General features: G+C 65.4%; 37 protein-coding genes and 3 pseudogenes. 23 read left to right on the top strand and 17 right to left on the bottom strand.

What is annotated here, in order from left to right:
• Window positions 1–136: pseudogene (locus ASE31_RS32650) on the bottom strand (IS5/IS1182 family transposase); the annotation flags it as partial.
• A gap of 322 nt (window positions 137–458) precedes the next feature.
• The gene (locus ASE31_RS15990; protein ID WP_057202806.1) at window positions 459–1,553 is read right to left on the bottom strand and encodes a saccharopine dehydrogenase family protein; all 1,095 of its coding nucleotides are present in this window, start codon (window positions 1,551–1,553) and stop codon (window positions 459–461) included.
• A 168-nt stretch (window positions 1,554–1,721) separates the two neighbouring features.
• Here ASE31_RS15990 and ASE31_RS15985 point away from each other — a divergent pair, with 168 nt between their 5' ends.
• Both ASE31_RS15985 and ASE31_RS15980 read left to right on the top strand, forming a co-directional pair.
• Entirely contained in the window at window positions 1,722–2,189 is a 468-nt protein-coding gene (locus ASE31_RS15985) for an Lrp/AsnC family transcriptional regulator (RefSeq protein ID WP_057202871.1), read from the top strand.
• Window positions 2,190–2,308: 119 nt separating this feature from the next.
• On the top strand, window positions 2,309–2,647 hold the full coding sequence (locus ASE31_RS15980) for a hypothetical protein (RefSeq protein WP_057202805.1): 339 nt from the start codon (window positions 2,309–2,311) through the stop codon (window positions 2,645–2,647).
• A 145-nt stretch (window positions 2,648–2,792) separates the two neighbouring features.
• Here the strand turns inward: ASE31_RS15980 and ASE31_RS15975 are convergent, their stop codons facing one another.
• Complete coding sequence (locus ASE31_RS15975; protein ID WP_057202804.1) at window positions 2,793–3,434, bottom strand: FMN-dependent NADH-azoreductase; 642 nt, start codon at window positions 3,432–3,434, stop codon at window positions 2,793–2,795.
• Between the two features lie 171 nt (window positions 3,435–3,605).
• Between ASE31_RS15975 and ASE31_RS15970 the strand changes: the two genes are divergently transcribed.
• From ASE31_RS15970 to ASE31_RS15960, 3 genes are all read left to right on the top strand, one after another.
• On the top strand, window positions 3,606–4,502 hold the full coding sequence (locus tag ASE31_RS15970; protein WP_057202803.1) for a LysR family transcriptional regulator: 897 nt from the start codon (window positions 3,606–3,608) through the stop codon (window positions 4,500–4,502).
• A gap of 153 nt (window positions 4,503–4,655) precedes the next feature.
• The gene (locus ASE31_RS15965; RefSeq protein WP_057202802.1) at window positions 4,656–5,444 is read left to right on the top strand and encodes a bifunctional 2-polyprenyl-6-hydroxyphenol methylase/3-demethylubiquinol 3-O-methyltransferase UbiG; all 789 of its coding nucleotides are present in this window, start codon (window positions 4,656–4,658) and stop codon (window positions 5,442–5,444) included.
• Window positions 5,445–5,915: 471 nt separating this feature from the next.
• Window positions 5,916–7,340: an RCC1 domain-containing protein gene (locus tag ASE31_RS15960; RefSeq protein ID WP_162261401.1), complete on the top strand. Its 1,425-nt coding sequence runs from the start codon at window positions 5,916–5,918 to the stop codon at window positions 7,338–7,340.
• A 137-nt stretch (window positions 7,341–7,477) separates the two neighbouring features.
• Here the strand turns inward: ASE31_RS15960 and ASE31_RS33135 are convergent, their stop codons facing one another.
• From ASE31_RS33135 to ASE31_RS15945, 3 genes are all read right to left on the bottom strand, one after another.
• Window positions 7,478–7,651 carry a hypothetical protein gene (locus ASE31_RS33135; RefSeq protein WP_157412517.1) on the bottom strand — a complete coding sequence of 58 codons (174 nt, stop codon included), beginning with the start codon at window positions 7,649–7,651 and terminating at the stop codon, window positions 7,478–7,480.
• A 126-nt stretch (window positions 7,652–7,777) separates the two neighbouring features.
• The gene (locus ASE31_RS15950) at window positions 7,778–8,398 is read right to left on the bottom strand and encodes a hypothetical protein (RefSeq protein WP_157412516.1); all 621 of its coding nucleotides are present in this window, start codon (window positions 8,396–8,398) and stop codon (window positions 7,778–7,780) included.
• A gap of 36 nt (window positions 8,399–8,434) precedes the next feature.
• A complete protein-coding gene (locus tag ASE31_RS15945) occupies window positions 8,435–8,863 on the bottom strand; it encodes a DUF1810 domain-containing protein (RefSeq protein ID WP_057202799.1) in 429 nt (142 codons plus the stop codon).
• A gap of 153 nt (window positions 8,864–9,016) precedes the next feature.
• Here ASE31_RS15945 and ASE31_RS31675 point away from each other — a divergent pair, with 153 nt between their 5' ends.
• From ASE31_RS31675 to ASE31_RS15935, 3 genes are all read left to right on the top strand, one after another.
• Window positions 9,017–9,154: a hypothetical protein gene (locus ASE31_RS31675; protein WP_157412515.1), complete on the top strand. Its 138-nt coding sequence runs from the start codon at window positions 9,017–9,019 to the stop codon at window positions 9,152–9,154.
• A gap of 276 nt (window positions 9,155–9,430) precedes the next feature.
• Window positions 9,431–10,276 carry a hypothetical protein gene (locus ASE31_RS15940; RefSeq protein ID WP_157412514.1) on the top strand — a complete coding sequence of 282 codons (846 nt, stop codon included), beginning with the start codon at window positions 9,431–9,433 and terminating at the stop codon, window positions 10,274–10,276.
• Between the two features lie 25 nt (window positions 10,277–10,301).
• Window positions 10,302–10,574 (top strand): DUF3253 domain-containing protein, encoded by a 273-nt coding sequence (locus ASE31_RS15935; RefSeq protein WP_057202797.1) that lies wholly within the window; start codon window positions 10,302–10,304, stop codon window positions 10,572–10,574.
• A gap of 47 nt (window positions 10,575–10,621) precedes the next feature.
• Here the strand turns inward: ASE31_RS15935 and ASE31_RS15930 are convergent, their stop codons facing one another.
• A complete protein-coding gene (locus ASE31_RS15930) occupies window positions 10,622–10,882 on the bottom strand; it encodes a hypothetical protein (RefSeq protein WP_057202796.1) in 261 nt (86 codons plus the stop codon).
• A gap of 132 nt (window positions 10,883–11,014) precedes the next feature.
• Between ASE31_RS15930 and ASE31_RS15925 the strand changes: the two genes are divergently transcribed.
• The 12 genes and pseudogenes from ASE31_RS15925 (at window position 11,015) to ASE31_RS15865 (ending at window position 26,819) form a co-directional block, all read left to right on the top strand.
• Window positions 11,015–11,458 carry a hypothetical protein gene (locus ASE31_RS15925; protein ID WP_235514523.1) on the top strand — a complete coding sequence of 148 codons (444 nt, stop codon included), beginning with the start codon at window positions 11,015–11,017 and terminating at the stop codon, window positions 11,456–11,458.
• Between the two features lie 196 nt (window positions 11,459–11,654).
• Window positions 11,655–11,825: pseudogene (locus ASE31_RS15920) on the top strand (IS30 family transposase); the annotation flags it as partial.
• Window positions 11,826–11,836: 11 nt separating this feature from the next.
• Window positions 11,837–13,885, top strand: coding sequence for a type IV pili methyl-accepting chemotaxis transducer N-terminal domain-containing protein (locus ASE31_RS15915; protein WP_369818306.1), 2,049 nt, complete (start codon window positions 11,837–11,839; stop codon window positions 13,883–13,885).
• Complete coding sequence (locus ASE31_RS15910; RefSeq protein ID WP_057202792.1) at window positions 13,882–14,574, top strand: response regulator; 693 nt, start codon at window positions 13,882–13,884, stop codon at window positions 14,572–14,574. The genes ASE31_RS15915 and ASE31_RS15910 overlap by 4 nt, the downstream gene beginning before the upstream one ends.
• 239 nt (window positions 14,575–14,813) lie before the next feature.
• Window positions 14,814–17,759, top strand: a pseudogene (locus ASE31_RS15900) (nitrate/nitrite transporter).
• A 44-nt stretch (window positions 17,760–17,803) separates the two neighbouring features.
• Window positions 17,804–21,622: a nitrate reductase subunit alpha gene (locus tag ASE31_RS15895; RefSeq protein ID WP_057202790.1), complete on the top strand. Its 3,819-nt coding sequence runs from the start codon at window positions 17,804–17,806 to the stop codon at window positions 21,620–21,622.
• Between the two features lie 76 nt (window positions 21,623–21,698).
• Window positions 21,699–23,231: a nitrate reductase subunit beta gene (gene narH, locus ASE31_RS15890; RefSeq protein ID WP_057202789.1), complete on the top strand. Its 1,533-nt coding sequence runs from the start codon at window positions 21,699–21,701 to the stop codon at window positions 23,229–23,231.
• A 1-nt stretch (window position 23,232) separates the two neighbouring features.
• A complete protein-coding gene (gene narJ, locus ASE31_RS15885; protein WP_157412512.1) occupies window positions 23,233–23,946 on the top strand; it encodes a nitrate reductase molybdenum cofactor assembly chaperone in 714 nt (237 codons plus the stop codon).
• Window positions 23,943–24,674: a respiratory nitrate reductase subunit gamma gene (gene narI, locus ASE31_RS15880; RefSeq protein WP_057202788.1), complete on the top strand. Its 732-nt coding sequence runs from the start codon at window positions 23,943–23,945 to the stop codon at window positions 24,672–24,674. Before narJ ends, narI begins: the two co-directional genes overlap by 4 nt.
• A gap of 24 nt (window positions 24,675–24,698) precedes the next feature.
• Window positions 24,699–25,550 carry a peptidylprolyl isomerase gene (locus tag ASE31_RS15875; protein ID WP_057202787.1) on the top strand — a complete coding sequence of 284 codons (852 nt, stop codon included), beginning with the start codon at window positions 24,699–24,701 and terminating at the stop codon, window positions 25,548–25,550.
• A complete protein-coding gene (locus ASE31_RS15870) occupies window positions 25,547–26,245 on the top strand; it encodes a carbonic anhydrase (protein ID WP_057202786.1) in 699 nt (232 codons plus the stop codon). Before ASE31_RS15875 ends, ASE31_RS15870 begins: the two co-directional genes overlap by 4 nt.
• 169 nt (window positions 26,246–26,414) lie before the next feature.
• Window positions 26,415–26,819: a hypothetical protein gene (locus ASE31_RS15865; protein ID WP_057202785.1), complete on the top strand. Its 405-nt coding sequence runs from the start codon at window positions 26,415–26,417 to the stop codon at window positions 26,817–26,819.
• Between the two features lie 300 nt (window positions 26,820–27,119).
• Here ASE31_RS15865 and ASE31_RS15860 read toward each other — a convergent pair whose 3' ends face one another.
• The 3 genes from ASE31_RS15860 to ASE31_RS15850 all read right to left on the bottom strand — a co-directional run bounded on the left by ASE31_RS15860 (window position 27,120) and on the right by ASE31_RS15850 (window position 31,271).
• Window positions 27,120–29,108 (bottom strand): hypothetical protein, encoded by a 1,989-nt coding sequence (locus tag ASE31_RS15860; RefSeq protein ID WP_157412511.1) that lies wholly within the window; start codon window positions 29,106–29,108, stop codon window positions 27,120–27,122.
• A gap of 141 nt (window positions 29,109–29,249) precedes the next feature.
• Window positions 29,250–29,816: a hypothetical protein gene (locus tag ASE31_RS15855; RefSeq protein WP_057202783.1), complete on the bottom strand. Its 567-nt coding sequence runs from the start codon at window positions 29,814–29,816 to the stop codon at window positions 29,250–29,252.
• A gap of 324 nt (window positions 29,817–30,140) precedes the next feature.
• On the bottom strand, window positions 30,141–31,271 hold the full coding sequence (locus ASE31_RS15850) for an alpha/beta fold hydrolase (RefSeq protein WP_057202868.1): 1,131 nt from the start codon (window positions 31,269–31,271) through the stop codon (window positions 30,141–30,143).
• A 303-nt stretch (window positions 31,272–31,574) separates the two neighbouring features.
• Between ASE31_RS15850 and ASE31_RS15845 the strand changes: the two genes are divergently transcribed.
• Together ASE31_RS15845 and ASE31_RS15840 are read left to right on the top strand one after the other, a co-directional pair.
• Window positions 31,575–32,156 carry a TetR/AcrR family transcriptional regulator gene (locus tag ASE31_RS15845; protein ID WP_057202782.1) on the top strand — a complete coding sequence of 194 codons (582 nt, stop codon included), beginning with the start codon at window positions 31,575–31,577 and terminating at the stop codon, window positions 32,154–32,156.
• Window positions 32,157–32,488: 332 nt separating this feature from the next.
• Window positions 32,489–33,505: a GNAT family N-acetyltransferase gene (locus ASE31_RS15840; protein ID WP_057202781.1), complete on the top strand. Its 1,017-nt coding sequence runs from the start codon at window positions 32,489–32,491 to the stop codon at window positions 33,503–33,505.
• A 380-nt stretch (window positions 33,506–33,885) separates the two neighbouring features.
• Here ASE31_RS15840 and ASE31_RS15830 read toward each other — a convergent pair whose 3' ends face one another.
• The 3 genes from ASE31_RS15830 to ASE31_RS15820 form a co-directional block, all read right to left on the bottom strand.
• The gene (locus ASE31_RS15830) at window positions 33,886–34,911 is read right to left on the bottom strand and encodes a hypothetical protein (RefSeq protein WP_057202779.1); all 1,026 of its coding nucleotides are present in this window, start codon (window positions 34,909–34,911) and stop codon (window positions 33,886–33,888) included.
• A gap of 325 nt (window positions 34,912–35,236) precedes the next feature.
• Entirely contained in the window at window positions 35,237–37,054 is a 1,818-nt protein-coding gene (locus ASE31_RS15825; RefSeq protein ID WP_057202778.1) for a diguanylate cyclase domain-containing protein, read from the bottom strand.
• Window positions 37,055–37,210: 156 nt separating this feature from the next.
• The gene (locus tag ASE31_RS15820) at window positions 37,211–39,346 is read right to left on the bottom strand and encodes a hybrid sensor histidine kinase/response regulator (protein ID WP_235514521.1); all 2,136 of its coding nucleotides are present in this window, start codon (window positions 39,344–39,346) and stop codon (window positions 37,211–37,213) included.
• Window positions 39,347–39,379: 33 nt separating this feature from the next.
• Here ASE31_RS15820 and ASE31_RS32950 point away from each other — a divergent pair, with 33 nt between their 5' ends.
• Window positions 39,380–39,514 (top strand): hypothetical protein, encoded by a 135-nt coding sequence (locus ASE31_RS32950; protein WP_255357681.1) that lies wholly within the window; start codon window positions 39,380–39,382, stop codon window positions 39,512–39,514.
• 45 nt (window positions 39,515–39,559) lie between these two features.
• Here ASE31_RS32950 and ASE31_RS15815 read toward each other — a convergent pair whose 3' ends face one another.
• The 4 genes from ASE31_RS15815 to ASE31_RS15800 all read right to left on the bottom strand — a co-directional run.
• Complete coding sequence (locus tag ASE31_RS15815) at window positions 39,560–42,199, bottom strand: bifunctional diguanylate cyclase/phosphodiesterase (protein WP_057202776.1); 2,640 nt, start codon at window positions 42,197–42,199, stop codon at window positions 39,560–39,562.
• Entirely contained in the window at window positions 42,200–42,670 is a 471-nt protein-coding gene (locus ASE31_RS15810) for a hypothetical protein (protein WP_057269310.1), read from the bottom strand.
• Window positions 42,671–42,842: 172 nt separating this feature from the next.
• Window positions 42,843–43,232: a hypothetical protein gene (locus tag ASE31_RS15805; RefSeq protein WP_057202774.1), complete on the bottom strand. Its 390-nt coding sequence runs from the start codon at window positions 43,230–43,232 to the stop codon at window positions 42,843–42,845.
• A 48-nt stretch (window positions 43,233–43,280) separates the two neighbouring features.
• Window positions 43,281–43,772 (bottom strand): hypothetical protein (locus tag ASE31_RS15800; protein ID WP_235514519.1); only part of this gene is annotated, 492 nt, incomplete at its 5' end.

The following is a 43,772-nucleotide window of genomic DNA, read 5'->3' as shown; positions in this document are numbered from 1 at the left end:
CAAGTGCCCGAAGATCCAGCTCTTCGACAAACACATCGACAACGCGCACCGGGTTGTCCTCTGTGATGTAGTCGTCCAGGCACTCCGGTAGCATGGTGACTTGTTGTCGGTCTTCGCCTTCGATGAATCGCTTCATGGGGCACCTCGCTTGAATCGGGTGCCATTATTTTAGTTTTAGGCAGTGGTTTAGGGTTGGGTTTTCACACAGCCTCGGCCGATAGCGGAAGTCTAGCCCACCGCCCCAATTGTTCCTCCGCGATGGTCTAGCCTGCCATCTGCCCTATGACCACAGTGCCGAACTCGGTGGCAACGGTGCCGAACCGGATGTCCAGGAGAGCCGAAATACGCAGCGGCGCTTGCCAATAGCCGAGCTATTGGCTGCACACCGCGCCTTGCATCCCATCCCGAAAAGGGACTTGCGCGGCTTTAAAAGGACCTTGAACAGGCTCTAAGGCCCTTCAGCCAATCGATTCAACCTGGCGGTACTGCTGATACGCCTGGCCAAAACGATTGGCCAGGAAGTCCGGGAGGGCCACTTGCTCCTGGCGAATGAACCCGCGCTGAGGCAGCTTCTGCTCCCGAAACAGGTCCAGGGCCGCACAGATCCCCGCAGCGGTTGTGATCTGGATGGCGGACAACGGGTATGCGCCATCACGCTCGGCGAAGATCTTGCGCGCGAATACCTCCTGCACGAGCGAGCCGTTCTTGGTGCCTGAGACGGTGACGAACACCAGCACCACGTCCTGCATGGTGGCGGGCATGCTGCGCCGAAGAACGGTCTTGAGCGTGTCCTGGTCGCTCTTGAGTTGCAGCTCGTCCAGCAGAAATTGCATCAACGCGCGATGCCCTGGGTAGCGCACCGTCTTGTAGTCGAGGTTGCGCAGCTTTCCGTCCCACGTCTCGCACAAGGTTCCCAGGCCACCCGATGTGTTGAAGGCTTCGTACTCCACCCCGTCCAGCGAAAAGTGCTCCAGCCCCTCCAGCGGCAGGGCCGAGATCACCCGACCGTCGTGTATCGCCTCGCACGGATGGCAGTATTCATTGATCAGGCCATCCACGCTCCACGTCAGGTTGTACTTGAGCGCGTTCGTGGGAAACGCCGGCAGCGCGCCCACGCGCATCTTCACGTCGTGCAGAGCCTCAAAGCCGCTGGCAAGGTGGTGCGCCACGATCCCGATGAAGCCCGGGGCAAGGCCGCACTGCGGCATGAACGCAGTTTCAGCGTCCTGTGCGAGGCGCTTGATTTCCTGGGTTGCAGCCACGTCCTCCGTCAGATCGAAGTAGTGGCAACGGGCGCGCAAGGCCGCCTGGGCAGCAGAAATCGCCAGGTGGTACGGGAGCGCATTGACCACTGCGGTGTGTCCGTCCAGGGCATTCGTGAGTTCTTCGGCACTTGATGTATCGATGCACTTGGTACGGATGCCCTTTTGGGCCAGCCGATCCAATGCTGCCTGGTCACGGTCGAAGACCGTCAACGCAAAGTCGCCACTGGCGTGCAGCAGTTGGGCAATGGTCTGGCCGATGTGGCCAGCGCCGAGAAGAGCTACTTTCATGCGAATTTCCTTCAGAACGGGACGGGGTGTGGAGACCCACCCAGTGTTCCGAAACCCCATGACGAAAAAAAGCATGAGTTCGACGAAATGGCACCAATTTTCGCCGCAATGGCAGACAATATTGACGAATCGTCACCTTGTCATTCTTTTTGGCTTTTGTCCCTCACCATGAACGCGCCGACCAACCTTCCCGAAACGCTGCTGCGCGACAAGTTTGATCGGGAGCTCATTGCGCTGCTGCAGGCCAACGCGCGCGAGAGCACTGCCAACCTGGCCCGCAGGCTCGGCGTGGCCAGAACAACGGTTGTGGCACGCCTCGCAAAACTCGAGGCCAACGGCCTCATCGGCGGCTACTCCGTGCGCCTGGGAGGCGAAGCCGTAGCACGGGGCGTGCAGGCATTTGTAGGGATCGTGGTGCAGCCCAAGGCCGGCAGGGAAGTCATCCGGGAGCTGACGAAGTTTCCCGAGGTACTGCAGCTCGCATCGGTCAGCGGCGAGTTTGACTACATGGCCACCCTTCGGGCCGACAACACGGCGCGGCTTGACGTGCTGCTGGACCAAATCGGGGAGATCGACGGAGTCACCAGGACCAACACCTCGGTCATTCTCGCCCTTCGCATCGACAGAGGTGGCTAGGGCCATGCCTGGAGCGAGGCTCGCCGGTGGTGGAGATTGGCATGCGGCCAGCGCCCTTCCGCAGGGGATTTGAACGCGCATGCGCATGGCCAAAGCCGGGTGGCGCAGACAATCGCGGCATGTCGCCGAACTTCAAAATTCTCTACCTGTTCGTCTCCCCCCACGGCTGGCTGACCGAAGTCAAACGGCTCGGCATGGCCGCCGATGCGCCGAAGGATCAGGTTTACCAGTGGGCGTGGATCACCACGGCCCAGGTCATACCGCTGCGCTTTGTCAGCATGGCAGCCACCGAGCCCCGGCAGCAGCGCGAGTTTGAAGAAGCCAGCCTGTGGTTCGACGCCAGGCGCGGCGCGCTGGCCTGGCATGGCGGCGCTACGGTGGCGCTGGAAGTTCAGGCCGACAATGCATTGCCGTCGCCGCAAGAGCAGCAGCTGCAAGCGCATTTCAGCATGGCTTGACTGCCCGCGCTGGCGCTTGACGCGATTTGGTGATCTGGCGCAGTTGCACGGGCTCGTCACGCCCAAGGCCGACGGGCTGATCGAGAGCGCCTTGGGCAGGGGGCATTGACGCCGCCCGAGGCGCCCGGCGCCCACCCCCGCGGCCTCATGCCCGGTGCGCGCTGCCAGCGCCCGCAGCGCGCTCGATCTGCGCTTGCAGCGGGGCCAGGAAGCCATCCATGGTCTGGGCCTGCAGATCGACGGCCTTGGCGCCGCCGCCCGCCACCACGGTCACGTCTTCGATGCCGATGACGCCGAGGATGAGCCGCAGATACTGCGTGGCGATGTCGCGATCGCGAATGGACGATCCCTCGGTGTAGACGCCGCCCGAGGCCATCAGCAGGGTTGCCTTCCTGCCTTTGACCAGGCCCTGGCCGTCCAGGCCGAGCGTCGCGCCCTTGCGCACGATATGGTCCACCCAGGCCTTGAGCGACGCGGGAACGTTGTAGTTGTAGACCGGGGTCGAGATGGCGATGTGCCCGGCCGCGAGCACCTCGGCGACCATCTCGTCCGACCGCCGCAGTTCGTCCCGCATGGCCTGCGATTGGTTCGCGGGCGGCGTGAAGTAGGCGTGCAGCCAGGGCGCCGTGACGAACGGGGGCGCGCCATCGGCATCGGCCAGGTCGCGGTGCACGACATGGCCAGCCGGATGGGCGGTGCGCCAGGCCGCAAGAAAGCGCTGGGTCATCTGGCGCGAGACGGACTGGGCGCCGCGCGGGCTGGTCTCTACAACGAGGAGTTGGGTCATGGAGGTTTCTTTCCTTCTGTCTTTCGGGGTGGCTGGTGGGCCCGGTGGGTGCGCCGGGCGGGGCCGCCAATGGCGTCGTGAGGGGACTTTAGGCGCCACCTTGCTTCTGCGGAAGCGATGAAAATGTGATACTTTTCATCTGCTTTAGAGATGGACATGGGAGATGGACCGATGATTGGAAGCCTCACCCTCGACCAGTTGCGCGTGCTGGTGGCCATTGCCGACACCGGCAGTTTTTCGGCCGCCGGGCGCAGGCTCAGGCGTGTGCAGTCTGCGGTGAGCCAAGCGGTGGCCAACCTCGAAGCCATGCAGGGCGTCGCGCTGTTCGACCGCCAGGGCCACCGGCCCCAGTTGACCGAGGTCGGCCGTGTACTGGTGGACCAGGCGCGGCTCGTGCTGGCCAGTGCCGCGCGCTTCGAAGCGGTGGCGGCCAGCACACGGGCGGGAGTGGAGCCGCAGTTGGCCATCGCCATCGACCCGCTGGTGCCCACCGCCCCGCTGATCGACAGCCTGCGCGCGCTGAGCCAGGCCTTTCCCGATCTGCCGGTGCACTTTTCGACCGAAGGGCTGGGCGGGTCGCTGCGGCGGCTGCGCAGCGACTCGGCGGCCATGGCGCTGTGCCTGCTGCTGCCGGGCGTGCCCGAGGACATTGCCGCCTACCCGTTGCTGCGCACCCCCATGCGCGCGGTGGCCGTGCCGGGCCATCCGCTGGCCGCGCTGGGCCGCCCGGCCACGCAGGGCGACCTGGCGCCGCACGTCCAACTGGTGCTGTCGGACCCGGCCGATCCGGGCGGCCCCAACTACGGCGTGGCGGGCACCCGGCTGTGGCGTTTTGCCGATCTAGGCCGCCGCATGGACTTCCTCCTGGCGGGATTCGGCTGGTGCCGCATGCCCGAGCACCTGGTGGCAACGGCCATCGCGTCAGGGGCACTCATCGCCATCGAGATCCACGACGACCCCACTCCACCCGAAGGGCTGACCATCTACGCGGCCCACCGGCGTGACCGCGCGCTCGGCGTGGCCGGGCGATGGCTGCTCGACGACCTGCGTCGCAGACTGGTCCACTGAAACCAACGCCACCACCACCATCGGCGCGCCTGGCACCGCGCAGCATCTCCTATACTGCCGGCCGCTTGCAGGGCGGCGCCTCGCCCCGAAGCAATCCGCAACATCCCGCACCGTGCAACGCAGCCCGCACACGCTGCCCCGCGCCGCATTGCCATGAACACACCCGACGCCCACTATTTTGAAATGAACCGCATCGGCTGGGACCGCCGCGCCCGCGTTCACTTCGGATCCAGGTTCTACGACGTGGAGGGCTTCATGGCGGGCGCCACCTCGCTGCGGGACATCGAGCTGGGCCAGTTGAAGGAAGTGGCCGGCAAGCGGCTGCTGCACCTGCAATGCCACTTCGGGCTGGACACCTTGTCGTGGGCCCGCAAGGGCGCCGTGTGCACGGGGGTGGACATCTCGCCGGTGGCCATCGACAAGGCCCAGGAGCTGGCAGCCCGCACCGGCCTGGGCGCTGATTTCGTGTGCTCGGACGTCTACGGCTTTGGCGCTGGCGGCGCGCAGGCGTTCGACATCGTGTTCGCCTCGTACGGGGCCCTGTGCTGGCTCCCCGATCTGGCCCGCTGGGCGCAGGTGGTGGCCTCGCACCTGGCGGTGGGGGGCCTGTTCTACATGGTTGAGTTCCACCCCCTGCGCGACCTGCTGGCGGGGCAGCCGTACTTTGGCAGTGCGGCGCCAGACATCGAAGAAGAAGCCACCTACACCGACAACGGGGCAGGCGCCGTAGCCCAACTGGCCACGTGGTCGCACCCGCTTTCAAGCGTCATCAACGCCTTGGTGGGCGCGGGCATTCGGATAGAGCGTGTGGACGAGTTTGCCTACAGCCCGTACGACTGTTTTGAAGGCATGGTGGAGCGAGAGCCGGGCAGGTTCTACATGGACCACCAGGGCCATGATGTCCCCATGGTGTACAGCATCACCGGCCGCAGGCTCGCCTGATACGGCAGTGGCCGAGCCGTACCCGCAGACGTGGCGGGCAGGGCCACCGCGCGCGCCCTACCTCGGTAGGGTTACGCCAGGCGGCAGGCGCATTCCTGGTGCCGGGGACCAATGGCCCGTTCACCTTCGCCGCGCCGATTGCCAAGGCAGGGATGCGACTGAAACAAATGGCTTCCCCTGGCTGAATTCGTAACGCTTTGTTTGGCTGACAGGGTGTGGTGATGCGAATCACCGCTTTTCGCAAGGCGCCGCAATACCATGGCGCTTGAGAGGCACCCCTGCTGATCGTAAAAAAACATTCGCCAGATTTCAGGGAGGGGAGGCTGTCACCGTGGCGTGTCCATCGTTCGTTGCGCACCGACTTTCTGAAGAGGCCAATGTGGGCTTCGGCAGGTTTCACCAATACTTCCAAAGATGGGTCTTCTGATGAGTTTCTATTCGAATTTTGCGAGCCATCGCCTGCGGTCCGCCGTGTCCCGTCAGCTGGCGCCTCTGGCCTTCAAAATCTGGCTGTTGTTCGCCCTGGTGGCTGGCATGGGCAGCGTGCACGCCGCCACGGTGGTGCACATGGCCACGGGCGCTCAAAACTCTGCAGCGGTGCTCAGCGACGGATCGCTGTGGACCTGGGGCGACAACCAGAGCGGGCAGTTGGGCAATGGCTCCATGGTGAGTGCGGACAAGCCCGTGCTGATCGGCAGCGGTTTCGCCCAGGTGGCCGTGGGCGCCATTGGCAAGTACATGGTGGCCCTCAAGACCGATGGCACCTTGTGGATGTGGGGCTCGGTGCAGCTGAGAAGCCAGACCCTGAACGAAACCCGGCCAGTGCAGGTCGGCAGCGGCTTTGCGCAGTTGATGACCTCGGACACCGCCAGCAAAACAGACGGCTCCGTCTGGTACTGGGGCCATGTGAAAAGCCTCTTCAAAGCGAGTGCCGGTGGCGACATGCTGGACCGGCTGCCACCCGCCTACCTGCAGATGGTCAATAACCGCAACAACGTGTTGTTCGTGCTGGGCGGCGGCGCCATACAGTTTGATTTTGTGCCCTTGGGAGAATGGGACTTGAACAACTGGGTCATCTGGAAGTACGGCTACGGCAGCGCCGGCCCGGTGGACCGTGGTTTTGTGCAGGTGGCCTTGGGCAACTACTCAGCCGCGGGCCTGAAGGATGACGGAACCCTCTGGCAATGGCGCTCTAGCGATGCACCCGTGCTGGTGGGCGGCGGCTATCGCCAAGTCGCCAAAGGTTTCTTCCACACGCTGGCGCTGAAGGCTGATGGCACGGCCTGGGCCTGGGGCACCAGCAACTACCAGGGCGAGTTGGGCAATGCCACCCTCACGGAGAGCGCAAGCCCGCAGCCCCTTGGAGGCGGGTATGCACAGGTAGCGGCATCCGCCCAGCACTCCCTGGCACTCACCACCGACGGCACGCTCCTGGCCTGGGGCAACAACAACGCAGGACAACTGGGTGTGGGGCCGGTGGGACAATCGCAACTGTCGCCGCTGCCCGTGGTGTTCGAAGGCGCGGGTGCACCGGGGCTGGGCACCATGGTGGCCACAGGGACCCTGACCCGCCTGACGATCTCCGCGCACGTACAGATAAAACCCGAGCACCTCGCCAGTGGTGCCAAGGGGCATCCCTACCTCATAGCGATCACGCCCGACGGCACCATGTACACCTACTCGGTGCCCAATTTCGACCGCCTCAATCCCGCCAACCCACTGGCCTGGGCCGACCGCCTGCAAAACACGTCCTCCGTCTTGTTCGTGAACCAGGACCTGACCCACTTGTCTGGCACCGCCTTTTTCATCGGCTATGGACTGGGTGCGACCACCGCCGAGAGCCTGGGTGAAATGCTCAACAGCTATCGCTACAAGCGGGTCTACGACATTCAATAGCCGGTACATCCCAAGGCAACGCCCGCCCGTACAGGTGGGCGATGGATGTGATCGGGGCATTCTCGAATTGCCCCGTGCGCGATCCTCACCCGCGCGCACGGGCCTAGCGATCACACACCATCACACGCGCGTGATGGTCAGCATGTGTGCGAGCCGCTGCCGCGGCAGGCCCACAATGAGGGCATCGAACTGGGCCTGTGTGAGTGCGGTTGCTGCAGCGGCGCCCCATCGCTGGGCCAGGCAAAGCGTCGCTGGTTCAGGCGGTGCGTTGCGCACCACACGCCAAAGCCATCGTGCACCACCAGCTTCATCCGCGTGCCGCAAATTGGCAAAAAGGTAAGCGTGGTGGGCTTGCGCGGCGCCGAAGACTTGCACCACGCTGGCGATCAGGCGGTCGGCGCCGGCACGCGCAAGCTTCGTGGCACCTGCAGTGCCCATCAGCGCCGCCGGGTGATGGCCTGCATCTGTTGGTCGCGAACTGCCTTGAGCTTGTTGTACAGGTCGCCCCACGGGCCCTTGTGCCGGGAGCCGACGATGAGCAGGCTGGCCAGGGACCAGCACAGCACGAAGGCGACGACCAGAACCCCCCACGCCAGCAGGGCCCCCAGGGGCTTGTAGTCACCGCCCCGCATCACCAGCGCGCCGGCCCTCCATGCCCACAGCGAGAGCCCCACGGGCAGTATGGCGAAAACAATGCCCATGGCCAGACCGGCCAGCGGGAAGGCCTTGCCCAGCGCAGGCACCACCCAGCACACGGCCACCAGCGTCACCAGCGAAGCCAGATGCCCGGGCAGCACCAGCCAGCTGACGCCCGCCCCCAGTACCAGCAACATCGCCGTCCCCCATACCGAACCTTGGGGAGCACCGCCTGGCAATGGACTGCCGGGCTCTGGTGGCTGGTCACCATGCTCCAACCGGTCGTTCAGCACCTCCTGTGCAATGGCCTGTGCCGGTGCCGCCAGCTGCCCTGCGGCGATGCGCCGCTCCAGCTCCTGCATGGGCATCTGCCGGTACAGCGCAACCAGTGACAGCCGCTTCTTTTCGCTGAGGCCATTCATCATCGGGGCGGTCAACCGATAAGGTGGGTGGCCTGTTCAGCCCGGGCCCAGCAGTTCCAGCGTGCGGGCGTCCTTCACGCCATCGAAATACCGCTGCAGCACGGCCTGGAACACGCTGTCGGTTGCAGACACCTCGCCAAACAGCGTCATGCTGGAGCACAGCTTCAGGTCGTCGGGGGTGCCCAGCACGTCGCGGGCAGATGCCGTTGGCAGCGCGAGCAGCAACTGGCAGCACTCGCGCAGACGGCTGCCCAGCACGGGGTGGTCGAGATACGCCCTGGCCTCGGCGCGGGACTGTATGGCGTAGCGCACCGCCATGTCACTGTGCCCCAGGCCCTTGAGCTGGGGAAACACGAACCACATCCAGTGTGTGCGCTTCTTGCCCGCCTTGAGCTCGGCGAGCACGCGCGCCCACACGGGCTCCTGTGCGCCCAGGAATCGGTCCAGAACGGGTGGTAAAGGCATGCCGCCATTGTATGAGGGCTATCGCGGCAAGCCCACTGCCGCCTGCGCCGTTGCACTGACCGCTTGCCGACACGCTGTTGACCCAGCCTCCTACAGAACGCAGCTGCATCGCCGCCGATGCTATGCGCACACCTACCAACCTGGAGAACACTGATGCGCAAGATGATCCTGATGGCCATTGCCGGATTCCTGTGGAAGAAATACAAGGCCCACAACGCCACCAACACGCCCAACGCAACCGGCAGGGGGCCGGCAACGGCCGCCACCACCACGCCTTCGGCACGGCCCTGAGCACCGCGCGATAAGCAGGCCGGCCGCGCCTGCTGCGCACCCGGCACACCATTGAGGCGGTGCTGAGTGACTGCGCGCCAGGCAAGCCCACGGGGCCTGGCGACATGGCGCGGGCATTGCCGGCACCAGGCGCAGTGGCAGGCGTTGATGCCTACCACGCGCACCTAGGCAGATGGGCTTTGGGGCATGCAACCTGCAGGTGACGCCCGTCACGCCCTGCTGCTGTTGGGGGGTTACCTGGCGTAGTGGTGGCAACCATAATTTGCCATTTTTGCCATGACCAACTCCACACCATCAACCCCTTCGCCCGCAGCGCCAACGCGCTGCATCCCCCTCGCCTGCCTGGCCTTGGCGGCATCGCTGGCGGCCTGCGGTGGGGGTGGCGGCGATGAAGCCCCCGGCCCCTCGCCGGCAGACCGCTTCACCATCGGCGGCACGGTGAGCGGGCTGGTCGCACCCAGCGCAGGCAGCAACACCCATGCCCCCAGGCTCGTGCTGCAGAACAACGAGGGCGACGACCTCACGGTCACAGCCAGTGGCCGCTTCGCCTTTGCCACGCCGCTCGCGGCAGGCAGCGCCTACGCGGTGCGGGTGCAGTCGCAGCCCGCCGGCCAGACCTGCAGCGTGGCCCAGGGCAGCGGTGCCGTGCCCGGCGCTGCGGTGCAGGCGGTGCAGGTGGCCTGCGCGCCTGCGGTGTGGGGCCTGCCCGAGGGCCTTTGGGTGCGCGAAGCCTGCGGCCCCACCGGCGCCACTGCCGGGCAAAGCGGGCGCAGCCTGTTTCGCCTGACGCGCCAGGACGAGACCCACGTCACCGTCACGCAGGGAACCATGGTCTACGACAACGCCCAATGCACGGGCACCGGCAAAGTGTTGACCGAAAGGGACTACGCGCGCTTCGAGGTGGACCGCAAGGAAACCCGGGGCGCGATCACGGCCTGGTGGGGCAATTGGGACTACACCGTGAGCAGCGACCGCCCCACCCGTGCCGTGTTTTCGCGCTCGGGCCCCACCATGTGCTGGGACGTGGACCATTTCTGGGCCCAGTTCCCCACAATGGACCAGGTGGAAAGCGCTGTGGCCAGCGCGATCCCGTCACGCCAGTGCTACCTGCAGGCGGAGTGACCGGACAGCTTGCAGACCTGCCCTCATGCGCGACGCAGCCATCGAACAAGCCATCCTGGCCCTGCTGGCTGAGCGCGCGCCAAGCAAGACCATCTGCCCTTCCGAAGTGGCGCGCGCGCTGGCGCAGGACAACGAAGCACAGTGGCGCCCGATGATGCCCGCCGTGCGCAGCGCTGCGGACCGGCTGGCAGGCGAAGGCCGCCTGCAGGTGCTGCAGCGCGGCCAGGCGGTGGCCTCGGCTGTGCAGGCGGTGGGGCCGATCCGCCTGGCCAGGCCCGCCCCGCCCAGCACCACGTGACCCGCCAGACTGGGGCCTGAGCCACAATCTGCGGCCTTGCAACCGGGTCAGGGCATTCGGGAGCCCGGCGGGGCTGTCAGCGCCTGGATGAACGCAGCCAGACCCATGCACTCGGGGCTGCGGCTTTCATCCCAAAGGCACTGCACTCGTACACCCGCTTGCGAGAAGTGGACGTTGAATGCGTTGCCGGTGATCTCCAGCTCGCCGTGGTGCCCGGCCATGACGCTCCTGGCAAAGCCCAGGTACCGGTCGCGGTCGCGCGCGGTGGGCATGTCGCTGTCGATCAGGTCGTGCAGCCATGAAGGCATTGGTGCGTATCTCCCATCGGTGAACAGGTCCAATGGCGCAGCGGCCCCCTCCCCCTTGATCGTAAGCGCGACCCATTGCGCACGCTACCATTACCGGCACACAACGTAGAGGGGGGTCAAGGCATGCGAAGAATGGCAGCAACGGGATGGGCAGTGGCATTGGCAATTGCAGCCGCACTGGCCGGATGCGGCACGGCACCGGACAAGCTCAAGGAGTCGGACTTCAATGTCCGCAAGGTGGCACTGGCCGTGCCCGCCCAAGAGGCTTCGACCAACTTCCGTGAAAGCCTGCGCCATTGCCGCAAAGGCACGGCCTTCTGGGGCAGCACCCTGGGCATACCGGACTGTGGCCAGCAAAGCGCCGACGGCTCCATGACCTGCAACATCTACGCGGACAAGGGGATGGGCATGGGACGCTCGAACATCGTGCTCGGCATCGTGGCCATACAGCCCGCCCCCACAGGCAGCACCGCCACGCTCAAGGTACAGACCTGGGTGGGCCGCAACCACATCGTATTGGACGCCTGGGAGAACTATGTGCGTGGAGCACCCAAAGAGGTGTGCCCGGGCAAGTGACCGCCCCCGCCCGGCACCGCCCCTCGCGCGGTGAAGCCAGTCGGGACGTCGGTGCAAGCAGGTGGTTCAGCGCTTTGGCGGCAGCGGCAGATCCTTCAGCAGCCCGGCAATCAGCACATCCGCCCGGGCCTGCGCCTCGCGGTTCATCCACACCGAGAACGTCGCCATGGCCGCCTTGTTGGCGGCTCTTTCTTGCCAGTACCTGCCCAAGGGGAAGGACCTGAGCATCTACAGCCAGCAGCAGCTCGATGCGATAGCCGATGAGATCAACGAGCGCCCAAGAAAATGGCTGGGGGTACGATCACCCTTGGCGGTGTACCGAGAGTTGCTGATCAACAACCCGCAGCACTTCACCCTTGTTCATTGAAATCCAGGGTGTTGCGCATCGCTTTTGATCCGCATCACATGAAATGGGACTGCAAGTGCATTATTTTCTCAGCCAGGCACAACTGCCTGAGACAGCAGCCTGTCGCAAGCAGGTATTTGCAAACCTTGAAACCCGGTAACCACCACGTGATGGCCTCCACCGCATCCCTGTCAACCAAGCTGGTACGCATCGGCGCGGGGTTGCTGCTCGTCGCGCTCGCTTCCATCGGTCTCACGCTATGGGTGACCTGGCAGCTCGAAGGTGGAGCCGCAGCGGTGAACGAGGCCGGACGAATGCGCATGCAAACCTGGCGGATCACTAGCGTTGCGCAATCCGATCGTGCGCCGACCGAGGTGGCTGCGCTGGTGCAGCAGTTCGACCAGAGCTTGGAGTTGCTGCGCCGGGGCGACGCTGGCCGGCCGCTCTTCGTGCCCTGGGACGAAACGGTTGCCACCAAATTTGCCACAGTGGAGGCGCTATGGCAGAGCCAGCGCCCGCTGTGGTCACAAGGGTCGCCGCCCGATCCGACACAAGCCCTGGCCGCGGCCGACGCCTTCGTCGATGCCATCGACGCACTGGTGCTCGCCATCGAGCACCAGCTATCGGGTTTGACTGCCATCCTTAACCTGTTCCAGTTCCTCATGATGGCGCTGGCACTCCTCGGCGCGGTGGTGATGCTCTACACAGGCTACATGTACGTCATCAACCCGCTGGCCCACCTGCGCGAGAGCTTGCGCCGGCTGGAATCGGGCGACTTCAAGGCGCGCGTAGAGGTCGACACACTCGACGAGTTCGGCCAGGTGGCAGGGGGTTTCAACCGCATGGCCTCCACGCTGCAGACGATGTACGCTGGCCTAGAGAGCCAGGTAGAGGCCAAGACGCGCCACATCGAAGCGCAGCGCGCGCGGCTGGAGACGCTGTATGAGGTCAGCGCCTTCATGGCCCAGGCTGGCAGCATCGAAGAACTTTCTCGCGGCTTTTCCCAGCGCGTTCGCGCAGTGGTGAAGGCGGACGCAGTGGCGGTGCGCTGGAGCGACGAAGCCAGCCAGCGCTATCTGATGCTGGCCACCGACTGCTTTCCGCAGGACATGGTGGAAGCCGAGCGCAGTCTGCTGGCGGGGGCGTGTGCTTGCGGCAACCTGCAGCCCGATGCCCGCACCCGGGTGATCCCCATCCGCAGCCACGACGAGTTGGAGGTACGGCACTGCGTGCGCGCCGGTTTCGAGACGCTGGTGAGCGTGCCGGTGCGCCTGCAGCAGCGCCTCATCGGCGAGATCAACCTGTTCTACCGGTCGCAGACCAACCTGAGCGCAGGCGAGTCCGAGCTGTTGGATGCCCTGGCAAGCCACCTTGCCAATGCGCTGGAGAGCCTGCGCGCGGCCGCGCTGGAACGCGAGGCCGCGGTGGGCGAGGAGCGGGCATTGATTGCTCGCGAGCTGCATGACTCCATCGCGCAGTCGCTGGCCTTTCTCAAGATCCAGGTGCAGCTGCTGCGCACTGCGGCAACCAAAGGCCAAGACGCGCGAGTGATGAGCACGCTGGACGAACTCGACGAAGGTCTGCGTGAGAGCATCAACGACGTGCGAGAACTGCTGGTGCACTTTCGCACCCGCACCAACACCGACGACATCGAACGCGCCCTGCAGGAGACGCTGCAGAAGTTTCAGCACCAGACGGGCTTGCCAGCCAAGTTGCACGTCGAAGGCCACGGCCTTCCTCTGCCTGCCGATGTGCAGGTGCAGGTGCTGCACGTGTTGCAGGAGTCGCTCTCCAACGTGCGCAAGCACGCGGGGGCGCGCCACATTCAGCTTGATGTGATCAAGGGCGCGCGCTGGCGCTTTCGTGTGCGCGACGACGGTGCGGGATTCGACGTGCTGGACACGCCCGGTGATTCCCACGTGGGCCTGAAGATCATGCGCGAGCGCGCCGCGCTCATTGGCGCGCGGGTCGACGTAAGCTCCGAGCCCGGCAATGGCACCACCGTGACCCTGACGCTGCCACCCCACCCTGTGGCGGCCAGCCCTGTTGCAGCAATCACCAACGAACACCCCCTTCCATGAACGTCACACCCACCCACCCGATACAGTTACTCGTGGTGGACGACCACTCCCTGTTCCGTCGCGGGCTCATGGCCCTGCTTTCGCAGGACACACGCTTCGAGGTGACTTGCGAAGCGGGTGACGTAGGCGAGGCACTGCGCTGCGTTGCGCGCCAGCGACCTGACGTGATCCTGCTCGACAACCACCTCCCTGGCGTGTTGGGCGTGGACGCCATCCCCGCGCTGCGCGAGGCCGCGCCTGGCAGCCGCGTGCTCATGCTCACTGTGAGCGAAAACGAGGCCGACCTGGTGGCCGCGCTCAAAGCCGGCGCCGACGGGTATTTGCTGAAGACGGTGGAGTCGCACCACCTGTGTGAGGCCATTGTCAAGGTGATGGACGGTGAATCGGTGGTGAGCCCGGAGATGACGACCAAGCTGGTATCGGCCTTGCGCTCCCAGCCCGCCGCCGACGGCCCTGGCACTTCTATCGTTGCACCCGTGACTAGCTCGGATGCCGAGCTCGCCTCGCTGTCGGTGCGAGAACTCGAGATCCTGCACCTGATCGCGCGCGGCGACAGCAACAAACACATCGCCCGTCAGCTCGACATTGCCGAGACCACGGTAAAGATACACGTGCAGCACATCCTGCGAAAACTCCACCTCACCTCGCGTGTGCAGGCGGCGGTATTCGCCGCCCGACACGCTTCATAGCAGGCCCGCCAATTGCCCTTCTCGAGTGCTGGAGTGCCGCCCAGCTCGCTCGCGGTGGATGTCGGCAGCGCGTAGGGCAACAACGCTCTCGCGCATTGATCCAGGTCAACCGGCGGCCACAAACCGGTTGAGGTAGTTCTTCTGGACGCCCTGAGTCCTCCCACCATCGTTCTTCAGAGCCGCCCTGGCCACCCAGGTGACGGATAGCCACCAGCGTGCCCATCGCCGACAGTCTTGCCATGCCCCGCGTGGAGAAAGACAACATGGCCTCTGAATTGAACAACGACAAAAAAGCTTGGTCGGTGCTGATCGTCAGCACCCTGGCGTTCACCGTGTGCTTCATGGTCTGGATGATGTTCGGCGTCATAGGCATCCCGATCAAGAAGGCGCTCGACCTCAACTCCACCCAGTTCGGCCTGCTCATGGCCACACCAGTGCTCACTGGCTCGCTGGTGCGAGTGCCCCTGGGCATCTGGACCGACCGCTTTGGTGGCCGCATCGTGATGGCCCTGCTCATGGCCATCACCGTGCCGGCGATCTGGCTCATGAGCTACGCCACCGCCTACTGGCACTTCCTCACCATCGGCCTGTTCGTGGGTCTCGCGGGCGGCGCGTTCTCGGTCGGCACGCCCTATGTGGCGCGCTGGTTCCCCAAGCACCGCCAGGGCATGGCCATGGGCGTGTACGGCGCGGGCAACTCGGGCGCCGCGGTCAACAAGTTCGTAGCCCCGGTGCTGCTGGTCGCCTTCGGCTGGACCATGGTGCCGCAGGTGTACGCGGCCATCATGCTGGGCACGGTGGTGCTGTTCTGGCTGTTCACCCACAGCAACCCCGACCACCTGGTGCCAAGCAACGTGTCCTTCATGGATCAGCTCAAGGCGCTGAAAGACCCCAAGGTGCTCAAGTACTGCCAGTATTACAGCATCGTCTTCGGCGGCTACGTGGCGCTCTCGCTGTGGATGGTGCAGTACTACGTGGGCGAGTTCGGTCTGGACATCCGAGTGGCCGCGCTGCTGGCGGCCTGCTTCTCGCTGCCCGGTGGCGTGTTGCGCGCGGTGGGCGGCGTGATGTCGGACAAGTTCGGCGCGCACAAGGTCACCTGGTGGGTGCTGTGGATGAGCTGGGTCTGCCTGTTCCTGCTGTCTTACCCGCAGACCGATTTCACAGTGGCAACGGTGGATGGCCCCAAGACCTTCCACATCGGCCTCAACGTGTACCTCTTTACCGCGCTGATGTTCATCCTGGGCATCGCCTGGGCCTTCGGCAAGGCCAGCGTCTTCAAGTACATCAGCGACGACTACCCGAAGAACATCGGCGCCATCAGCGGCATCGTGGGACTGGCCGGTGGCCTGGGAGGCTTCGTGCTGCCCATCCTTTTCGGCGTGTTGATGGACCTCACCGGCATCCGATCGAGCGCATTCATGTTGATGTACGGCGTAGTGTGGGTCTCGCTCATCTGGATGTACTGGACCGAGGTGCGCAAGACCGAAGTCATGGGCGCCAACGCCAAACCCTTTTCCCTTCAGAACTGACGCTCCGCGTTGCTTGCCACTCTCATGAACAACACATCCAAAGTCGAACCTGACATCGTCGATTGGCGCCCGGAAGACCAGACCTTCTGGAACGCCACCGGCAAGCGCATCGCCTACCGCAACCTCTGGATTTCCGTGCCGGCCCTGCTGTGCGGCTTCGCCGTCTGGGGCATGTGGGGAATCATCACGGTACAGATGCTCAACCTGGGCTTTCCCTTCACCCAGGCCGAGCTGTTCACGCTTACCGCCATCTCCGGCATCTCGGGCGCCACCATGCGCATCCCGGCGTCCTTCCTGGTGCGGCTGGCCGGTGGGCGCAACACCATCTTCCTCACCACGGCGATGCTGCTGGCACCGGCCATCGGCACCGGCTTTGCGCTGCAGCACCCCGAGTGGCCGCTGTGGTCGTTCCAACTGCTGGCGCTGTGGTCCGGCGTGGGTGGCGGCAACTTCGCCTCCAGCATGTCCAACATCAGCACCTTCTTTCCCAAGCGGCTGCAGGGTACGGCCCTGGGCCTGAACGCCGGCCTGGGCAACTTCGGCGTGACCACGATGCAGATCGTCATCCCGCTGGTGATGACGCTGCCCTTGCTGGGCGCCTTCGGTGGTGAGTCGATGACGCTGGTGAAGGACAGCGGCTGGATCTTCGGCAAGATCGCCGCCGGCACGCCCACCTGGATCCAGAACGCTGGCTTCGCCTGGGTGATCTCGCTCGTGCCACTGTCGATCCTGGCGTGGTTCGGCATGAACAACCTGAAGACCGTGTCGCCCGACGCCGGTCACCCCATCGCCGCGTTCGCCAAAGTCACCTACCTCTACACCCTGGCCTTCATCCCGGCCATCTTCATGCTCTGGCTGTATCTGCCGGCCCCCACCGGGCTGGGCATCCTGAACATGTGGATCGCCATCCCGCTGGACATCATCCTCGCGCTGCTCATGATGCGCGTGGCCGCCTTCGGTGCCATGAAGGAGAACGTGGCAAAGCAGTTCGCCATCTTCCGCAACAAGCACACCTGGTCGCTCACCGCGCTCTACATCGTCACCTTCGGCTCCTTCATCGGCTTCTCGATGGTACTGCCGCTGGCCATCACGGTGATCTTCGGCTTCCAGCACGTGGCGGACGCCGCCGGTGTGATGACACACACGCTGAAAAATCCGAACGCACCCTCGGCCTTGACCTATGCCTGGATCGGTCCCTTCGTCGGTGCCGCGGTGCGGCCCATCGGTGGCTGGATCTCCGACAAGGTCGGCGGCTCCATCGTCACGCAGGTCATCTCGGCGGTGATGGTGCTGGCTTCCGCTGCGGTGGGCTACGTGATGATGCAGGCCTACACCTCGGCCACACCCGAGCAGTACTTCCCCGCCTTCATCGGCCTGTTCATCGTGCTGTTCTTTGCCAGCGGCATCGGCAACGGCTCGACCTTCCGCACCATCGGCGTCATTTTCGACCGCCAGCAGGCCGGCCCCGTGCTGGGCTGGACCTCGGCCGTGGCCGCCTACGGCGCCTTCATCGCCCCGGTGGTTATCGGCGCGCAGATCAAGGCCGGAACCCCGCAGTTCGCCATGTACGGCTTCGCCATTTTTTATGCCGTCTGCCTGGTCTTGAACTGGTGGTTCTACCTGCGCAAGGGCGCAGAGATCAAGAACCCCTGACCCCGCACACCTCAGATGCCACGCCCCCATTTCCGGAGACATTCATGAGCCATTTTCTCGACCGCCTTTCCTACTTCTCGCTGCCGCGCGAAAACTTCTCGGGCAACCACGGCCATACCACCGGCGAAGACCGGACCTGGGAAGACGCCTACCGCAACCGCTGGGCGCACGACAAGATCGTGCGCAGCACCCACGGCGTGAACTGCACCGGCTCGTGCTCGTGGAAGATATACGTCAAGGGCGGCATCGTCACCTGGGAAACCCAGCAGACCGACTACCCGCGCACACGCTGGGACATGCCCAACCACGAGCCCCGCGGCTGCGCGCGCGGGGCGTCCTACAGCTGGTACCTCTACAGCGCCAACCGCGTGAAATACCCCATGGTGCGCGGGCGCCTGCTGGAGCGCTGGCGTGCCGCGCTCAGCGTTGCCAAGACCCCGGTGGACGCCTGGGCCACCATCGTCGAGAACCCCGAAGCCCGTCGCGACTACCAGCAGGTGCGTGGCATGGGCGGCTTCGTGCGCAGCACCTGGGACGAAGTCAACCAGCTGATCGCCGCAGCCAACGTCTACACCATCAAGCAGCACGGACCCGATCGCATCATTGGCTTCAGCCCCATCCCGGCCATGAGCATGGTGAGCTACGCCGCCGGCTCGCGTTACCTCTCGCTCATCGGCGGCGTGTGCATGAGCTTCTACGACTGGTACTGCGACCTGCCGCCGGCCAGCCCGCAGGTCTGGGGCGAGCAGACCGACGTGCCCGAATCGGCCGACTGGTACAACAGCTCGTTCATCATCGCCTGGGGGTCCAACGTACCGCAGACGCGCACACCCGATGCCCACTTCTTCACCGAGGTGCGCTACAAGGGCGCCAAGACGGTGGCAGTGACACCCGACTACTCCGAGGTGGCCAAGCTCTCCGACCTCTGGCTGCACCCCAAGCAGGGTACAGATGCAGCACTCGCCATGGCCATGGGCCACGTGGTGCTGAAGAACTTCTATTTTCCCGATGACGGCAAGCCACGCAGCAGCTACTTCGACGACTACGCGCGCCGCTACACCGACCTACCACTGCTCGTGATGCTCAAGGAACACGTGTTGGCAGACGGCACCAATACCCTTGTGCCCGACCGCTACCTGCGTGCCAGCGATTTCAACGGCCAGCTCGGCCAGCAGAACAACCCGGAGTGGAAAACCGTCGCCTTCGATACCGATGGCAAGGCCGTGTTGCCCAACGGCTCGATCGGTTTCCGCTGGGGCGAAGCCGGCCGCAGCGACGAGGGCAAGTGGAATCTGCAGGCCAAGGAAGCGCGCAGCGACACAGATGTGAAGCTCAAGCTCTCGGTGATCGAAGACGGCGAGCAGGGCACCCAGGTGGTGAACGTGGCCTTCCCCTACTTCGGTGGCGAGGCCTCCCCGCACTTCACCGCGAACGCGCAGAACGGCAGCATCAACCACGCACGCGTGCCGGCGGTGCGCCTGCGCCTGGGCAAGGCCGGCGAAGAGCGCCACGCCATGGTGGCCACCGTGTTCGACCTGCAAGTCGCGCAGTACGGCATCGACCGTGGTCTGGGCAGTGGCGCCAAGAACTTCGATGACAACGCCGCCTACACGCCGGCCTGGCAGGAAAGCATCACCGGCGTGCCGCGCGACCAGGTGATCACCGTCGCGCAGCAATTTGCGGACAACGCCGACAAGACGCACGGCAAGTCGATGGTGATCATCGGCGCGGCCATGAACCACTGGTACCACGCCGACATGAACTACCGCGGCGTGATCAACCTGCTGATGATGTGCGGCTGCATCGGCCAAAGCGGGGGCGGCTGGGCGCACTACGTGGGCCAGGAAAAGCTGCGCCCGCAGACCGGCTGGTTGCCCTTGGCCTTTGCCACCGACTGGGCACGCCCGCCGCGCCAGATGAACAGCACCAGCTTCTTCTATGCGCACACCGACCAGTGGCGCTACGAGAAGCTTGGCATGGAGGAGATCGTGAGCCCGCTGGCCGACAAGGCCGCGTTCAGTGGCAGCATGATCGACTTCAACGTCCGCGCCGAGCGCATGGGCTGGTTGCCCAGTGCCCCTCAGCTCAAGACCAACCCGCTGCAGGTGGTGAAAGACGCCACCGCCGCCGGGCTTGATGCCAAGGACTATGTGGTGCGAGCGCTGAAAGACGGCACACTGGCCATGAGCTGCGAAGATCCGGACGCGCCGCAGAACTGGCCGCGCAACATGTTCGTGTGGCGCAGCAATCTGTTGGGCTCCAGCGGCAAGGGCCACGAGTATTTCTGCAAGCACCTGCTGGGCACCGAGAACGGTGTGCAGGGAAAAGACCTGGGCAAGGACGAAGCGAAGCCCCAAGAGGTGGTGTGGCACGAACACGCACCGAAAGGCAAGCTGGACCTGCTGGTCACGCTCGACTTCCGCATGAGCACCACCTGCATGTACTCCGACGTGGTGCTGCCCACCGCCAGCTGGTATGAGAAGAACGACCTCAACACCAGCGACATGCACCCCTTCATCCACCCGCTCTCGGCGGCGGTTGACCCGGTGTGGCAAAGCCGCAGCGACTGGGAGATCTACAAGGGCTTTGCGAAAGCCTTCAGCGAAGTCTGCGTGGGCCACCTGGGTGTGGAAAAAGAAGTGGTGCTGACACCCATCATGCACGACACCCCCGGCGAACTCGCGCAGCCGTTTGAGGTGAAGGAATGGCGCAAGGGCCACTGTGAACTCATCCCCGGCAAGACCGCGCCGCAGATCACCGTGGTCGAGCGCGACTACCCCAACACCTTCAAACGCTTCACGGCGCTGGGCCCCTTGCTCGACAAGCTGGGCAATGGCGGCAAGGGCATCGGCTGGAAAACCGGCACCGAGGTGGAACAGCTCGGCCAGCTCAACGGCACCACAATGGACGAAGGCGTGACCAAGGGCATGCCGAAGATCGTGACCGACATCGACGCCTGCGAAGTCATCCTGCAGCTTGCCCCCGAGACCAACGGCCACGTGGCGGTGAAGGCCTGGGAAGCGCTTGGCAAACAGACCGGCATCGACCACACCCACCTGGCGATCCACCGCGAGGACGAGAAGATCCGCTTTCGCGACATCCAGGCGCAGCCGCGCAAGATCATCAGCAGCCCCACCTGGAGCGGCATCGAGAGCGAGACGGTGAGCTACAACGCCGGCTACACCAATGTGCACGAACTCATTCCATGGCGCACCCTCACCGGCCGCCAGCAGTTCTACCAGGACCACCCCTGGATGATTGCCTTTGGTGAAGGCCTGGGCAGCTACCGCCCGCCGGTGGACATGAAGGCGACCTCCGGCATTCACAACATCAAGTCCAACGGCAACGCGGAGATCGTGCTGAACTTCATCACGCCGCACCAGAAGTGGGGCATCCACTCGACCTACAGCGACAACCTGATGATGCTCACCCTCAACCGGGGCGGCACCGTGGTCTGGCTCAGCGAAGACGACGCCAAGAGTGCCGGCATCGAGGACAACGACTGGGTCGAGCTGTTCAACATCAACGGCGCGGTGGCCGCGCGTGCGGTGGTGAGCCAGCGTGTGAACCCGGGCATGGTGATGATGTACCACTCGCAGGAAAAAATCATCAACACCCCGGGCTCGGAGATCACCGGCGTGCGCGGCGGCATCCACAACTCCGTCACGCGCATCGTGCTCAAGCCGACCCACATGATCGGCGGCTACGCGCAGCTCAGCTACGGCTTCAACTACTACGGAACGATCGGCACCAACCGCGACGAGTTCGTCGTGGTTCGGAAGATGGACAAGGTGGACTGGCTCGACACACCGGCCGACGACCATCTCATCCGCGCGTATCAGTCAGAAGGAGAGAATCCATGAACCCCCACGCTCACGTTCGTTCGCTGCCCCCGATGGGGACGCATGCCTGCCTTGAGGCAGCTCTGCTGGAGGCATCATGAAGATCCGCGCCCAAATCGGCATGGTGCTCAACCTGGACAAGTGCATCGGTTGCCACACCTGTTCGGTCACTTGCAAGAACGTCTGGACCAACCGCCCCGGGGTGGAATACGCCTGGTTCAACAACGTCGAGACCAAGCCCGGCATCGGCTACCCGAAAGAGTGGGAGAACCAGGAGAAGTGGCAGGGCGGCTGGACGCGCCGCGCCGACGGCTCCATCGTGCCCAAGCAGGGGGGCAAATGGCAACTGCTGATGAAGATCTTCGCCAACCCCCACATGCCGGAGATCGACGACTACTACGAACCGTTCACTTTCGACTACGACCACCTGCAGTCGGCCCCCGAGATGAAGAACACGCCGACCGCCCGCCCGCGCAGCCTTATCACGGGCAAGCGGATGGAGAAGATCGAGTGGGGCCCGAACTGGGAAGAAATCCTGGGCGGCGAGTTTGCCAAACGCAGCAAGGATGCCAATTTCAACGGCTTCGAAGCCGCGCAGAAGGCCATGGTGGGTGAGTTCGAGAACACCTTCATGATGTACCTGCCGCGCCTGTGCGAGCACTGCCTGAACCCGGCCTGCGTGGCTTCGTGCCCGTCGGGATCGATCTACAAGCGCGAGGAAGACGGCATCGTGCTGATCGACCAGGACAAGTGCCGCGGCTGGCGCATGTGCGTGAGCGGCTGCCCCTACAAGAAGATCTACTACAACTGGAAGAGCGGCAAGGCCGAGAAGTGCATCTTCTGCTACCCGCGCATCGAGGCCGGCCAGCCCACCGTGTGCAGCGAGACCTGCGTGGGCCGCATCCGCTACCTGGGCGTGCTGCTGTACGACGCGGACCGCATCCAGGAGGCGGCGAGCGTGCCCAACGAGATGGACCTCTACAAGGCGCAGATCGACCTGTTCCTGGACCCGCACGACCCGGTGGTGATTGCGCAGGCGCGCGCCGATGGCATCCCCGAGAACTGGCTGGAGGCCGCGCGCCACAGCCCGGTCTACAAGATGGCCGTGGACTGGAAGGTGGCGCTGCCACTGCACCCCGAGTACCGCACGCTTCCCATGGTCTGGTACGTACCACCACTTTCGCCCATCACCGCCGCGGCCAACGCTGGTCACCTGGGCGGTAACGGCGAGATTCCGGACGTGAGCCAACTGCGCATCCCGGTGAAGTACCTCGCCAACCTGCTGACCGCCGGTGACACCGTGCCGGTGGTGCGCGCGCTTGAACGCATGCTGGCCATGCGCAGCTACCAGCGTGCCAAACACGTGGACGGCGTCATCAACCAGGACGTGCTCGATCAGGTGCAGCTCAGCGTGCGCGAGGTCGAGGACATGTACCAGACCATGGCGATTGCCAACTACGAGGACCGCTTCGTGATTCCCACCACCCACCGCGAATACGCCGAGAACACCTTCAACATCAAGGGCGGCTGCGGCTTCACGTTTGGCAACGGCTGCTCGGAAGGGCAGACCGAAACCAGCCTGTTTGGTAGCGAGAAAAAACGAACGATTCCAATCAAGGCAGGGGTCTGACATGGGCCTGTTCTCCACCACTCCCAAGCCCGCCGTGCACACACTGCGTGTTCTCGCCCATCTGCTGCGTTACCCCACCGCGGAGCTGCGCGAGCACGCCGGTGAACTGCGCGCCGCGTTGCGCGCCGAAGCCGCTTTGCCTGCCACACGCCTGGCCGAACTGGATGCGCTGCTGGTACACCTGAGTCAGCAACCTGCGCTCGACGTCGAGGCCGCTTACGTCGAGCTTTTCGACCGCGGTCGCAGCACTGCGCTGCACCTGTTCGAACACGTGCTCGGCGATTCACGCGACAGGGGCCCGGCGATGATCGACCTGATCCAGACCTACGAGAAGGCAGGCCTCTTCTTCGGCCCAGCCGAGCTGCCCGACCACCTGAGCGTGTTGCTCGAATTCGCCTCCACCCAGCCCGCTGCGGTGGCGCGCGAGTTCCTCGGCGAAAGCGCGCACATCGTGCGCGTGATCTTCAGCGCGCTGCTCAAGCGCCAGAGCCCGTACGCCAGCGTGCTGGCCGCAGTGCTTGAGATAGCTGGCGAGAAAGCCGAGGCCGTGCCAGTTGCGGCCGACCCCGGTATTGACGAGAGCTGGGCCGAACCTGCGGTGTTCGGAGGCTGCTCCACCGAAGGTCAGGCCCGACCCGGCCAGCCGCAACCCATCCGCATCGTGAAAGCGGCCACCAGCCGTCATACCCCCCCACCACCAGGAGCACAGGCATGACCTCACTGCACCACTTCCTCTTTGGCGTCTATCCCTACATCTGCCTGGCTGTGTTCTTCATGGGCAGCCTGGCCAGGTTTGACCGCGACCAGTACACCTGGAAAAGCGATTCTTCGCAGCTGCTGCGCAAGGGCCAGCTGCGCTGGGGCAGCAACCTGTTCCACGTCGGCATCCTGTTTCTGTTCTTCGGCCACGCCGTGGGCTTGCTCACGCCGCATTTTTTCTACGAAGGCTTCATGGATGCCGCGTTCAAGCAGCGCATGGCCATCTACGCGGGCGGTACCGCCGGTGCGATCTGCTTCGTGGGCTTGTCGATGCTGCTGCACCGGCGCATCTTCGACCCGCGCATCCGCCTGACCAGCCACCGCACCGACATCGCCATTCTGGTGATTCTTTGGGTGCAACTCACGCTGGGCCTGATCACACTGCCGTACTCTTATTCGCACGCCGATGGCAGCGCCATGCTGGTGCTGGCGGAGTGGGCGCAGCGCATCGTCACCTTCCGCCCCGACGCGTCCGCGCTGGTCAACATGGACTGGCCCTACAAGGTACACCTGGTGCTGGGCATGACGATCTTCCTGCTGTTCCCGTTTTCGCGCCTGGTGCATGTGTGGAGCGGCTTCGCGAGCGTTGCCTACCTGGTGCGGCCTTACCAGGTGGTGCGCAGCCGCCGCCTGGGCGTGCCGGTCAACCCGACCAACCCGGCCCATCCTTCCAAGCCCCGCTGATCCAACCTACCCCCGGGAGCACCCATGAGCCAAGACCTTTCCACATCTTCGGGCTGCGGCAGCAGCGCCTGCGCCTGCAAAGGCCCTGAGGTCGCTGCGGCCCCGGTCGAGATCGCCAGCATCAACGGCATCCACCTGCACCACGCCGGTGAGGTGCTGGGCGAGCAGACCCTGCGCGAACGCGCCTGCACCGAGCTGCTACGCCAGCAGGCGGTTAGCGCCGGCCTGCTGCCGCGATTCACGGGTTTGAACGCGCCCGAGCCGGATGACGACATGCGCCGCGCAATCGAGGCCCTGCTCGAAGCCGAGGTGCATTCGCCCGAGCCGGGCCTTGAGGAATGCCGGCGCCACTACGAGGCTCACAAGCCGCGTTTTGTGGTGGGCCAGGCACTGCATGTGCGGCATATCCTGTTTGCGGTCACGCCGGGTGTGCCGGTGAACGCGCTGGCCCAGCGCGCCGAAGCCGCGCTGCTGGAACTATCGCGCCAGGGGGTGTCGATCAATCGTTTTGCGCAGCTTGCGACCGAGCTCTCCAACTGCCCGTCGAGCGCCCAGGGCGGCGACCTCGGCTGGATCACTCCGCAGGAATGCGCGCCTGAACTGGCCAAGGCGCTGTTCCTGCAGAACGACGCCATCCAGGCCCTGGGCCTGCACCCGCGCCTGGTGCACAGCCGCTTCGGCCTGCACATCGTCGAGGTGCTCGAACGCGAGGCGGGGCGCCTGCCCGAGTTCGCCGAGCTGCAGGCGCAAATCGGAGCGCGGCTGGCCCTTCAGTCGCAGGCCACGGCGCTGCGCCAGTATATGCAGCTGCTGGTGGGTCAAGCAGACGTTGAAGGCGTGGAATTGGAAGGGGCGGACACCCCTCTTGTTCAATGAGCGAGGCCGCCGCAAGCGCATCAGCAGACGAGCTGCTGTTGCGCCTTCGGCATTTCCGCTCCGACTATTTTCCGCGCAATCAGCAGCGCTTTCAGGACCTGGTAGCCGAAGGCCAGCACCCCAAGACGCTGTTTATCGGCTGCTCGGACTCGCGACTTGTACCCTACTTGCTCACCGGGGCTGGCCCGGGTGAACTCTTCATAGTGCGCAACGTGGGCGCGCTGGTTCCACCCCACGACCAGTCGCACGGACTCCATGGAACGATGGCCGCGATCGAGTTCGCCGTGCTCAGCCTGCACGTGGAGCGTATCGTGATCTGCGGCCACAGCCACTGTGGCGCGATCCGCACCGCCTACGAGGGAGCGCCCGACGAGGCGGTGGCCCTCACCGCGTGGCTCAAGCTGGTCGACGAGGCACTGCTGCCAGTGCAGCCGTGCGCAGAATCGATGCGCCGCACCGAGCAACGCGCGGTGGTGCTGCAGCTCGAACGCCTCATGGGCTACCCCATGGTGCGGCGCGAGGTCGAGGCCGGCCGGCTCACCCTGCACGGCTGGCACTACGTGATCGAAGACGGCGAGGTGCATGTATTTGACGCGCAGGAAGGTGATTTCGTCGCAGCCTCGGTAGCAACCAACAGCGGCACCGGGCCCTACCAACCCTATGTGGAATACGATGGACAAGTCATCAGTTTTTGAGACCGCCGAAGCTCATGGGGCGTGCGAATGAACACGGCACTGCGCATTCGACCGTCGCTTGCTGTGTTCTCGGCGGATACGACGGAGCGCGAGTGCTCACGCGCCACCGCCGACCTGATTCACGCGCGCCAGACCCTACAAACCCTCACTGTCAGAACCTGGATACACGATGACCATTCAAAATTTTGACGACCTGTTGAGCGCGGCACGCATGCAACCTCTACCGCAGCGGCTGCTGTTCGTGTTCGCAGGTGTCGAGCTGCCTGACGACGCCACGCCGGCCCAGCGGCTCGAATTCGAGCGGGGTGAAGGCGGCGCGCTGGTGCCTCAGATATGCGTGGACAAGGGGCTGGACGAGCTCCAATCTTTCGACCAACTGGTGCACGAAGCCGAGGCCTTTGGCAAACCCTGGGGCATGGTGTTCGCTGCCGCGCTTGCAGGCAAGCAGGGCCGCGAGCCTGGCAGCGCCGAGGCCGAGCAGCCGCTGCACGACATGGTGGAGGCGATCCGCCAGGGTAGGTTGGGCGCGTTCATTCCCTTTGACCCCCAAGGCCATGCCGTGGTCTTGAACTGAGATGGGCCGCTCAATGCCGTCGTCCGTTATCAGCCTGCCAGCTAACCTGCGATGGGTTCTGGCGGCCGCAGCAATATGTGCAGGTGCGCGGTTGGAACGAGGGCGTAGCCAGCGCCGTGCGTGACGTGATGCAGCCCTTCGGTCAGGGCCATGCCGCTGCACCGCGAGGACGCGAAATACCATGTATTCCTGACGTCCCCTGTCAATTTGAAACCGAATTGGTAGTCCTTCAGGGACTGAAGTTGAAGCACGCAGAGGGCTCAGCGGATCTCGCAGCACTCCGGCCTCTTTCACTGAAATCTAGTAACCCACGTCAAACTTGAGCCCGCCCTGCTTGCGCAGCCGCCGCAGCCAATAGGCGGCAGCCAGCAAAAGTGCCAACCCAATGACCACGTTGCGCTGCGTTGAACCGGGCGGACCATCGTAGCGTGCAGTAATCGTGTGTTCGCCAGCAGCCAATCGAACCTGCATTCGGCCATCCGGCAACAAATGCTCTTCGATGGTCGTTGCGGCCAACGCCAAACCATCCACGTGTACTGACCAGCCTGGCAGGTAGATTTGCTGGATCACCACCACACCCGGACTCGCGCCTGCGAAGCGGTAATTGAGCGCGTGCGGCGAATGCCCGGGCTCTGGGTGCCCCTGCCAATGCGGTGAGTCACTGGTCATCCAATTCAATGTGGACCGGTTTGAAAATAGGTCGATTCCTAAACGTTCAGTCAAGGCCGCCCGATGTCGCGCCAGTTGTGCTTCACATGGTTGACTGATAGGCGTGTATCGTGCCGTTTCGGGCGGATTTTTGGCGAATCTTGCCGGCAACCATTCCCCAACATCCAGCGTCGCCAACAACTTGTTGGGTTGGGCCAGGCCGGGATAGGTCTTGATGCAGTCGAGTTGCTCACCGGCAATGGGCTCTCCGAACCAGTGCATTGCGCGAAAGTCATGGAATTTCCATGCCGACCAGGTCAGCGCCAGCAGTGCGAGCGTCAAGCCCAGGCGCCGCAGGACCCAGTGGCGATTGCTGCCTTGCCAATAGCCAAGCGTGCAGACCACCTGTAGCGCGGGCGCAAACACCGCCAGCCGCCAGGGAAACTGCATCAATGAAAAGGGGTAAAGATGCCAGAACCAGCGGCCGGTCGGCAGCATGGCCAGAAAAAGCACCAGGTAGACCAGGCCTGCGGCGCGGATGAAAGGGTGTTCACGACCTTGCCAGGCACCCAACAATGCCAACGCCACAAAGGGGGCGGCCAGAAATGCCTGGTCGTTATTGAACAGGAGGCCAGACAGAGAGGCGACGTTGCGCCAGGGCTCAAAACCGCCGATCGCAGCGACATGGGCATTGACCAGAGGCTTGAGTTGCGCCACCGTGAGCCAATATGGCGAGGCCAGTGCCAGTGCCAGCAACAGGGCACCTGCCAGTTCAAAGACGCTGCGCACTCTGACCGCCAGCGGTGCCTGGTGCTCGGTACCGGCCAGCGTCAGCATACCCAGCAGAGCGACGACCAATGGCAAAAACAGTACTGCCATCGGGTGGCTATAAAAGCTTGCCGCAAGGACCAGTGTCAGTCCGCTCCAGCACAGCGCCCGTCCCCTCATACCGATTGTTGAGCGCGGCTCTGGCACCAGCAGGCGCCAACTCCAGTGCAGCACCCACGGCAACAGTTGAATAACCATCCATTCACTCAAATCACCGCGCTCATACAGGTTGATGTGAACATAGGGCGCCGCCTGAAACAACAACACGAGGGCCAGAGCGGAGAGGCGGTCCACAAAAGTCCGTGCAAGTCGGTATGCACCGAGCCCGCCAATGAGGCACAGCGTGCCCAGTGTCAGCAATTGACGCCATAGCAAGTCGTCAGTCAGTACGGCCAGCCAGCTGTTGAGGAAGAAATAACCGGGTTGATAAAAGACGAACTCGGGATAGCCGTATCCGGCATTGAAATCGGGTAGCCAGCGCGGATACCAAATGCCGGCGGCCATCGCCTCCTGAAAGTGGCTCGACAACACGGCGTAGCGGAAGTGCTCGGTAACGCCTGGCAGGACCGGGTTCAACAGGTTTGACCAAAGCGGCAGCAAGGACAGTGCGGGCAGTGCCGCCCAAACGCCAAGCGTCAGCCAGGTCCAACGCCTTGCAGGGGTGACGCCAAACGCGCGGGCAACCGTTTGCATGGCGCCCGCGCCAAGCGTGTGGAACAAGAGCATGCCTGCCATCACCCGCTGCGTTGCGTGGTGAGATTTCATCGACTCCGCCCCACGTGGGAGCCCTGCATTGCGTTCAGCTTCATTCATCGGACTTGATCAAGTGGCTGAGAATTTTAGGGCTTGGCTGCAGTCTTTTGGCTTGCGAGAGCGGCGCAGCCGCGACGCACGCCCCGCTGTGAACAGCTGCGGGATCGCGCGTGCGCTTGTTGCGGGAGCGTGGGCGCGGGGTCAGCGGGGCATGTAGCAGGTGCCCGCGGCAATGGCCGCCGTGACGGCATTGGCCGTGCTGGCCGCATTGGGGTAGGCCGAGGGGGTGGCCGTGTCCTCCAGCAGGCACAGGTGGTTGCCCCTGCGCACCAGCACCACCGGCATGGTGGGGAAGGTCATGCCGTCGCGCACGCCCCAGTAGGCTGAAATGTCGGTGGTGAACTCTTGGCGCGACTGGGTCACCGTGAACCCGCCCACCAGCGGGCCCGTCATGGTGGTGCCCACGCCGGTGCACTGCGCATTGCTGTAGCTCACCCCGCCCGCGCCCACATTCACAAAGACGGGCCTGCTCTGCGAGATGCGCCAGCCGTTCTTCAGGCCGATGCCACCCGGCACTGCGTTGCACTGGTCCTGCTCCCAGAAGCCGGTCACGGAGCCGAGAATTGCGCAACTCGCCCGCACCGTGTCCACCGCCGCGGCAGCGACCACGCCCGTGCCATTGCGCACCACGCAGCCCGTCCCATCGGGTTTGGACTTGACCGTGACGGCATATGCCGCGCCAGCGGCCAGCGGCCAGCGGCGTAGCAAAGGTGAAGCCGCCGTCCGCGCTGAGGGGCAGATCCTCGCCGCCCGTGGTCAGCACCACGGTCACCCCGGCCGGAATGCCGCCGATGGTGCCGCCCAGTGTGTTGCGGTCGCCTGGCAGCTGCACGCATCCACCAGTACCCCGCGCTCTGGCAGGCCGACCTGGACCGCTACCTGGCACAGGTGCTGCCGCCCGCGACACCCGTGCCCTTCACGCCCCGCTCGCAATGAGTCCATGCCACCCAAACTGCCAGTTGATCCAGTTGAGCCAGATGGGCCATCACCGGGGTCCGGCAGCCTGGTCGTGGACGCAGCCCCTGCCCCGCCTCACGCGCCGGTGCGTTGAGCCCCTCCCGTCTCCTTGCTGAAGGCGAGCAGGAGCGCGGCCAGGCGCGCCGGCTGCTCCTGCTGGATCCAGTGACCTGCTCCGTCGATCAGTTCGATGCCGCTCATCCTGGTCGTCGCCTTGGCTTTCATCACGTCAAGGGCGCCCGGCGAAACGTAATTCGCCCAATCGCTTTTGCCGCCGATGAAGAGCGAAGGGACATCGATGGTCCGGCCCGAGAAGAGGCGCAGGTCGGCATTCAGGGCTGGGTCGGTGAAGACGCGATACAGCTGAAGCGCGCCTTGAAAGCCCGTGCGTGCGTACTCGGCCGTGTACACCGCCAATTCGGGCTCGGTGAGCCATTGGCAGGCCGCAACCTCGGCAGCCGTTGGGTGGAATGGCGCCACGGTCTGGGACATGGACTTGTCCAAGTCCATGACGTAATAGGTTGGCAATTGCGCCAGTTCAGCGGGCGTTGGCGCCTTCAGGGGATGTGGCTTGTTGCCCGGCCAGTCGCCGCTCTTGAGGTAGAAAAATGCCCGCAAGAAGGCATGCAATCCCTGAGGCGGGTGCCACAGGTCGGCGTTCGCCTCCCGCCCGCTCAGGTACTGCTGATAGTGCTTGCGCGGCGGGTTCAGCGCCGCCAGTGCGGCTGCCAGCCTTTGGGGGGCCAGGTTCGGTGGGGCCGGCGCTGTCTCGCTGTCTGCCGTGTTGAACGGGAATGCGGGCGTACCGGGGAAGGGTGCGCTCATCAGCACCACCGAGGGGAAAACATCGGGGCGGGCCAAGGCGCAATAGGCGGCCACGGGCGAGCCGAAGTCGTGCCCGACGAGCATGGCCGTGCGCCGGTACCCCAAGGCCGAGACCAACGCGAGGGCGTCGCGCGTCAAGTTCAGGAAGCCGAAGGGCTCCAGCGGGCTGTCATACGCAGCGAGCCACCCGGTGGTGCGGCCAAAGCCCCGCTGGTCGGGCGCGACGACGTGGTAGCCCGCGTCGGCCAGCAGCGGCATCAGGTGCCGCCAGCCGTAGGCAAGGTCCGGGAATCCGTGCAAGAGCAGCGCCAGCGGGCGCCCGGGGCTCTCGTGGCCGGCCTCCAGCACATGGACATCGAGGCCGTTGACCCCCTGGATCATGCGTGAGCGGACCCCTTGCGGGAGCGGTCCCTGGAACGTTGTGGATGCAGTCATGGCGGTTGCTCCTGAAGGGCTTGCGTGGGCAAAACGGAATGAAGACGCGGCCAGGCCGGCGGCGCCGATCGCCAGGACGGCGCGGCGCGATACCGAGGGTAACGAGGGCCTGGACTCAGATGGGTAGCTCATGGGGGACCTCTTCGCCACGGTGCCGGGACAGGGACGTCACCGAAATCGAACTATGGCGATCACCATACTATGGCAATCGCCATAGACACGTCAAGCCGATGCTGGTAACTTCCCGCCATGCCCCGCAAGACCGACGCCCGCCCCCTCGCCATTGCCACGGCCGCGCGCCTGTTCCGCATTCAGGGATACACCGCGACCGGGCTGAGCCAGATCCTCCAAGAAAGCGGCGCCCCCAAAGGATCGTTCTACTTTCACTTCCCACGCGGCAAGGCGCAGTTGGCGGAAGAAGCCATCGACCAATACGTCACAGCGCGCATGGCCGTGTTGCAGAGCATCTCGGCAGACACAGCGGGCGATGCCGAGCGTTTCGTGCGGCAGGTGCTCGGCGCGTTCGCGGCTGAAATGGTGGCAACCGATTTCCAGTACGGATGCCTGATGCAAAACCTGGCGAACGAATTGCCCGCGCTCGATGCCGACCTGACCCAACGCGTGGCGCGCGGATTCCAGGATTCGACGGCACTGGTTGCGGAGCACTTCAGGGGCTGCGGTTACAGCCCCGCGCGCGCGACCTCTGCCGCAGCAGCGCTGGTGGCCGCCGTCGAAGGCGCGCGCACTGTCGCCCGCCTGGAACGCTCGCCGGCTGTTTTTGAGGCGCTGGCGGATGTCAGTCTCAAAGGGTGGGCCGCCCCCGAGGTGTGATCCGGGTCCAGCGGTCCCGATCGGGCATCGAACGCCGAAGTGCAAGCAGTGCCCTGCGGGACGACTGCGGGGTCCAGACTTGCCTTGCGATGCTCGTCGGCGCGAACGGCAGGTTTGCGGCGCCCCATCCGCACCGGCGAGGGGGCGCTCGGGGCCCGGAGCAGCCGTTCGCTCTTGCGCACTGCAGTTATTCGATAGTCTCCAACGCAGTTGCTCAACGGCGCTCCAGTCCTTGAAAGGGCTCATTCCATGCTACGCCCTCGTCTGCAGTCGTAGCGGATCTCGATGCGGCCAAAGCCCCAGGACAACGACAAGAAAAGGACAAGACCCCGATGCCCACCAGCCCGCCCGCGCACGTGACCTTCCGGCCCTTTGCGGGCCCTTCCGACTACGCGGCCATGGTCGCGTGCGCCAACGCGAGTTTCGCGGCCGACGAAACCGGCTTCTTTCGCACGGAGCACGAGGTCGCGCGCGACTACGCCGCCTTCACCAGCTGCGTGCCCGAGCGCGATGTGTGGATCGCCCAGGCCGGCAGCGAGATCGCGGGGTACGTGCGCTCATGGCCGTGGGCGCAGGCCGACGGACTGCAGCTGTACTCGCAGTTCGCCGTGGTGGCGCCCCCGTGGCGCCGGCAGGGCATTGGCACGGCACTGCACGCCTGGCTGGAGCAACGCCAGCGCACCCAGGCTGCCACCGAACACCCCGGTGCACCGCGCCACGCCCACCACGCCTACATCACCCAGGGCGAGACCGCGCGTGCGGCCCTGCTCGAAAAGTCCGGCTACACGCCCGAGCGCTACTTCTTCGCCATGGTGCGCCCCACGCTCGACAACGTGGCGGTCTTCCCCCTGCCCCAGGGGCTGGAACTGCGGCCCGTGCAGCCCGAGCACTACCGCGCCATCTGGGACGCGCATGGGCGGGCCTTCCAAAGCCATTGGGGCTATTGCCCGCCCGATGAGGCGGACTACCTGCGGTGGCTGACGAGCCCGGTATTCCAGCCCCACCTGTGGCAGGTGGCGTGGGACGTGCAGACCCACCAGGTCGCCGGGCAGGTGCGCAGCTACATCGATGCCACATGGAACCGCAACAACGGCCGCCAGCGCGGCTGGACCGAGTTCATCAGCGTGGGCGAGCCCTGGCGCCGCCGTGGCCTGGCGCGTGCCCTCATCGCCCACAGCCTGCGCGCCCAGGCCGCCGCCGGCATGGCCGAATCGGGACTGGCCGTGGACAGCCAGAACCAGAGCGGCGCGACGCGCGTGTACGAAGACTGCGGCTTTGCGGTGGATCGGCGCAACTGCGTGTACCGCAAGCCGCTGGTGCTGGGAGCAGACCGAGGCGCAGGGGGCTGACCCTGGAGCAAGAGCTACGATGGCAGCCATCGACAACACAATTCGGGGGGGTTGGCTTGGAAATAGTGTTCGAGTTGCTGGTCATGATGACAGGGCGCTTCGTCATCTGCATTGCGACCCTTGGCTGCTGCAAATGCGAGTCCCCTTTCAGCGTCGACCACCGCACCCGCAGCGCAGCCGGCTCCCTGTGGTACAGCCATGCAGGCCGCTGCGTCATCACACAGACAGGCCAGTCGCTGGCCGGGTTTCTGTTCTACGTTGCGCTCGTGCTAGCGGTGGTGTTGGTGGCGCAGTCCGTGGGGTGAGGTACCGCACGGAGCTGCCCCACTGCGGCACAGCCGTCCTGGCCAACAGCCCCGCGCGCCCATCCACCCCGCTGGCTACTTCTGCGGTATCGCAATCGGCCCGCCCCCGCCGGGCTTCTTGCCGCCGCCCACGGGGCTTTCGCCAAACGCCACCTTCTCGCTGCTCGATGAGTTCATCACGGCGATGGTGAAGGGCTTGAGCGGCATGAAGTCGAAATCCTTCTCCATCACCAGGTAGCGCGGGATGTTCTGGCCGCCCAGCAGGCCGCTGCTGCCCATCTGCACCTGGCGAAAGCGCCGGCTGGCCGGGTTGGCGGCCTGCAGGCGCCTGAGCTCGCGCGCGGGCAGACCCGTGCGCGGCTGCACGAAATCGCGCTTGGCCGTGAAGCGCACCCAGACGGAGCCGCCGGTGGGGATGGCGGTGGAGTTGGCGCTGACCGACTCCAGCACGCTGCCCAGCGGGCTGCGGGGCGTGGGCGGGCCGATGATGTTCAGCCGCAGCTCCAGCTGGAACGAGGTCTCGCTGCCCTGGTTCTTCACCAGCACCTCGATATCGCGTTTGGAGCCCGCAACCCCCCGGAAATCCATGAACTTCAGGTTTGAGAAGGGGCTGGCGTCGCCCTCCTGCCACTGTGGCGCCATGGTGGGTGCCTGGGCACTTTCCCAGACGAAGCTGTTGTCGTCTTCGTTGGACTCGGGCACGGCGAAGTACGGATCGGCCTTGAACCGAAAGCCCCGCTTCACCCCGAAATCCGCCTGGCTGATGTCCTTGGGCAGCTGCATCGAGAAGCCCTTGGCGCAAGCAACCAGGCCCGGATAGGCGCCCAGGCCATCGACCTCATAGGCGGTGAACGGCGTCGAACCCGATGCCGATGCTGCCGTGGGCCCCGGAAACACCTGGAACGACACCTTGAACGGCCCCGCCGCTGCCGTCGGGTTTTGCGGATCGAAGGCGCGCAGCGCGGGGTCATGCTTGGTGTCGACGTTGGCATTCACCACCGTGACATGGGCAAACCAGGGCTGCTCGGGGTCGTAGCACGGCATGCCGGGCGTGGCCTCTTCCAGGCCATCAAAAAAGATCCGCAGGTTGGATAGCGCCATGGAACTCCCTCGTCATCGGTGGTGGTTGGAGGGACGCATGTTTGCACACGCAGCCGCCTGCGGCAAGCCTGGCGCGGCGCGTAGATTGCGAGGGCCATGCGCGCTCGGCGCCCAGAGCGACCGACAAAAAAACTCTTCTGGGTTTGCTGCTGTGCCCTCTCGTGTAAGGCCCACCCCCTGCCGCTGAGCGGGCGGCGCCTGTGTCAGAAAACATGCCAGGTCCGACGCGGTGGCCTGTGCCCCGCCGTAAGAAGCCTGCCCGAGCCTCGCGGCGGCCAGCGTGCGCGCGTGCCTGCCCTCAGACCTGAAGCCTGCTCACCAGTGCCTATGCATTCAGAGGCGATGGCGCCGGGGATGCTACCTTGTAGCAGTCCTTGCCGGCGCGCTTGGCCTCGTACAGGGCTTCATCGGCCAGGCGCATGAGCAGTTGCGGCTCGGTGCCATGGTCTGGCGCATGGGCCACGCCGATGCTGGCGCGGATGCGGGCTTCGCCCCCGGCCAGCACAATGGGCTGCCTGAGCCGCTCCAGCACCCGGTTCAGCACGGTCTCCACCTGGCCCCGGTCTTGCACGTTGGTGAGCGCAATGGCGAATTCATCGCCCCCCAGGCGCGTCACGGTATCCTGGCTGCGCACACAGGCCAGCAAGCGCCTGGCGGTCTCCACCAGCACCTGGTCGCCCGCGGCGTGCCCCAGCGCGTCGTTCACGGCCTTGAAGCCATCGAGGTCGATGTAGCACACGGCCACCAGGCTCGATGCCACTCCCAGTTGCTCGAGCGCCGTGCGCAGGCGCTCGGCAAATTGCGTGCGATTGGCCAGGCCGGTGAGTGCGTCGTGCAGGGCCAGTTGCGCCAACTGGTCCTCCCGCCCCTTCATGGCGGTGATGTCGACAAACATCCACAGCGATTCGTCGCCCGAGACGGGCGTGCCGCTCAGATCGATCCAGACGGGGCTGCCGTCCTTGCGCCGCATCTTGAGCTGGGTGCGGAACCGGCGGTTGTCGCGAAGGTGCTCGTAGCCTTGCGCCCCGACCCGTTCGTAAGACTCGTCGTCCAGATAGAGCAGGCGCGAAGGCTCCCCATCCAGTTCATCGGGGCCGTACCCAAAGATCGCCTTGAACGCCTTGTTCGACCAGACCGTGGTGCGGCTCTTGGTGCGCACCATGCCAATCAGCTCGTTGTCCAGCATCAGCTGCTGTTGCTGGAGCAGGCCGGCAATGCGCCGTTCGGCCAGCACGTGGCGCTGGCGCTGGACATACAGGCCGAAAGATGCCCCCACCATGGACACGCCGGCCAGCAGCAGCAGCGCTGCAACGATCTGCACATCGCGCCGCCAGGGCGCCAGGAAGTCACTGGGGGCCAAGCCCGCCAGAACCGTCAGCTCGAACCCGGGAACCCGGTGGTAGGCGGTCACCCGCTCGATGCCGTCGAGCGCCGTGGGCGTGCGGTACCAGCCTTGTGCCGGGTTGCGCGCCAGGGCGTCCCTGAGTTCGCTGGACACGCTGGCGGAGCCGAGGTTCCTGTCCCCGATGGGCTCGTCGGGCACGAAGCGCGCAATCAGCCGCAGGTCCTTCGAGCGCAGCGAAATGGCGCCCGACTTGCCCAGCTTCAACCGGCTGAAGCTGCGCGCGAAATGCGCGCTGGACAGGTTGGCGTACGCCACGCCGCCAAAACTTCCATCCCGGTTCTCGATGCGCCTTGCAAGAACGATTCCCCACTTCTTGGTGATCCGGCCCAGAAGGGGCTCGGAAACGCTCAGGCCATCGGTGAGGCGTGCGGCTTCGAAATAGCCACGGTCGGCAATGCCCACCGGCGCAGCGCCCTGGGCAAGCCCTGCGCGCACCATGCCGTCAGGTCCGGCAATGCGAATGGCGTCCACCTCGGGCAGAAGCTTTTCCTGGTGGCGCAGCACCTTCTCGATGGCCAGGGGCCCGGCTTCATCGGCCAACCCGGCCCGGTAAGCGGACGTTGCGCTCGACAGCGCGTTGTCGACCAGCCTGAGTTCACCGGCGATCTCCGCAGCCAGGCCTGCGGCCATGTTTTGCGCAACCTCGGCGGCCCGGGCCTCATCGGCATGCAGGCTGGTCTTGAGCCCGAGCCACCCCGCCACGAACAGCAGCCCGATGATGGCAAGGTTGCCACACACCAGGTGAATCGCAAAACGCCGGAGCCTGGCGTCAGAAAGGTCGATGGAATGCGGCAAGGAAATTCAGCAAGGGGGAAGGTGCGGCCATCCCATTATCGACGCAGCGCCACGCAGCAGCCCCCCTGGAAAACACCTCCTCCTTGCAAACGTGCACGGCTACCCCCCCGCCTTGCCGATGGCGGCATGCAGCATCTGCGGCGTGCAGGGCTTGGGCAGCACATCAAAGCCCAGTTGCGAGATGCGGGCCAGTTGCTCGGCATAGCCGGTCATCAGCAGCACCCGCTGCGCAGGCCACTTCTCGCGGATGTGCCTGGCCAGGCCCTCGCCGTTGAGTTCGCCGGGCATCATCACATCGGTCAGCACCAGGTCGGGCCGCTGGCCTTCATCCAGCAGGTAGATGGCCTTGTCGGCGCGGTCCACCCGGGTGACGGTGCAGCCCAGCGACTGCAGCAGGGGCACCAGCGACTCGGCCACCTCGTCGTTGTCTTCCACCACCAGCAGGCGCATGCCCAGGGGCTGGAACGAGGTGGTGTCTGCGGCGGGCTCGTCCCCAGGCGCTCTGGGGGCCGTGCTGGGCAGGTACAGGCTGACGCGCGTGCCCTTGCCCAGCTCGCTGGCGATTTGCGCGTAGCCGCCTACTCCCTGGCAAAAGCCATACACCTGGCTCAGGCCCAGGCCCGTGCCCTCGCCCACGGGCTTGGTGGTGAAGAAGGGTTCAAACACCTTGTCCAGATCGTCCTGCGCGATGCCGCTGCCCGTGTCGGACACTTCGATGACGACCATTTCGGTTTCTTTGTCATCTGCCCCGACCCGCTGGCGCCCGGCATTGCGCACGTGGATGGACAGGGCCCCGCCCGTGGGCATCGCGTCGCGCGCATTGATGCCCAGGTTGAGCAGCGCCAGCTCCAGCTCGCTCATGTCCAGAAACACGGGCGCGGTCGAAGGGTCCACCTGCACATCCAGCTGCACGCGGCTGCCCATGACCGGAACCAGCAGATCCTGGATGGCCGGGAGCTTGTGCTGCAGCTGCACGTACTCGGCCACCAGGGGCTGGCGCCGTGAGAAGGCCAGCAGCTGGCGGGTGAGGTTGGTGGCCGACTTCACGGCCCGGGCAATGGATTCGATCTGCCGCAGGCCCGACTCTGGCGCCGTGCGCTTGAGCAGGTGCAGGTTGTTGCTGATCACCATCAGCGCGTTGTTGAAGTCGTGCGCCACGCCACCGGTCAGCCGGCCCAGCGCCTCGAGCTTTTGCGCCTGGCGCAGCGCCTCTTCGGCACGCTGGCGGCTTTCGGTTTCGCGCTCCAGGTCTTGCAGTGTGTTGTGCGCAGCAAGGGCGCTTTGCAGCGCCGTCCTCGCCGTGACGACCAGCGCGGCCACCGGCAGCGCCCCCATGGCGAACAGCAGCGCAAGCTGTTGGAACAGCTCGCGCAGCGGCACATTCAGGCGCATCGCCGTGGCCACGTACAAGGGGTATGCGCCGACCTTGCGAAAGGCAATGACCCGCTCCTTGCGATCGACTGTCGAGATGCCTTGCAAGCGCCCCACCTCATCGCCGGCAGTCAGCCGCTGCATCACCGGCGAATCGGGCTGCAGCGTGACGGGTGTTGCGGCGCTGTGGGGCCAGCGCGTATAGACGGCGCCATCGTCGCGAAAAAGGGTGACCGCCAGGTTGGGCTCGTCCGCCACCAGGTCGCCATAGAAATCGTGGAAGTAGGACGTGAGCAAGGCCACGTTGATGACCCCGCCAAACTTGCCGGCGTCATCCTCGAAGGGGACACTGACATTCAGCACCCGCTCGTTGGACGTGCGGGTCACCAGCGGCCTCGACAAATGGGGACCTGTGCGGCCCTGCAGGTGGTGCTGAAAATACTCGCCGTCGGACAGATCGACCCGAGGGAACGGAAACAGCCGGCTGCTGGCGATGGCCCGGCCTTTCGCATCCAGGATGAGGATGGACTGGATCTGGGGCTGGTCCACGCTGCGCTTGCGCAGCTCTTCGTGCAGGAAGGCCTCGATGCTGTGCAAATCCTGCGGGTTCTTGCCATTGACCAGGGAGAAGGCCTTTTCAGCGACCGCCTCGGACGTGGCCATGACCTTGGAGGCATGCTCGTGCGCAACCCGAAGCGACCGGGACACCCGGGCGTCGGTTTCGTCTGTGGCCCGCAGAAACCCGACGACCCCGAAGATGGCGTAGATCACCAGGGGAACCGCCACGCTCAGCACCGCCATCCGGCGAAGCCAGCGCACCGATTCAGCTGCCTCTTTCGAGCCCTTGTCGCTGGCTCTTCTCATTGTCCACATAGGTTGTTCCTGGGGATCGGGTCCATGAAATTCACCACCGGTGGATGCGCCCGGCGCCAACGCAACCCGCAACGGGCCGCAGCAAAAGAAGCATCGGTCGCGCAGATCCCTGTTGCCTTGCGCCCTTGTTCTGCGCCGATCTGCGACCAAACGGTATGAATAATAACTTCAAGGTCACAATACCGCTGCCCGCATGGCCCAAGGCTATGGGCCGCCAGAAGGTCTTTCTGTGCTCTCAACGCTGCGCCACAGCCTGGCGAGTTCTGCAGCCGTCTGCGGCTTGCCGTACAGGTAGCCCTGCAGCTCGTTCACGCCCAGGCCCTGCAGCAGGTCGGCCTGCATGGGCGTCTCCACCCCCTCGGCCACCACGCGCTTGTCCAGCGCCTTGGCCAGGGCCACGATGGCGGTGGCAATGGCCAGTGCGGGGCGCTCGACGCCAAAGGCAAACACAAAGCTCTTGTCGATCTTGAGCGTATCGAACGGCAGGCGGTTGAGGTAGCGCATGGCCGAGTAGCCCACGCCGAAGTCGTCCAGCGCAATCGCCACGCCGTGGGCGCGCAGCGCCGCCAGGCGCGTGACGGCGGCATCCACGTCCTGGATCAGCGCGCCTTCGGTGATCTCCAGCTCCAGCTCGCCGGGGCGGATGCCGAACTCCTGCAGCAGCGCGTGCAGCGCTGCGGGAAACGCCGGGTCGGCCAGTTGCACGGGCGAGAGGTTGACCGACAGATGCCGCACGGGCACCAGCGGGTCGGCACGCCACAGCGCAAACTGCTGTAGCGCCTGGCGCAGCACCCACAGGCCCAGCTCGATGATGAAGCCGGACTCTTCGGCCAGCGCAATGAAGGTGTCGGGCGAGACCAGCCCCTTGTCGGGGTGGCGCCAGCGCAGCAGTGCCTCGACCGAGGCGACCTGGCGGCCCTGTGCGCGCACGCGCGGCTGGAACACCACGAACATCTGCTGCCCGGCCAGCGCGTGGCGCAGGTCGTGGCGCAGCGCCAGCCGCCCGGCCTGCTCTGCGGCCAGCGCGGGCTCGAACTCCACCAGCACATTGCGGCCCGCGCCCTTGGCGGTGTACATGGCCAGGTCGGCGTGCTTGAGCAGTTCGTCCTGCGAGGCGCCATGCGCGGGGTAGTGCGCCATGCCCAGGCTGGCCGCCAGGGGCAGCAGGCGCGGGGGCACGCTGTACGGCACGCGCACGGCCTGCATGACCGATTCGATGTCGGCGCGCAACGCCGCCTGTGCGTCTGCGGGCAGCACGAAGACGAACTCGTCGCCCCCCGGGCGGGCCATGGCCAGTGCGCGAGGGCCTATGCAGTTGCGCAGGCGGGCCGCCACCTCGCGCAGCACGCAGTCCCCCACGTCGTGCCCATAGGCATCGTTGATTTCCTTGAAGCCGTCGAGGTCCATGTACACCACAGCAAAGGGCGTTGCGGCTTGCGCCTGCACCAGTTGGTCAACGGCCTCGACCAGCCCGAAGCGGTTGAGCAGGCCCGTCAGGCTGTCGCGCGTGGCGCGTTCACGCAGTTGCTGCTCGTGCTGCTCGGCGTGCAGGGCCACGGCGAGCCGCTGGCCCAGTGCGGCCAGCTCGCGCCCGGCGCGCCCCTCGGGTGCCGGCAGGCGCGCCAGGCGCAGCCACACCCGCCGGGTGCCGGTGTGCGCAACGGGCAGGTCGTGCCAGGGCCCTTCACCCCCCGCCGGGTCGGCCCCCTCCCCTGCCTGCGGCAGGCCCGCGTCGCGCGGCGCACCTGTCTCGCGCTGCGCCAGCGTTCCATCGGCCGCCAGGGACAGCACCAGCGGCCGGGGCGCGCCGGCTGGCCACTGCACCACGCCCACCGGCGCACCACCCGCCTGGGCGTTCAGGTGCGCGAGCATCAGGCGCACCACCTCGGCAAACGGGCGCTGCCCGATGATGGCCTGGTCCATCTGCGCGAGTACGCGCACCAGCGCAAGGTCGCGCCCCACCTCTTCGGTCATGGCATTGAAGGAGTCGGCCAGGTCGGTGAATTCATTGCGCCTGCCGGCGATCTGCACCCGGCGCGTGAAATCGCCCCCCAGCACGGCGCGCGTGCCCGAGGTGAGCGCATCCAGCGGGCGGGTCAGCCTGCGCAGCACCACCGAGCTGCTCACCAGTGCGAGCAAAAATGCAATGGCGGCCACGTTGCCCACCAAGGCCGCCACGCCAATGGGCAGGTAGCGCCGCACGTCCGGCTGCAGGGTGGTGGTGATGGTCCAGGCCGGCGCATCGAAATAGGGCGTGAAGAAGATCTCGCGCTGCGTGCGCACCTCGTTGGCGGCCTGCCCATCTACCCCCTGGCAGAAGGGTGCAGACAACTGCGGGCCCGAAAAGCAGATGCGATGCGTGCCCGACTGCGCGTTCTCCCACAGGTAGTCGGCGGTGAACCGGCCGCGCACCACGGCGCCTGCAAAGGGCACGATCAATTCCACGGTGGGCGCCACCCCGGGCTGTGGGGCGCCTACCACGCGCAAGGTGCTGCGGCCCTGCGGCATCGGCGCAAGCTCCGACGGGAAAAGCCGGTCCACACTGGCAAAGACGCTCTCGAGCCGCTGGTCCAGCGGCACGGGCCCGGGGCCCTGGCCGGAGGGCAGCCCGTGCACATGCAGCAGGCTTTCTGCGGCGCGCAGCCGGTCGATGAGGTTGATGCCCACGGCCTTGGCCAGCTCGCCACTGAGCTGCGCTGCAGACTGCTGCACGACGTACTCCGTGAGCTGGTAGGCCAGCAGCGACAGGGCCCCCACCGGCACCGCCACCAGCACGAAGAACGTGGCCAGCAGCTGGCGCCCGACACGGCTGTGCAGGATGGCATGGGCCGGACTCAGGCGCATTCAATAATCCTCGGCGACGCCGATGAAGCTCCCGTTGTTGGCGCGGATGATGTCATCGCGGCTGGCCTTGGCGGTCAACGGCGTCTGGCTCGCGCCATCAGGCCCCATGCTGTACAGGTCATAGTCGCTGTTGAGCGGGTGCAGCGACTTGTCCTTGCGCTTTTGGCCGACAGTGGCGCCGTCCATCGACAGGTAGCGATAGGGGTTGCCCCAGGGGTCCAGCCGGGTAAAGGGCAGATCGGCCAGGCTTGCCGGGAACACGTGCTTGAAGTTGACGTACCGGTCCAGCATGGCGCTGATTTCCAGAATGTCTTTTTTGGCAGCGGCGACCTTGGCGCGTTCGATGTACGCCTTGTAGCTGGGCATGGCCACTGCCGAAAGCAGCCCGATCAGCGTGACCGTGATCAGCAGCTCCAGCAGCGTCACCCCCAGCGCATGCAGGGCCCTTCGATGGGTGCTGACCAGCCTCATGACCCGGCACCTGCGCAAAATGCCGTGCCCGGCACGGGAAACAGGGCCGCAACGCAGCCAGTGCGCGGCACGCCCGGGCGCGCCAGGACGCAAGCTTCGCTAACATTTTGTTTCATGGCGCATGATATTCCACACCATGTTATCGACTACGTAGGACGTATTCGACGAACGCCTACCCAGGCACGAACAGCAGTTGCCCACCCTGTGCCGGTCGGTAGGCAAACCGCCCCGTCTGCACCACCTTGCCGCCCACCCGGGCGGCCCAGGTGTAGTCACCTACACGCGTGCCGGCATTGCCGAAGTCGCTGGGGTAGTGCACGGTGCCGGCCCTCTCGCCGCCGCCCTGGGGCTGGGCCGTGGCGGTGGTCGTCTTGCCATCGGGCATGGTCACGGTGAACTCCACCGGCGCCTGCCGGGCCGCCATCTTGTCGCTCACGCTCAGCCCGACGGCGGGGCGCGCGCTGTACAGCACGCTCGTCTGGGCCAGGGCCGGGGTGCCGGCGGCGAGCAGCAGCGCCGCAGTGAGCACGCCAGCGCGAAGGTGGGGGTGAATGTTCGCCATGGAATGCTCCTTTTTTGAGGGTTGCGTGCGGGCCGGGAGGCTGCGCGATCAATCGCCACACGCCACCGTGCGCAGATGGGGCACAGTGGCCGGCTCCCACGGCGCGCGGCCTATCACCGTGCCGCCACCCCAGCCGTACTCGAAGCGCTCGCCACCGGCCACCGTGCCAAATGCGCTGATGCGCCCCTTGCCCACATCGAAGCCCCAGGCCTGCTGCAGGCGGTCAATGCCCAGCCGCGTGCCCGGCGCCAGCGTGCGCACCAGCCGTGTGCCGTGAAAATCGTCGTTGGCGGTATTGCGAGGGTGCGGCGACAGCACCAGCGTCTTGCCATTGGCATCGCGGCCCACTGCATACAGCCCGGCCTCCTGCACCAGCACCACCTGCGCCGGCACGCGCAGCGGCAGGCAACCGCTGGCGGCCAGGTCCGTCTGGCCCTGGCAGGCGGTCAGCAGGGCCAGGCAGGGCAGCACCGCCATGAGCTGGGCAACCGCCCGCCGGGCGGGCACCACAGGGGCTAGGAGCGTGCGCGGCAGAAGGCA

Origin of the sequence: Acidovorax sp. Root217 (assembly GCF_001428645.1) — a bacterium.
Lineage (GTDB): Bacteria > Pseudomonadota > Gammaproteobacteria > Burkholderiales > Burkholderiaceae_C > Acidovorax.
Note: the sequence above shows the minus strand (reverse complement) of the source record. Positions and strands in the feature narration are given on the sequence as shown.

What these genes read in the sequence shown, in the direction of transcription:
- ASE31_RS15990 (WP_057202806.1), bottom strand. Translation starts at nt 1,553, where the DNA reads ATGAAAGTAGCTCTTCTCGGCGCTGGCCACATCGGCCAGACCATTGCC.
- ASE31_RS15985 (WP_057202871.1), top strand. Translation starts at nt 1,722, where the DNA reads ATGAACGCGCCGACCAACCTTCCCGAAACGCTGCTGCGCGACAAGTTT.
- ASE31_RS15980 (WP_057202805.1), top strand. Translation starts at nt 2,309, where the DNA reads ATGTCGCCGAACTTCAAAATTCTCTACCTGTTCGTCTCCCCCCACGGC.
- ASE31_RS15975 (WP_057202804.1), bottom strand. Translation starts at nt 3,434, where the DNA reads ATGACCCAACTCCTCGTTGTAGAGACCAGCCCGCGCGGCGCCCAGTCC.
- ASE31_RS15970 (WP_057202803.1), top strand. Translation starts at nt 3,606, where the DNA reads ATGATTGGAAGCCTCACCCTCGACCAGTTGCGCGTGCTGGTGGCCATT.
- ASE31_RS15965 (WP_057202802.1), top strand. Translation starts at nt 4,656, where the DNA reads ATGAACACACCCGACGCCCACTATTTTGAAATGAACCGCATCGGCTGG.
- ASE31_RS33135 (WP_157412517.1), bottom strand. Translation starts at nt 7,651, where the DNA reads ATGAAGCTGGTGGTGCACGATGGCTTTGGCGTGTGGTGCGCAACGCAC.
- ASE31_RS15950 (WP_157412516.1), bottom strand. Translation starts at nt 8,398, where the DNA reads ATGAATGGCCTCAGCGAAAAGAAGCGGCTGTCACTGGTTGCGCTGTAC.
- ASE31_RS15945 (WP_057202799.1), bottom strand. Translation starts at nt 8,863, where the DNA reads ATGCCTTTACCACCCGTTCTGGACCGATTCCTGGGCGCACAGGAGCCC.
- ASE31_RS31675 (WP_157412515.1), top strand. Translation starts at nt 9,017, where the DNA reads ATGCGCAAGATGATCCTGATGGCCATTGCCGGATTCCTGTGGAAGAAA.
- ASE31_RS15940 (WP_157412514.1), top strand. Translation starts at nt 9,431, where the DNA reads ATGACCAACTCCACACCATCAACCCCTTCGCCCGCAGCGCCAACGCGC.
- ASE31_RS15935 (WP_057202797.1), top strand. Translation starts at nt 10,302, where the DNA reads ATGCGCGACGCAGCCATCGAACAAGCCATCCTGGCCCTGCTGGCTGAG.
- ASE31_RS15930 (WP_057202796.1), bottom strand. Translation starts at nt 10,882, where the DNA reads ATGCCTTCATGGCTGCACGACCTGATCGACAGCGACATGCCCACCGCG.
- ASE31_RS15925 (WP_235514523.1), top strand. Translation starts at nt 11,015, where the DNA reads ATGGCAGCAACGGGATGGGCAGTGGCATTGGCAATTGCAGCCGCACTG.
- ASE31_RS15910 (WP_057202792.1), top strand. Translation starts at nt 13,882, where the DNA reads ATGAACGTCACACCCACCCACCCGATACAGTTACTCGTGGTGGACGAC.
- ASE31_RS15895 (WP_057202790.1), top strand. Translation starts at nt 17,804, where the DNA reads ATGAGCCATTTTCTCGACCGCCTTTCCTACTTCTCGCTGCCGCGCGAA.
- narH (WP_057202789.1), top strand. Translation starts at nt 21,699, where the DNA reads ATGAAGATCCGCGCCCAAATCGGCATGGTGCTCAACCTGGACAAGTGC.
- narJ (WP_157412512.1), top strand. Translation starts at nt 23,233, where the DNA reads ATGGGCCTGTTCTCCACCACTCCCAAGCCCGCCGTGCACACACTGCGT.
- narI (WP_057202788.1), top strand. Translation starts at nt 23,943, where the DNA reads ATGACCTCACTGCACCACTTCCTCTTTGGCGTCTATCCCTACATCTGC.
- ASE31_RS15875 (WP_057202787.1), top strand. Translation starts at nt 24,699, where the DNA reads ATGAGCCAAGACCTTTCCACATCTTCGGGCTGCGGCAGCAGCGCCTGC.
- ASE31_RS15870 (WP_057202786.1), top strand. Translation starts at nt 25,547, where the DNA reads ATGAGCGAGGCCGCCGCAAGCGCATCAGCAGACGAGCTGCTGTTGCGC.
- ASE31_RS15865 (WP_057202785.1), top strand. Translation starts at nt 26,415, where the DNA reads ATGACCATTCAAAATTTTGACGACCTGTTGAGCGCGGCACGCATGCAA.
- ASE31_RS15860 (WP_157412511.1), bottom strand. Translation starts at nt 29,108, where the DNA reads ATGAATGAAGCTGAACGCAATGCAGGGCTCCCACGTGGGGCGGAGTCG.
- ASE31_RS15850 (WP_057202868.1), bottom strand. Translation starts at nt 31,271, where the DNA reads ATGATCCAGGGGGTCAACGGCCTCGATGTCCATGTGCTGGAGGCCGGC.
- ASE31_RS15845 (WP_057202782.1), top strand. Translation starts at nt 31,575, where the DNA reads ATGCCCCGCAAGACCGACGCCCGCCCCCTCGCCATTGCCACGGCCGCG.
- ASE31_RS15840 (WP_057202781.1), top strand. Translation starts at nt 32,489, where the DNA reads ATGCCCACCAGCCCGCCCGCGCACGTGACCTTCCGGCCCTTTGCGGGC.
- ASE31_RS15830 (WP_057202779.1), bottom strand. Translation starts at nt 34,911, where the DNA reads ATGGCGCTATCCAACCTGCGGATCTTTTTTGATGGCCTGGAAGAGGCC.
- ASE31_RS15820 (WP_235514521.1), bottom strand. Translation starts at nt 39,346, where the DNA reads ATGAGAAGAGCCAGCGACAAGGGCTCGAAAGAGGCAGCTGAATCGGTG.
- ASE31_RS32950 (WP_255357681.1), top strand. Translation starts at nt 39,380, where the DNA reads ATGAAATTCACCACCGGTGGATGCGCCCGGCGCCAACGCAACCCGCAA.
- ASE31_RS15815 (WP_057202776.1), bottom strand. Translation starts at nt 42,199, where the DNA reads ATGCGCCTGAGTCCGGCCCATGCCATCCTGCACAGCCGTGTCGGGCGC.
- ASE31_RS15810 (WP_057269310.1), bottom strand. Translation starts at nt 42,670, where the DNA reads ATGAGGCTGGTCAGCACCCATCGAAGGGCCCTGCATGCGCTGGGGGTG.
- ASE31_RS15805 (WP_057202774.1), bottom strand. Translation starts at nt 43,232, where the DNA reads ATGGCGAACATTCACCCCCACCTTCGCGCTGGCGTGCTCACTGCGGCG.